Source organism: Chryseobacterium endophyticum (genome assembly GCF_056333165.1).
Genome location: NZ_JBWGXE010000007.1, coordinates 173015 through 214088, shown reverse-complemented (window position 1 = coordinate 214088; position 41074 = coordinate 173015). Strand labels below are relative to the sequence as shown.

At 37.4% G+C, this 41074-nt stretch carries 38 protein-coding genes, 7 tRNA genes, 1 other RNA gene and 2 pseudogenes (1 of these 48 only partly in view); 36 read left to right on the top strand and 12 right to left on the bottom strand.

Annotation, left to right across the window (positions count from 1 at the left end):
• From AC0N32_RS16125 to AC0N32_RS16090, 8 genes and pseudogenes are all read left to right on the top strand, one after another.
• Positions 1-867 (top strand): RHS repeat-associated core domain-containing protein (locus tag AC0N32_RS16125; protein ID WP_476394863.1); only part of this gene is annotated, 867 nt, incomplete at its 5' end.
• A gap of 3 nt (positions 868-870) precedes the next feature.
• A complete protein-coding gene (locus AC0N32_RS16120) occupies positions 871-1401 on the top strand; it encodes a hypothetical protein (protein ID WP_476394862.1) in 531 nt (176 codons plus the stop codon).
• A 231-nt stretch (positions 1402-1632) separates the two neighbouring features.
• A complete protein-coding gene (locus AC0N32_RS16115; RefSeq protein ID WP_476394861.1) occupies positions 1633-2166 on the top strand; it encodes a hypothetical protein in 534 nt (177 codons plus the stop codon).
• Positions 2167-2241: 75 nt separating this feature from the next.
• A pseudogene (locus tag AC0N32_RS16110) lies at positions 2242-2559 on the top strand (RHS repeat-associated core domain-containing protein); the annotation flags it as partial.
• 144 nt (positions 2560-2703) lie between these two features.
• Positions 2704-3258, top strand: coding sequence for a hypothetical protein (locus AC0N32_RS16105; protein ID WP_476394860.1), 555 nt, complete (start codon positions 2704-2706; stop codon positions 3256-3258).
• Positions 3240-3884 carry a hypothetical protein gene (locus tag AC0N32_RS16100; RefSeq protein WP_476394859.1) on the top strand — a complete coding sequence of 215 codons (645 nt, stop codon included), beginning with the start codon at positions 3240-3242 and terminating at the stop codon, positions 3882-3884. The genes AC0N32_RS16105 and AC0N32_RS16100 overlap by 19 nt, the downstream gene beginning before the upstream one ends.
• A gap of 219 nt (positions 3885-4103) precedes the next feature.
• The gene (locus AC0N32_RS16095; protein ID WP_476394858.1) at positions 4104-4991 is read left to right on the top strand and encodes an RHS repeat domain-containing protein; all 888 of its coding nucleotides are present in this window, start codon (positions 4104-4106) and stop codon (positions 4989-4991) included.
• A 2-nt stretch (positions 4992-4993) separates the two neighbouring features.
• The gene (locus AC0N32_RS16090) at positions 4994-5470 is read left to right on the top strand and encodes a hypothetical protein (RefSeq protein ID WP_476394857.1); all 477 of its coding nucleotides are present in this window, start codon (positions 4994-4996) and stop codon (positions 5468-5470) included.
• A gap of 12 nt (positions 5471-5482) precedes the next feature.
• Here the strand turns inward: AC0N32_RS16090 and AC0N32_RS16085 are convergent, their stop codons facing one another.
• On the bottom strand, positions 5483-5797 hold the full coding sequence (locus AC0N32_RS16085) for a helix-turn-helix domain-containing protein (RefSeq protein WP_476394856.1): 315 nt from the start codon (positions 5795-5797) through the stop codon (positions 5483-5485).
• Positions 5798-5827: 30 nt separating this feature from the next.
• Between AC0N32_RS16085 and AC0N32_RS16080 the strand changes: the two genes are divergently transcribed.
• Positions 5828-5992, top strand: a complete 165-nt coding sequence (locus AC0N32_RS16080; RefSeq protein ID WP_476394855.1) for a transposase — start codon at positions 5828-5830, stop codon at positions 5990-5992.
• 185 nt (positions 5993-6177) lie between these two features.
• Positions 6178-6249 (top strand): annotated as a pseudogene (locus AC0N32_RS16075) (IS3 family transposase); the annotation flags it as partial.
• Between the two features lie 72 nt (positions 6250-6321).
• On the opposite strand, the gene coaE reads toward AC0N32_RS16075, so the two are convergent.
• From coaE to ruvB, 3 genes are read right to left on the bottom strand one after another with little or no spacing between them, the layout of a single operon-like run.
• Positions 6322-6957 (bottom strand): dephospho-CoA kinase, encoded by a 636-nt coding sequence (gene coaE / locus AC0N32_RS16070; protein ID WP_476394854.1) that lies wholly within the window; start codon positions 6955-6957, stop codon positions 6322-6324.
• 8 nt (positions 6958-6965) lie between these two features.
• Complete coding sequence (locus AC0N32_RS16065; protein ID WP_476394853.1) at positions 6966-7832, bottom strand: MBL fold metallo-hydrolase; 867 nt, start codon at positions 7830-7832, stop codon at positions 6966-6968.
• A 47-nt stretch (positions 7833-7879) separates the two neighbouring features.
• The gene (ruvB, locus tag AC0N32_RS16060) at positions 7880-8902 is read right to left on the bottom strand and encodes a Holliday junction branch migration DNA helicase RuvB (RefSeq protein ID WP_476394852.1); all 1023 of its coding nucleotides are present in this window, start codon (positions 8900-8902) and stop codon (positions 7880-7882) included.
• Positions 8903-9106: 204 nt separating this feature from the next.
• On the opposite strand from ruvB, the gene hutI reads away from it, so the two are divergent.
• The 3 genes from hutI (at position 9107) to AC0N32_RS16045 (ending at position 12902) form a co-directional block, all read left to right on the top strand.
• Entirely contained in the window at positions 9107-10330 is a 1224-nt protein-coding gene (hutI, locus tag AC0N32_RS16055) for an imidazolonepropionase (RefSeq protein ID WP_476394851.1), read from the top strand.
• A 232-nt stretch (positions 10331-10562) separates the two neighbouring features.
• A complete protein-coding gene (gene hutG, locus AC0N32_RS16050) occupies positions 10563-11486 on the top strand; it encodes a formimidoylglutamase (RefSeq protein ID WP_476394850.1) in 924 nt (307 codons plus the stop codon).
• 123 nt (positions 11487-11609) lie between these two features.
• On the top strand, positions 11610-12902 hold the full coding sequence (locus AC0N32_RS16045; RefSeq protein ID WP_476394849.1) for an NAD-dependent succinate-semialdehyde dehydrogenase: 1293 nt from the start codon (positions 11610-11612) through the stop codon (positions 12900-12902).
• Between the two features lie 75 nt (positions 12903-12977).
• On the opposite strand, the gene pyk is transcribed toward AC0N32_RS16045, so the two are convergent.
• Genes pyk through AC0N32_RS16020 form a run of 5 tightly spaced genes read right to left on the bottom strand, consistent with a single transcriptional unit; the run spans position 12978 to position 17155 of the window.
• On the bottom strand, positions 12978-14423 hold the full coding sequence (gene pyk / locus AC0N32_RS16040) for a pyruvate kinase (protein ID WP_476394848.1): 1446 nt from the start codon (positions 14421-14423) through the stop codon (positions 12978-12980).
• Positions 14416-14889 (bottom strand): IPExxxVDY family protein, encoded by a 474-nt coding sequence (locus AC0N32_RS16035; RefSeq protein ID WP_476394847.1) that lies wholly within the window; start codon positions 14887-14889, stop codon positions 14416-14418. Before AC0N32_RS16035 ends, pyk begins: the two co-directional genes overlap by 8 nt.
• Entirely contained in the window at positions 14867-15628 is a 762-nt protein-coding gene (gene rnc / locus AC0N32_RS16030) for a ribonuclease III (protein ID WP_476394846.1), read from the bottom strand. Before rnc ends, AC0N32_RS16035 begins: the two co-directional genes overlap by 23 nt.
• A 9-nt stretch (positions 15629-15637) precedes the next feature.
• Positions 15638-16882 (bottom strand): beta-ketoacyl-ACP synthase II, encoded by a 1245-nt coding sequence (fabF, locus tag AC0N32_RS16025; RefSeq protein ID WP_476394845.1) that lies wholly within the window; start codon positions 16880-16882, stop codon positions 15638-15640.
• Between the two features lie 33 nt (positions 16883-16915).
• Entirely contained in the window at positions 16916-17155 is a 240-nt protein-coding gene (locus tag AC0N32_RS16020) for an acyl carrier protein (protein WP_002976354.1), read from the bottom strand.
• 300 nt (positions 17156-17455) lie between these two features.
• Between AC0N32_RS16020 and AC0N32_RS16015 the strand changes: the two genes are divergently transcribed.
• Positions 17456-17935, top strand: a complete 480-nt coding sequence (locus AC0N32_RS16015; protein ID WP_476394844.1) for a thermonuclease family protein — start codon at positions 17456-17458, stop codon at positions 17933-17935.
• Between the two features lie 130 nt (positions 17936-18065).
• On the opposite strand, the gene AC0N32_RS16010 is transcribed toward AC0N32_RS16015, so the two are convergent.
• Together AC0N32_RS16010 and AC0N32_RS16005 are read right to left on the bottom strand one after the other, a co-directional pair.
• Complete coding sequence (locus AC0N32_RS16010; protein ID WP_476394843.1) at positions 18066-18476, bottom strand: hypothetical protein; 411 nt, start codon at positions 18474-18476, stop codon at positions 18066-18068.
• A gap of 175 nt (positions 18477-18651) precedes the next feature.
• A complete protein-coding gene (locus AC0N32_RS16005; protein ID WP_476394842.1) occupies positions 18652-20277 on the bottom strand; it encodes a hypothetical protein in 1626 nt (541 codons plus the stop codon).
• A gap of 1414 nt (positions 20278-21691) precedes the next feature.
• On the opposite strand from AC0N32_RS16005, the gene AC0N32_RS16000 reads away from it, so the two are divergent.
• The 7 genes from AC0N32_RS16000 to AC0N32_RS15970 all read left to right on the top strand — a co-directional run bounded on the left by AC0N32_RS16000 (position 21692) and on the right by AC0N32_RS15970 (position 27619).
• Entirely contained in the window at positions 21692-22120 is a 429-nt protein-coding gene (locus AC0N32_RS16000) for a helix-turn-helix domain-containing protein (RefSeq protein WP_476394841.1), read from the top strand.
• Positions 22121-22172: 52 nt separating this feature from the next.
• Positions 22173-22577: a hypothetical protein gene (locus tag AC0N32_RS15995; RefSeq protein WP_476394840.1), complete on the top strand. Its 405-nt coding sequence runs from the start codon at positions 22173-22175 to the stop codon at positions 22575-22577.
• 11 nt (positions 22578-22588) lie between these two features.
• Positions 22589-22993 carry a very short patch repair endonuclease gene (locus AC0N32_RS15990; protein WP_476394839.1) on the top strand — a complete coding sequence of 135 codons (405 nt, stop codon included), beginning with the start codon at positions 22589-22591 and terminating at the stop codon, positions 22991-22993.
• A 221-nt stretch (positions 22994-23214) separates the two neighbouring features.
• Positions 23215-24282, top strand: coding sequence for a DNA cytosine methyltransferase (locus tag AC0N32_RS15985; protein ID WP_476394838.1), 1068 nt, complete (start codon positions 23215-23217; stop codon positions 24280-24282).
• Positions 24275-26401, top strand: coding sequence for an ATP-binding protein (locus AC0N32_RS15980; protein ID WP_476394837.1), 2127 nt, complete (start codon positions 24275-24277; stop codon positions 26399-26401). Before AC0N32_RS15985 ends, AC0N32_RS15980 begins: the two co-directional genes overlap by 8 nt.
• A gap of 5 nt (positions 26402-26406) precedes the next feature.
• Entirely contained in the window at positions 26407-27012 is a 606-nt protein-coding gene (locus AC0N32_RS15975) for a response regulator (RefSeq protein ID WP_476394836.1), read from the top strand.
• Positions 27005-27619, top strand: coding sequence for a hypothetical protein (locus AC0N32_RS15970; protein WP_476394835.1), 615 nt, complete (start codon positions 27005-27007; stop codon positions 27617-27619). The genes AC0N32_RS15975 and AC0N32_RS15970 overlap by 8 nt, the downstream gene beginning before the upstream one ends.
• A gap of 92 nt (positions 27620-27711) precedes the next feature.
• Here AC0N32_RS15970 and ssrA read toward each other — a convergent pair.
• Positions 27712-28113: a transfer-messenger RNA gene (gene ssrA, locus AC0N32_RS15965) on the bottom strand.
• Between the two features lie 1498 nt (positions 28114-29611).
• On the opposite strand from ssrA, the gene rpsU reads away from it, so the two are divergent.
• The 15 genes from rpsU to AC0N32_RS15890 form a co-directional block, all read left to right on the top strand.
• A complete protein-coding gene (gene rpsU, locus AC0N32_RS15960; protein ID WP_062697349.1) occupies positions 29612-29809 on the top strand; it encodes a 30S ribosomal protein S21 in 198 nt (65 codons plus the stop codon).
• Positions 29810-29891: 82 nt separating this feature from the next.
• A complete protein-coding gene (locus tag AC0N32_RS15955; RefSeq protein WP_476394868.1) occupies positions 29892-30779 on the top strand; it encodes a tyrosine-type recombinase/integrase in 888 nt (295 codons plus the stop codon).
• The gene (locus AC0N32_RS15950) at positions 30776-31066 is read left to right on the top strand and encodes an HPF/RaiA family ribosome-associated protein (protein WP_294292211.1); all 291 of its coding nucleotides are present in this window, start codon (positions 30776-30778) and stop codon (positions 31064-31066) included. The genes AC0N32_RS15955 and AC0N32_RS15950 overlap by 4 nt, the downstream gene beginning before the upstream one ends.
• A gap of 107 nt (positions 31067-31173) precedes the next feature.
• A tRNA-Thr gene (locus AC0N32_RS15945) sits at positions 31174-31250 on the top strand.
• 16 nt (positions 31251-31266) lie between these two features.
• Positions 31267-31347 (top strand) — tRNA-Tyr (locus tag AC0N32_RS15940).
• A gap of 85 nt (positions 31348-31432) precedes the next feature.
• Positions 31433-31505 (top strand) — tRNA-Gly (locus AC0N32_RS15935).
• Between the two features lie 93 nt (positions 31506-31598).
• Positions 31599-31672, top strand: a tRNA-Thr gene (locus AC0N32_RS15930).
• Between the two features lie 20 nt (positions 31673-31692).
• Positions 31693-31773: transfer RNA gene (locus AC0N32_RS15925), tRNA-Tyr, on the top strand.
• A gap of 86 nt (positions 31774-31859) precedes the next feature.
• A tRNA-Gly gene (locus AC0N32_RS15920) sits at positions 31860-31932 on the top strand.
• Positions 31933-31971: 39 nt separating this feature from the next.
• Positions 31972-32043 (top strand) — tRNA-Thr (locus AC0N32_RS15915).
• A gap of 1587 nt (positions 32044-33630) precedes the next feature.
• Positions 33631-34311: a response regulator transcription factor gene (locus tag AC0N32_RS15910; RefSeq protein WP_476394834.1), complete on the top strand. Its 681-nt coding sequence runs from the start codon at positions 33631-33633 to the stop codon at positions 34309-34311.
• A gap of 1 nt (position 34312) precedes the next feature.
• The gene (locus tag AC0N32_RS15905) at positions 34313-35677 is read left to right on the top strand and encodes an ATP-binding protein (RefSeq protein WP_476394833.1); all 1365 of its coding nucleotides are present in this window, start codon (positions 34313-34315) and stop codon (positions 35675-35677) included.
• Between the two features lie 462 nt (positions 35678-36139).
• Positions 36140-37381, top strand: a complete 1242-nt coding sequence (locus tag AC0N32_RS15900) for a TolC family protein (RefSeq protein ID WP_476394832.1) — start codon at positions 36140-36142, stop codon at positions 37379-37381.
• A gap of 2 nt (positions 37382-37383) precedes the next feature.
• The gene (locus AC0N32_RS15895; RefSeq protein ID WP_476394831.1) at positions 37384-38469 is read left to right on the top strand and encodes an efflux RND transporter periplasmic adaptor subunit; all 1086 of its coding nucleotides are present in this window, start codon (positions 37384-37386) and stop codon (positions 38467-38469) included.
• Positions 38470-38746: 277 nt separating this feature from the next.
• A protein-coding gene (locus AC0N32_RS15890; protein ID WP_476394830.1) for an efflux RND transporter permease subunit crosses the window boundary here: on the top strand, positions 38747-41074 show its 5' portion. It continues 771 nt past the right edge of the window; only the first 2328 of its 3099 coding nucleotides appear in the window; it begins with the start codon at positions 38747-38749; its stop codon lies off the right edge, out of view.

Here is a 41074-nt window from a genome sequence, read left to right as displayed (position 1 = left end):
TACAAGTACAATGGGAAAGAACTCCAAGAGACGGGAATGTATGACTACGGAGCGAGGATGTATATGCCGGATATTGGGAGATGGGGCGTGGTGGATCAGTTGGCGGAAACTTCACGTCGTTGGTCTACATATACTTATGCATATAATAATCCAATTCGATTTATTGATCCTGATGGAATGCAGGCAGAAGATAAGATTAAGATTTTTAATAATGGTAAAATAGAGCGAACAAAAGATAATAATACTTATGACACGGTTACCAATGAAGATGAATCTAAGTCTATAAAAATTGCGCGTACTAATGTAACAGAAAATAATCCAACTGGAGATTCGCAAATAAGGGATGCTAAAACCGTTCCATATAATACTGGAGGGCATGAAGGGGTTGCAGGAGGTACTGAATTTACTTATATGCAAATTCAAGATTATGACGTTGCAACACAAGTTTTCGAATTTGCAGCAGATAATACTGTAGTTGAATTTGGACAAGATACATTTAGTTTTTCTGATGGTTTTTCTACAAATATAGTTGGCACTAATCATTCCATCAATGAAAGTGCTAGTGCCTCCGACGTCCTCGAAAATAATAATTTAGGAGGCACTGGTTATCATATCACGAAAGATGCAGTTCGGCAGGAAAGAGTACATTCTCATCCACCGGGGTCTGAGTGGGGTCCCTCAGGTTTTGATGTTTCCCGAAACAATAAAACAGGTGAGTTAACACTTCAAAGAACATTCTTAAATCCTGTTGGAGATAGAAAGGCTCACAGTCCTAGTGTAGGAAATACGTATCAATATACGCCGAGAGTAGGGTATTTTAAGTACAATAAAGATACAGCAAAATATACTGGAAAAACAAAAAATTAAATCATGAGTAAATATTTTTCACTAGTTTTTATAATTATTTTAGGAGTTAGTTGCAAAAATCATCTTTATTCCCAACAGAGTAAGGATGTTTATCAACAGGTTGTTAGTGCATTTATCGAAAACGAGAATTCGCAGGTAAATATTGACCCTAAGCAAAATATATTAATATTGGCAGCTAGCACTAATGAAAATGACATGAATTCATATAATATTGTAATATCTTTTGTAAACCCAAAATTATTGACAGGATTCAATTATAGTAAGGTTTATAAAATAGATGGATATAGATTAATTATAGATGAATCAAAAGATGTAAGAAATAAATCAGAGCTATTAAAAAAATCTTTTAAAGAAGCAAAATATGAAGATTTAAACCAAGCAATAAAACCAATTGAATATGATTCAAAATATTGGCTTATTACATTTAATTCTAAGAATGAAATCACTCATATTTCTCCTTTTCAACAATCAAAAGAGATCCAAAAATTACTTTTAAAAAAAAATATGAAATTTAGTGCTGATTTTGAAGATTAAAAAATATTGATTTTAAAAAGCTCCGATCGAACGACAATTAATCTGTCACTAAGTCTTATACCTCCCGCAATGGTGAGGGGTATAAATTTTAAAGGTCGTTCAAAAAATAATAATGCAATATCTAAGTATGTTTACAACGTGGCTTAAAAATAATGGAGCGAATGAAGGATATGTAAAATATGATTACAACCAAGCTGTATATACAGGAAAGAAAAATAAATAACTTATTCTATGAAAAAAGTATTTTTAATTACTCTTATTTTATTTTTTGCATGTAGTAAAAGTGCTATTAAGAAGCAAGATTTACATAATATTATCAAAGGATATATAGAATATATTTCTAAAAAAAGAAAAGTTGATAATAAAAAAGAAATATTGGCAGTAACCTTTCATTACCAAACAAAAGAAAAAAGTGAATATTCAATTGATATTGCTTTTTTTAAACCTGAATATATGGAAGATATTCAGTACAAGAATGTTTATATATTTGAAGGGTATAAACTCATATTGCCTGATAATGAATGTAAAAGTATAGAGAAAATGTTTAAAAAAGTTGCATATGAAAATTTCAATCAAAAGAAAACAATCGTCAATTACGATTTTGAAAATTGGCATGTTGTTTTAAACAAAAAAAATGAAATAACTTTTTTATCACCGATTCCAATTTCAGGATGTATGAAATCAATTTTAATGATTAAAAAATTAAAATTTTCGGATTCATACGAAGATATTACATTCTCTAATCCTTCGCCAGATTGTTTATAATTTATTCATTAAACTAATCTTATAAAAAGAACCCAGCGCAATTGCGCTGGGTTAATAGATTAAAAAAACCGATATGTGCATTTAAGTTATTTCAGCAATGGCAGCAGCGTAGAAGTTCTTGAAGAAAACAACTATTATCCTTTTGGATTAAAGCATGAAGGATATAATGATTTGACAGGAAATCCTTCGTATCAGTATAAATACAACGGTAAGGAATTACAAACTGAATCTGGAATGTATGATTACGGAGCAAGGTTTTATATGGCGGATATTGGACGATGGGGTGTTGTGGATCCGCTGGCGGAACAGTATAGAAGATGGTCACCTTACAATTATGCTGTTAATAACCCTATAATGTTTATTGATCCTGATGGACGTGGTACGGAGAGTACTCATACAGATAAATTTGGAAATGTTGTTGCAGTTTATAATGATGGTGATTTAGGTGTTTATCGTCATAATGGTAATGCTAAGTAGACCCAAAAAGAACTCAATCAAAATTATTCTATAAAAAATACTTCGGGTGGTGGTGAGAGAATGGGAAGAACACTTGTGTGGAATTCATTTACTAAGTTTGATGGAAATGGTGGACCAGTAGGTAAAATAAATTTTGGATCTTTCCAAGCTAGAGACTGGCTTAATAATTTTGGTAATGAAATGTCTGAAAAAGTGGAAACAAAAGGGAATTTCTTCTCCAGGATGGATTATGCTTGGAATGGAGGTGGAAATGATAAATATGATTATAAGACAAAAAATGGTGGCGGGTTATATGCTGGTTCACAAATAGCAGAAGGGGTTTATGTTTCAGCTAGAGATGTAGGGAATTTTGCCGCAGGTAGAGCAGCAGCAATAACAGGACAAGATAAAATGGATTTCATGCTGAATGCAGGAGGATTTAATCTATCGGGGAATAGTAAAATAAGGCTTATATTTAACAATTCACACTGGAAAAGTGAAGCCCAAAAAGAGGGTTTTCCTGCGTATGGAGAGGATTTTAACTCCAATCTATTTCAGCGTTTAGGTTATGAAAATGTGACGACTGCTGAAGGAATAATCAAAAAAAGCAAAATAATATGGGGAGATCGAAAATAAAAAACATCTGTCTGTTTTTACCATTATTGCTATCTATTATAGCATGTGAACATCCTGATTTCGATAAATTTGAAGGCATTGGATTTTCTTATCAAATAAATGCAGGCAAAACAGATATAGTTCGTGCTAGATATACCACTGATGAAGGAGCTCCTTCAATTCAACTTTTTGATACAAAAGGAAGACTTAAAGAAGAGGCTATCATTGACCCAAGCTGGCCATTCCGAATGACCGCAATAAAAAATGATACTATACAAATGACTTATATTGTTGGGGAACGTGATCTTAATATTTTTTTACGTTGGTTCACAAAAGAGAAAGGCAAATACCATCCTCCTCATATAGGCAATTATTCGATCTACTATAACCATGAAATACAAAATGCTTTTTTTATGGATCAAGATCCAGTACAAGTGGATTCATTGTATATTGATAAGAACACACAAACGATGTCTTTATTTTTAAAAAAGAAATTAATTGTTAAAAAACCAATGTATTTATTTACAGTTGATTCTTCTGCAATATCATTTTATGACCCATCAAGTAAGTCATCTACACCTTATACATTTGCAGCTAATAAGAATATTGCAGAGGAGTATCTTAAAAAAGTTCTTGCTTTGTATTAACTTTTAATATTCATCTTGTTGGGCACCACTCATGCCGGTAGATAAACAACCCACCGCTTTGTGGTGGGTTAATAAATTTTTGAAATAGTAAATATATCTACATATACAGATCATTTAGTAAATATACACTTAAGCTACTTTAAAAATGGCAGCAGCATAGAAGTTCTTGAAGAAAACAATTATTATCCGTTTGGATTAAAGCATGAAGGATATAATAATTTGACAGGAAATCCTTCGTATCAGTATAAGTACAACGGAAAGGAGCTACAGACAGAGACAGGAATGTATGATTATGGAGCAAGGTTTTATATGCCGGATATTGGAAGATGGGGAGTCGTGGATCCGTTGGCAGAGAAAGGAAGAAGATTTTCACTATATAATTACGCTTTTGATAATCCCATTCGTTTTATTGATCCAGATGGAATGTGGCCTTGGCCAGTTTGGGTGAGAAGTTTTATTTCTGCACCAAGAGCTGGAAATGATCCTTTAGGAAAAAATTTCAGAGGTGATAATAGAGGTCCTTCTACTGCTGATGTTGGGCGTAATCTCAGTTCCAGCTCTAGAACCAAATTTAATTTTACCTATGATGGGGATACCAGAGAATATAGTGGTTTTAATATTGGGGCAGATCCAACAATTAAATATAATAGTGAAGGAGGAATTGCAAAACAAAAAACTCCAACACCATCATATGAGATTCTTAATTATGATAAAAATGATAAGTCTGGACAGTTGGAATTCTCTTATGAAGGCAAAGATCCTTTGACACCAAAAATTGGAACGCCTGCACTTGATGTTTGGGCTTCTTTCGATATGAAAGAAACGGGAGACAACCTTTCTATTAATGCAACATTTATGAGAGATAATTTTCCTTCCACAGAAGCTTTTGTTCAAGATCAGTCTGGGAACAGACTGCTTTTGGGAGCGAGTAAAGAGAAAGGGAATATATTAACATTGTATGGTGGAGCAGATACTAATATTTTCCAAGTCAATATGAACGTAAAGTTTGATAAAAAGGGAAATTTTGTTGGAGTAAGACAAGGAGATAAGCTTATTCCCATTAGTAATTGGAATAAACAAATTCAGGATAATTTTAAAGAGCAATAATAATGAAGAAAATATTAATAATTGTAGTTTTATTGCTCTTAAGCTCTTGTATTTCTACAAAATTTAATAAACAGGTTTTAATTATTCCAAAATCTTACAGAGGAGAAATTTGGATTTTCTATGACCAGGCTTATAATAGAGGGCAGTTTGAGAAAAAGCAAAGAACAATAACTTTTTATGTTCCAAAAGATGGAATTATTTTCAGTAAATACAAGCCTGGAGATGTTATAGATCAGGAACAGTATACCGATGACAATAAAAAAATTTTTATAACAGAATACTTGGATAAAGAGAATGAAATTTATCTTGATGGAGGCAGTGGAGGAAATTTAGAATTGCCTAATCATAAAAAATTACACTATTCTAGATTTTTTGTAGGAGATGAAAAATATTTAGATAGTATATTTAAAAAATCAAGTGATTATGATTACATCGTTAAAAAATACGAAGAAAGTTTAAATAACAAAGCCACTCAATGAGTGGCTTTGTTTTTACATAATTGATTGCAATTTAGTTTGTTTTAGAAAAGCATCAAGGAGAGCGAAGACGTGTTGTCTGTCGTTCTCTTTTAGTTTTTGGATGTCGAGAATTTTGGACACGATGTTTTTTTCCAAGAGAAAATCTGTAGAACCAACGAGATAATCCAGAGAAATCTCTAAAACTTCCGCCAGTTTTGTCGCCATCTCAATAGATGGTTTTACTTCTTCACGTTCATATCTTCCGATGACAGCACCGTGAACACCTACAAGTTTGCCCACTTCGTCCTGCGACATCTTTTTTGTAATCTTCCCAAAAAATCTGAGCATTTAAAAATATAGTTTTTAAATTGGGAGACAATGACAAACAGTAAATTTTCAGAAGTTCAGATCATCAAGATTTTATCTGAGCAGCATCAAGCCAAAACAGTGAATGAGATCTGTCGGGAACACGGCATCTGCCAGCCAGCCTTTGACAAATGGAAGCGTAAAATATGGTGGTTCGGATGTTTAGCAACTCACTAAAATGAAGGAACTTTCACAGTACAAAAAAATCGTGGCTGAACTTACGTTGGGAAATGTGGTGATGTGATCGCAAAAAAGCTTTAACACTTTCCGAGAAGCGGGAATTGGTTGTTTATTGCGGATCACAGCACGGAATAAGCACACGGAATGCATGTAAACTTTTATCATAAAGAGTTTAAAAAGAAATAAAAGAATACATTAATTATCATAACCACGACAGGATAAGATCTAATCTAAAAGGAAAGAGTCCGGTACTGTACCGAACTCTTTCATATAACATTAACTTGTCTAAAATTTTGGTTGCATCCTACAACGGACGGATTATCAATTTATTCGATATCGAAAATCACCTTTTCGGTGTGTTCTTTCAGATCTTCCAGATTGGTGTTGTTATAAATGATGCAGTCGGCGAGTTTTATCTTGTCTTTTTCAGGCATCTGCTTTTCCATAATGGTCTGAACTTCCCGGTAGGTTTTGCCGTCCCTGTCCATCACCCTTTTCATGCGGATATTGTCTTCGGCAGTCACCAGTACGGATTTGTAACATTCCCTGTTTAATTTAAGCTCAAACAGCAAAGCGGTTTCTTTAAAAACAAGATATTTGGTCTGCTTTTTTACCCAGGCATTGAAGTCAATGCGTACGGCGGGATGGATGATATGGTTTAACTGCTCAAGCAGATCTTTATTGTTAAACACTTTATCGGCAACAAATTTCCTGTTGTACAGGCCGTTTTCATCATAAGCTTCTTCGCCTAAAAGTGCCCGGATTTTTGTCTTCAGCTCTTCATTGTCATTGACGATATCTTTTGCCCTCTCATCGGAATAATAGACCGGAAATCCAAATTCTTCGATAAACTGTGCGACGGTGGTCTTCCCGGAGCCGATGCCTCCCGTAAGGCCTATAATTTTTGGGGACGACAACGGTTCCGGCTCAGCCTGTTGCGCTTCTGAATGTAGTTCTTCCATACTTAAAATTAATATCCGAAAACATCATTAAAACTAAAAGTCTCATCCAGTCGTACGCCTTTTTCCGTCATTTTAAGGCTGGCAAGTTCATGGTGAGCATCGTGCTCGAAAAACAGCAGGTATTCATTATCCACACACTGTTTCAGGAATTTTCCTTTCTCTTCCATGGTAAGAAGAGGCCTGGTATCGTATCCCATAACATACACCGGATTGATATGCCCGGCTGTCGGAATAAGATCTGCAGCAAACACAATGGTCTTTTCCTGGTATTGGATCACGGGAAGCATCTGCTTTTCCGTATGGCCATCTACAAAGATGACGTCCATTTTAAGATCCGGGGCAAAGCCGTAGTTTCCGGTGGTTGGAAGCGGTAAAAAATGAAGCTGGCCGCTTTCCTGGATCGGGAGAATGTTTTCTTTTAAAAAGCTTGCTTTTTCCCTTGCGTTGGGTTCGGTGGCCCATTGCCAGTGGTTTTCATTCGTCCAGAACTGTGCATTTTTAAAGGCCGGTCGGTATCCGGTTCGGTCATCATTCCATTCGATAGCACCACCACAGTGGTCAAAGTGAAGATGGGTAAGAAAAACGTCCGTGATATCTTCTCTTACGAAACCGTATTTTTTTAAATTCTTATCTAAAGTATCGTCTCCCCACAGCGAGTAGTGTCCAAAGAACTTTTCGTCCTGCTTGTTTCCCAGTCCGCAGTCGATCAGGATCAGTTTTTTTCCGTCTTCTACAAGCAGGGATCTTGTTCCCAGCTCAATCAGGTTTTTTTCGTCTGCAGGATTGGTTTTTTCCCACAGACTCTTTGGGACGACTCCGAACATGGCACCGCCATCCAGTTTAAATTTTCCGCACTGTATTGGATATAGTTTCATATTATATTAAGATTTATAATGTTTTTAAATAGTTTATTAAAATCATCTCAGAAAAGCTCTCCGGGATTTTTCGGAGTTGAAATATTTAAGTGCCGGTATGCCTTATCTGTTACTTCACGGCCCCTCGGCGTTCTGATGATAAAGCCTTCCTGAATGAGGAAAGGCTCATAAACCTCTTCCAGGGTTTCCGGATTTTCACCGATAGAGGTGGCCAATGCTGAAATTCCCACAGGTTTCCCTTTAAAATTCTCAATCATCACCCGCATGATTTTATTATCCATCTCGTCCAGCCCGAATTCATCTACATTTAAGGAATTCAGAGCATATTTGGTAATGTTGATTTCAATTTCGCCGTTTCCCTTTATCTCTGCAAAATCGCGGACTCTTCTCAGGAGGGCATTCGCAATCCTTGGGGTTCCACGGCTCCGACGGGCAATTTCAATGGCAGCATCTTCATAGATCTTTACTCCCAGAACCCTTGAGCTCCTTTGAATGATCATCGATAAAAGCTCGATCGTATAATATTCCAGCCTGCTCTGAATTCCGAATCTTGCCAGCATCGGTTTGGTAAGCATCCCGCTACGGGTAGTGGCCCCCACCAGAGTGAATGGATTCAGGCCGATCTGTACACTCCTTGCATTGGGACCGGTCTCAAGCATGATGTCGATTTTGTAATCTTCCATTGCAGAGTACAGATATTCTTCCACCACAGGAGAAAGACGGTGGATTTCATCAATAAAAAGCACGTCGTTTTCTTCAAGGTTGGTCAATAATCCCGCAAGACTTCCGGGCTTGTCTAAAACAGGTCCCGAAGTAATTTTGCAGTTTACACCAAGCTCATTGGCAATAATATTGGCAAGCGTGGTTTTTCCCAAACCGGGAGGGCCATGTAAGAGAACGTGATCAAGCGCACCCCCGCGTTTCTTGGCGGCAGTTACGAAAACCTCGAGATTTTCCAGGGTTTTTCTTTGCCCTGCGAAATCCCTGAAGCTCTGGGGACGGATCTGTTCTTCCTGTGCAAGCTCTTCACGGGAATAATTGTCTTTATCTGGATGTAAAAAGTCAGGCATTAATTCAGTTTCATTTACCGTAAAGATAAGCAAATTGGGGTTAAGATTAAAGAGAGATGTTGAGATTTAAGGTTAAGGTTGATTGCAAGGGCAAGTTGTAAGTTTGGGAAGCATATGATTTATAAGATTGATTTATTTTAAGTATTTTTGGAAGAGAAAATTTAATCCAAATCTTAACCTCAACCTCAGTCTTAACTTCAATACATGAAATTAATCGGCCCTTTCAAACAAGTCATAACACTTGCCAACCTTCCTTTAAGAGGAAAACTTTCAGATGAACAGCTGGAAATCATTCCTGACGGCGGAATTTTAGTAAATAACAGAAAAATACATCAGATTGGAAATTTTGAGGCATTACAATCGGATTATCAGGATATTGAAATTGATGTCATCCAGGGAGAACAGGTTGCTCTTCCGGCTTTTACCGATTCCCATACGCACATCTGTTTCGGGGGGAACCGGGCAAATGATTTTGCCATGCGCAATGCCGGAAAGACCTATCTTGAAATCGCCGAAAGCGGAGGAGGGATCTGGAGTTCGGTTCAACACACGAGAAATGCTTCTGAAGATGAATTATTAAGTACTTTATTACAGAGAATTGAATTTTTAGTATCTCTGGGAATTACCACCATTGAGGTAAAAAGCGGTTATGGGCTAGATGTTGAGAACGAACTGAAAATGCTCAGAACCATAAAAAAAGCACAGCAGCAGACAAAAGCGACTCTGGTTCCGACCTGCCTTTCCGCACACCTGAAGCCGAGAGATTTTGAAGGAAGCAACGAAGATTACCTACAATATATTTTAACCGAAATCTTACCCACAGTAAAAGAAGAAGATCTGGCAAAGCGCGTTGATATTTTTATCGAAAAATCAGCATTCCAGCCTGAAGAAAGCAGAGTGTTTTTGCTTGAAACTAAAAAACTAGGTTTTGATATAACCGTCCATGCAGATCAATTTACACCCGGAAGTTCCAGTATTGCCGTGGAGGTCGGGGCAAAATCAGCAGACCACCTGGAAGCAACCGTAGACGAGGATATTGAATTTTTGGCACAATCGGAAACCGTGGCCACCGCATTACCAGGAGCAAGTTTAGGTTTAGGAGAAAAATTTACTCCGGCCAGGAAATTACTTGATGCAGGAGCCATATTGGCCATCGCCAGTGACTGGAATCCCGGATCTGCACCCATGGGGAATTTGATTACCCAGGCTTCCATTTTAGCCACTTTTGAAAAGCTGACAACCGCGGAGGTTTTAGCAGGAATCACTTTTCGTTCTGCCCATGCATTGGGACTTGAAGACAGAGGAAAACTGGAAAAAGGATTAAAAGCAGACTTTGTGACTTATAAAACCGATAACTTTCAGAATATTCTGTACAACCAGGGAAGCCTGAAGGCTGAAGATGTATATATTGATGGACAGAAAAATTAAATAGTTTATTGCACAATAAAAACTATATTTAATGCTTTCAGCACAATCTTTGCGTCTTCTACTCTGCGTAAATTTGTCATGCTGAAAAGTATTCAGTTACAAAGATTATAAAGGTGGTAAAAACCTGATTAATAATGGCAAACCGATTGAAATTTCTTAATCATTTTTTTAATAAATGAATTAAGATTTTCCAGCCGGGTAAATTCAAACCACAAAATTAAATGTATTAATGATGAACAATACCATTTGGCAGGGAAGATTAGACGGAGAAGAACTGCTTTTCCACAGGATATTTCAGAGAGTACGAGAAGAAAATAATTATGACCTTATTTCAACTAAGGATTTCGTTTTACATGGATTCGCTGTGGATGAAGGCGTAAGGCGAAATAAGGGCAGGCAGGGCACGAAAGATGCTCCGGATGTAATCAGAAGGAATATGGTTAATTTTCCGGTTATTCGTCCTGATTTTACACTCCTCGATTTCGGAAATGTAACCTGTCAAGGAAACAATCTGGAAGAGGCACAAAATACGCTCGCTAAGAATGTTTCTAAAGTTTTCCTGAAGAACGGAAGATCGGTAGTGCTTGGCGGAGGACATGAGGTCACGTACGCGCATTACCTGGGAATGAAAACTGCTTTTCCCGAACAGAAGATAGGAATTATTAATATCGATGCCCATTTTGACAACCGACAGCCGGAGAGTGGAGTAGGAGCAAGTTCAGGGACAGGATTCTGGCAGATTGCCCAGGATGGTCCCATCCATTCGTTGCATATAGGGGTTCAGAGAAACTCCAATACGCTGAAGTTGTTTGATACCGCCCATCAGTACGGAATGAAATACATTTTGGCAGATGAAATTTTTTTTGAAAATCTTCCTTCGATTTACCAAAGGATTAATGATCTGGCAGAAACTGTAGATTACCTGTATCTTACCGTATGCATGGATGTTTTCAATGCCTCCATCGCTCCGGGCGTTTCTGCGTCTTCCTATAACGGTATTTTTGCCGATGCTGCCTTTATGCATCTTTACAGGCATATTTTAAAGAGTGAAAAACTGCTGGCACTCGACGTGGCAGAGGTAAATCCTGCGTATGATATTCAGGACAGGACGGCGAGACTTGCCGCTACACTTGTTAATGAGTGGTTTATGGGATAGCTCATCGCTACGATAGAGAAAATCATTATTTTATATCATTTGAAGGAACACATTTTGATTCTTTCACCACGCTTTTTAAGCAAAGAATAAATTCAGTTTTGAATTTAAAACAGAAACTACATTATGGAACAATTAATTGAAAATAAACTTATCAAAGCAGATAAGGCATTTTCAGAATGGAAGAAGACTCCGTTCGATCAAAGGCAAAAACTCCTTGCCAAAGCAGCTGAAATTTTAAAATCACGCTCTGAAGAATTCGGAGCCATCATTACTTCAGAAATGAACAAACCTATCTCCCAAGCTATTGCTGAGGTTGAGAAATGTGCGTTAATGATGAATTATTATGCCGATGCAGAAAATATTTTACAGCCTGAAAAAATAGAATCCGAATATTCTTATTCTGAAATTCATTTCGTTCCAAAAGGGGTAATTTTAGGGGTAATGCCCTGGAACTTTCCCTTCTGGCAAGTGTTAAGATTTGCGACTCCTGCCATCCTGGCGGGTAATACTGTTGTCCTCAAACATGCCTCCATCTGCTTCGGCAGCGGTAATGCCATAGAAAAAGTGCTTCTGGAAGCTGGCTTTCCCGAAGGTATTTTTCAGAATCTTGAAATCGGACATAAAGATGTAAAGGAAGTCCTCGAGCACAAAGCTGTTTCAGGTGTAAGCCTTACCGGAAGTGAAAAAGCCGGTGCCGAAGTGGCTTCTATTGCCGGACAGAATATCAAAAAATCGCTATTGGAATTGGGCGGAAGCGACGCCTTCATTGTTCTGGACGATGCAGATCTCGATGAAGCTGCCAAAGTAGGAGCACTCGCAAGACTGCAGAATTGCGGACAAACCTGTGTAGCTGCTAAAAGATTTATCATTGATAAAAAAATAGAGGATGTTTTCCTTCCGAAATTTATCGAAGAGTATAGCAAATTCGTTCCCGGGGATCCGATGGATAAAGAAACTAAAATTGCCGGGATGGCAAGGCCTGACCTGGCGGATGACCTGGAAAAACAATTTCAGAAAGCCTTGGAAAACGGAGCTGAAATCATTCTTCCTTTAGAGAGGATCTCAGAAAACGAATTCAAACCCGGACTCATCAGGGTAAAAAAAGGAAACCCGATATTACAGGAGGAACTTTTCGGCCCCTTGGGAATGGTTATGGTCGCAGAAAGTGATCAGGAAGCATTGGAAATGGCCAATGACATTCCTTTCGGTTTATCCAATTCGGTATGGACCAGGGATAGAAACCGTCAGCTGTTTTTTATTGAAAACTTAGAATCCGGAACGGTCAACATCAATAGGATGACGAGTTCCGATCCCCGTTTCCCGTTTGGCGGAACGAAGACCTCAGGATACGGAACAGAACTTTCATTATTAGCCTTAAGAGAGTTCGTTACGGCAAAAACGGTCGTTGGAAATTAATTTTTATCATATCCAATAAAAACTCCCGATGATTCGGGAGTTTTGCTTTATAATAATCGTTTAGTTTAAGTCGAATTAAACCGTCGTCAGTCTTAGCGTATTTGTTTTACCCCCTTCGTAAGATGGAGTAGCATTGATATTGATGACGAAATCTCCAGCCTCAATATATCCGTAATTGTGAGTGAGCATATTCACCTGGATAATCGTTTCATCAGTAGATTTCTTCATGTCATAATAATAAGCATGAACACCCCAAAGAAGATTCAGCATAGTGATAACTCTTTTGTTTCCGCTGTACACGATGATATGAGAATTCGGTCGGTGCGCAGAAAGCTGGAACGCAGTATATCCTGAGCTTGTTAAGGTAACGATGGCAGACACATTGGTTGTTTTGGCAATTCTTACTGCCGCAAGACAAACTCTGTTAGTAATAAATCTTTCGTCGATGCAATTGAAATCTTTTTCGATCGGTTCGTTTTTATGCTGATAGAAATGGGTCGTTTCGATATTCTTAACGATTTTGGCCATGTTTTCGACTACCTGAACAGGATATCTTCCTACAGAAGTTTCTCCGGAAAGCATTACTGCATCAGCTCCATCCAGTACGGAGTTGGCAACGTCATTTACTTCCGCTCTTGTCGGTGTCAGGCTATTGATCATCGTTTCCATCATCTGTGTAGCAATGATTACCGGCTTGGAATAGAATCTTGCCTTTTCCACCAGTGTCTTCTGGATGGCAGGAACTTCTTCCATCGGAACCTCAACACCTAAATCTCCACGGGCAACCATTAATCCGTCGCATTCCAATAAGATTTCATCAATATTTTTAACCCCTTCCGGTTTTTCAATTTTCGCGATAATCGGTGTTTTGAATTTTCCGTTCGGATGTTTTGAAATTAATTCTTTAAGATCAATAATGTCCTGCGCATGACGTACAAATGAAAGGGCGATCCAGTCTACATCCTGGTCCAGCATGAAGTTGGCATCCTGAATATCCTTTTCCGTCAATGCGGGAAGAGAAACATTTGTATTCGGAAGATTCACTCCTTTTTTAGAGCTTAGCGGGCCTCCCTGAATGGTTTTGGCCTTTACCGTATCGATCAGGTTGGTTTCCATTACCTCAAGCACCAGTTTACCGTCGTCGATAAGGATTCTTTCTCCAACTTTTACATCCTGCGGGAATTGCTGGTAGGTCATATAAACTTTGGTAGAGTCACCTTCGATTTTTTCATTGGTGAAGGTAAGGATGTCTCCCGGATTAAGGTATGATCCTTCCTTTACAACTCCAACTCTTAATTTAGGACCCTGTAAATCCCCTAAGATGCCAACAGAGAAGCCATATTCTTTGTTGAGCTCTCTGATGATCTCGATATTTGAACGAACCAAGTCGTAATCTGCGTGTGAGAAATTTATTCTAAAAACATCAACACCTGCTCTCATTAACCCTAACATTACTTCTTTCGACGATGACGCCGGCCCAAGTGTTGCGATAATTTTTGTTTTCTTTAAATACTTATTCATAATACTGGATAATTTGATAAAGTTCTTCTTCAGAACCTAATGTATAATCTTGAATAGGAAACACAAGATTTTCAGGGAGCAAAATTACGGAAAAATCAGGAAACTGTTCCGAACTATGCAAAATATATTGTACTTCTACCTGATTATTTAATAAAAATTTAATATTCTCTTCTCCTGAGAAAAGCTCAGTTTGTATTTTTTTTTGCTTACTTTCCGAAGACCGGTTGGAAATGAAAGTAAAACAGGTTTTGGTAAATTTGTGGTAGGCCTCAAACCGGGGAAAGTAGTAATCATAATACGAACCGTGATAGATGAGATCGTCGATCCTTTTAAAATTAAGATCGTTTCTCTGATTTACCTTGTAGAAAAACTCATGATCGGGTACATTCTTGGCTAATCTTACCAATCCTATGGCAATATCCTCAAATTCTGTATCTTCAAGATCATATAGCTTTTGAATGTCCAAGTATGTTTTCTTTTTTATTTAAAATATAAAATGCTCTCTGTGCTGCTTTTTCTTCTGCCTTCTTTTTGGAGGTTTCCGTAGCATTGGCAATTTTTTCATCGCCGAGCCAGACATGACACCGGAAGACAATCGACCGGTTTACCTGGATTTCCTCACAGGTTTCGTATTTTATATTTAATTTTTTCTTTTGACTCCATTCGAGCAGAAGGCCTTTGTAGCTTACGATTTTATTCTCAAGCTTATTCATTTCGGTCGGCGTCAGAAGTCTGTTTAAAATGATTTTTCTGCAGATCTCATAATGAAAATCCAGATAAACGGCACCGATTAAAGCTTCGAATAAATTTCCGGAGATATTTTCACCCAATGCTACAGAAGTCTGTTTTTGCAAAAGGTCCGTCAGCTTGAGATCTTCTCCCAGTTTATTCAGGTTTTTCCTATTCACAATCTTGGATTTCATTTGTGTCAGGTATCCTTCATTGGCCTGAGGATAGGTTTGAAACAAATGACACGAAATAATTGTGCCCAAAACAGAATCTCCTAAAAATTCGAGCCTTTCATAATTGCTGTCTTTATTTTTAGAAGAGTTTTTCAGCGAAAAAGCTTCACGGTATAGCGCAACATTTTGCACCTCAGTACCAAGAATTTTATTGAGCTCAGTACTGAGAAAGTAGTCTCTCTCCGTTAATTTTCTTTTTCTTTGTTTGAGAAGGAATTTAGAAAAGTATTTCTGTAACTCCATTCAGTAGATTTAGATTTTCGTAAATAGAACGCAAGCGTTGTGGCCACCAAACCCAAAAGTATTACTCATGGCTACTTTTACATCTTTCTTCGCAGCTTCATTGAATGTGAAATTCAGTCGGCTGTCGATATTTTCATCGTCAGTAAAATGGTTGATGGTAGGAGGAACAATACCATGAATAATCGTTCCCAACGCAGCAATAGCTTCAATAACACCGGCAGCACCCAAAAGATGGCCCGTCATTGATTTTGTAGAATTAATCTGAATGTCGAAAGCGTGCTCTCCCAATAACTTTGAAATGGCATTGGATTCTGCAATGTCTCCTAATGGAGTAGACGTACCATGCATGTTGATATGATCTACTTCATCAGCAGTAAGCCCTGCATCTTCCAGGCAGTTTTTCATGACCAGGTAAGCTCCTAAGCCTTCAGGATGCGGTGCGGTCATGTGATGAGCATCTGCGCTCAGACCTCCGCCTTTTAATTCTGCGTAAATTGTTGCACCACGTTTTACGGCGTGCTCGTATTCTTCAAGGATGATACATCCTGCTCCTTCACCCAGTACAAAACCGTCTCTGTCTTTGTCAAAAGGTCTTGAAGCTGTTTTGGGATCGTCGTTTCTTGTAGAAAGTGCCATCATAGCATTGAATCCACCGACGCCACTTGCCGTAACGGCTGCTTCAGAACCACCACAAACAATGACGTCTGCTTTTCCAAGCTGGATCAGCATTTTGGCATCAATCAGAGCATTTGCTGAGGATGCACAGGCAGAAACTGTTGTGTAATTAGGTCCATGAAAACCATACTCTATGGAAATGTGTCCCGGTGTGATATCAGCGATCATTTTAGGGATAAAGAAAGGGTTGAATCTCGGAATTTCCGTATTGGCCCAACCTAAAACTTCAGTTTCGAAAGTCTCCAGACCTCCGATTCCGGAGCCCCATATTACCCCGACTCTGTTTTTGTCTACGCTGTCTTCAATGATTCTTGAGTGTTCTACTGCTTCTCTGGCAGCGACCAGTCCAAGCTGGGTATTTCTATCCATCTTTTTTGCTTCTTTCTTATCGAAATGCTGCAACGGATCGAAATTTTTTACTTCGCAGGCAAACTTTGTTTTAAAGTTTGTGGCATCAAAAAGAGTAATCGGAGCGGCACCGCTCTCACCTTTTACAAGATTTTCCCAGTATTCTTTTGCATTATTTCCAATCGGTGTTATTGCTCCAAAACCGGTTACAACTACTCTTTTTAATTCCATAAACTTTGTTTAATTTCTTTTTGTTGAAGAATATTATTTATTTACTACTTCTTCGATATAAGCGATAGCGTGACCTACAGTAGTAATTTTTTCAGCCTGATCATCAGGGATTTGAATGTTGAATTCTTTTTCAAATTCCATAATTAGTTCAACTGTATCCAATGAATCAGCTCCCAAATCGTTAGTGAAGCTAGCTTCAGGAGTTACTTCTGTTTCTTCAACGTCAAGCTTATCAGCGATGATAGCTTTTACTCTTGATGCAATGTCTGACATAGTAAATTTTTTTTTAATTGTTAGATGGTGCAAATATATAAAATTCTTTACGATAAAACATTTTTTTAGTCTTTTTTGTGGTCTGTGGGTATGTATTTTATTGAGGTGCGGCTTAGTATTTTAGTTTTCAGGGGTTTATATTTTATTGTTTTGCAATGTTATTAATGATTGTTTTAGGTAAAATTTTTAAGAGGGGCTTTTCAGGAATTGTATAGAAGATCTCATCCTTTTATAATTTCCGGATCGTACATTATTATTAGTTTTGCATGATGTTATTCTTTACTAGTTTATCCTTTAAATATGATGAAAAAAATTATTGGCGGTCTATTCCTTTTGATTAGCCTATCTGTATGGGCACAAACGATGGGTAAGGTGATCAAAATAAAGGACGGAGATACGGTTGTGGTTTTGCTGGCTGATAAAACTCAGCAAACGATCAGGCTTGCAGAGGTGGATTGCCCGGAAAACGGACAGGCTTTTGGGAATAATGCCAAAAAGTTTACCTCTGACCAGGTTTTCGGGAAAAATATCGTTTTTTATCAGGTGGGAAAAGACCGTTACGGAAGAAGTATTGCCGGAATCTTTTATGATGGAAATAAATATTTATCGAGAGAAATTGTGAAAGCAGGTTTCGGCTGGTGGTATTTCAAGGCATCCAAAAACACGGAACTTCAAAAACTTCAGGATGAAGCCAAACAAAACAGGCTGGGTTTGTGGAGCGATAAGAATGCAATCTCACCCTGGGATTTCAGGAAAAATAAGAGAAGTAAAGTGAAATGAAATACACCCCAGCTCAAATGAATTGGAGTGTGTTAATGTGTACGAAAGCAGTTATACTTTCGAAAGTTCATAAAACTATTCCGGCAATATTACAATAACACAGTTTGGAATAGATGTTTAAATTTCCAGCTTATGATCTGCACATAGCATCCCAGGTAGTCCAGAAATGTGCATTGATGGCTCCCGGTGCCGGACTGATGCTGTCGGCAACGATTCCTACCATGGATGCGCAGTTGGAGTTGCATCCGATTTGGTTTCTGCTTCCTTCCTGGGCCGGGATCTCTCTCCATGTTCCTGTAGAACCGCTTAACAGTTCCACTTTGATATCAAAAATTCCTGAAAGACCCGGTGTCTGAAGCTGTTTGGTAGGATTGTCGCTGGAGATCGTATCCTGCCAGTTTCCTTGTGAAAAAGTTACTTTCCATTGTCCGATCATTTTAGCTGTGTCATTTTGTGGGGAAAGGTATACCCAGAACTGAGCGCCTCCTCCTAATTTTAATTCTCCTGTTGAATTTGCATTGTAGCTTGTGTTTGCTTCCATGATGTTGTTTTTTAGTTTGTTTTGTATGTCAAAGTAACGCAGAAAAGAGCATCCGGAATAGCGTGGAAATGACCAATTGTAAGATTAGGTGTTTGTACGGTAAGGTTTTGGCAGTCAGTGAAAAAGGTGGTATAACCTGATTTAATTTAAATAAATTTTAAGGAATGTTAATTGATTAATCAGATATAACAAAAGCCTGACTCCACCAAGTTTCTTTACTTTCAAACCTCCTTTCCAGTAATTTCGTACCCCTTTTTATCAGTTCATCCAATATATTGCAAGGCTCTTTATGCAGACAAATCATATTTTCATCCGGATTTCCGGTCTGGTTTAAGAAAGAGAAGAAATCGAATGGCAGCTTCAAAATCATCGGATGTAAGACTTTCATTTCGGGTTCTGCAAAGGTGCAGAGTTTCGACAGGATGCGGAGGTCCGTCTTTTTGTCGGGGCGGTAATGGAGCCGGTTGTAAATGATCTGGAGGAAAGCTTTGTGGACAATGCGTTTTACGATCAGCCGGAGTCCTTCTGCTGCAGAAGGCTGCTTTTGGGAGCGCAGGGTTTTGTACTTTCCGTACAGCGCGTTAAACTGCTGAAAGGAAACTTCTTCATCGGTACAGAGACCCGGTTCCCAGGTATGCCAATGGATCACCGTAGGGAAACCAGAAGTATAAACGGCATTTTTCGGTTGCATAACCTTCCGGAAAAAAGGCTGCGATTCCCAAAGGTGTTCCTGGATCCATCGGGCGGAATGGGCGATCGGAACAATTGAATACTTTCCGGCGGTCTTCCGGGAAACGGTTTGCTTCATCACGTCAAGATCGCGCCTGCTAAGCTTGTTGCCGATCAGGAGCAGATACAGTTCGTTGGTGGTCCGGCCTTCAGAAACAAATTCTTCGCGGTGGAACAGGAAAATTTCTTCAATCTGGAAACGGCGGGTCAGGATGCTGATCACGGATTGATGCGGAGAGATGGCTGTGTTTTCAATCGGGATTTTTGGTAAGTTGGCAGGATGTTTCATAGTTGCTTTGATATCGCGGAAAGTTTTTCTGACTAAGTTGTGCAGTTCCTTTTCGGAAATCGCGATGGCTTCCCTGAATTCGGACCTGAGGTGGGAATATTCTTTCTCGGTCTCTGCTTTCCCGGCACTGAGGAGGGCTTCGGTAATAAAATAAGTGTTTCCGGTTTTCTTCAGCAGGAAGCTTCTGATTTCCGGGAAAAAGGGCTCCAGCCTTAGCAGCCGCTGATCCAAAGTATCCTGATGGAAATCCCGGCCCAGGCAGAGAAATTCCAGGTGGAATAAATGATGTGCGAAAAGGCTGGTATAAAGATGATAAGCCGTAATCAAAGAACCGATACTTTCCGCTTTCCGGATTTCTTTGCCGAGCAGACGGCAGGTAAAACCATACTTCTGCCGAATCAGCCGGAATTTTTTCAGCGATCGTGAAATATTTTCGACAGGAAGTTCATGTCTGTCGGAAGTGAAAACCAGTGTTGAAGCGTTGCAGTGCCGTTGAAGAAACAGGCTTCCTCGCTTCAGGTGCTTTTTCAGGTCGGTTTCGGCCAGTAGAATAATGTGGGTGCCATACCGGAAGAAGACTTTCCTGATCTGTTTGTCCGAAAGGAGCCCGTCCGGCATTCGGGAGCAGCCGAGGTGGATGATGAGAACCTGTTTTCCGGAAGTCTGCGAGTGGCTTATAAATACGTGCCGGACAGGTGCTTTTTCCGCAAGGGAATTCAGCAGGTGGTTGAGTTTGCGGTGGTGCGGAAGCGTCGCGGAAAGGGTGATCTTTTCTTTCATCATTTGTTTTTTATGCAAGTTGACGCTAAAAACCAACGTAGCCAACCAAAAAATGATGTACCGAACCAAAACTTGATGTAAAATAAATAAATCCGGCGATTTACCTTTTAATGAACAATAAAAGAACAGGTTTGATGAACCGCATTTTATACAGCATTCCCTTTAACGGCTAACCGGCTGTCACGTAATCCTAAAGATCCGGTTTAAATTTTCACTCAGAAATTTTTCCGTCATTCCTCCCCATATTAACTCTCTGAATCAAAATAAACTTTTTTATTCTTAACCTTACCACCGCGAGCCTTCTGTTTGAGAAAGTGAATTTCATCAAATAAAATTCTTTCAGCTAAAATACCTTCATTTCTTCATGTTAAAAAACTCCAGGCTCTCCATCTTAATTCTCTGAATTAAAATAAACTTTGTTTATTCTTAACTTTTACCACTGCGAGCCTTCTGTTTGAGAAAGTGAATTTCACTAAATAAATTCTTTCAGCTAAAATACCTTCATTTCTTCATGTTAAAAAACACCAGGCTCTCCATCTTAATTCTCTGAATTACAATAAACCTTGTTTATTCTTAACCTTACCACGGCGAGCCTTCTGCTTGAGAAAGTGAATTTCCCTAATAAATTCTTTCAGCTAAAATACCTTCATTTCTTCATGTTAAAAACTCCAGGATCTCCATCTTAATTCTCTGAATCAAAATAAACTTTGTTTATTCTTAACCTTACCACCGTGAGTCTTTTGCGTTAGAAAGTGAATTTCACTAAATACATTCTCCAGCCAAAATACCTTCATTTCTTCATGTTAAAAAACTTCATATTCTCCATCTTAATTCTCTAAATTAAAATAAACTTTGTTTATTCTTAAGCTTACCACCGTGAGCCTTTTGCTTTAGAAAGTGAATTTCACTAAATAAATTCTTTCAGCTAAAATACCTTCATTTCTTCATATTAAAAAACACCAGGATCTCCATCTTAATTCTCTGAATCAAAATAAACTTTGTTTATTCTTAACTTTTACCACTGCGAGCCTTCTGTTTGAGAAAGTGAATTTCATCAAATAAAATTCTTTCAGCTAAAATACCTTCATTTCTTCATGTTAAAAAACACCAGGATCTCCATCTTAATTCTCTGAATCAAAATAAACTTTGTTTATTCTTAACCTTTACCACTGTGAGCCTTTTGTTTTAGAAAGTGAATTTCACTAAATAAAATTCTTTCCAGCCAAAATATCTTAATTTCTAAATGTTTAAAAAACTCTGAATTTAAAAACAGCCTCTAAAATGACGAATAAGGCTGCGACTGAAAAACATCCCGCTTCCGGCACCCCGCTTCCAGCCCTTCACCTGGCTCTTCTTTTAAAATATAGATAAGCAGGATCCCGAAGAATTTTATATCTTTGGTTGTAAATCTTAACCCATGGCAGCTACAGCACAGAAACATATCGGGAGAAACATCGCAAGAATCCGGGAAATGCGCGGCATGAAGCAGGAAACCCTGGCCGACCTGTTAGGCATCAGCCAGCAGAAAGTCTCCCTCCTCGAAAACGCCGAAACCCTCGAAGACCACAAGCTCGAACCCATCGCCAAAGCCCTCGAACTCCCCCTCGAAGCCCTGAAGAATTTTTCGGAGGATGCTTTCTTTAATATTATCTCGAATACTTTTAATACAAATGATAATGCCATCGCTATTTTAAGGACGGAGAATTATCAGCCCACTTTCAATCCGCTGGGTAAACTGTTGGAATCTTATGAGGAAAATAAGAAGCTGTATGAACGGTTGCTGGAAACAGAGAAGGAGAAGAGCAGGGTGATTGAGGAGCTGGTGAGGAAGATGTTGGTAAAATAGTTATGTTCTATAAATTATCAAAAAAATAAATAACCAATTAAATGAAATTAACATGTTAACACAATTACTTGACGGATTAGTAAAATTGCTTGGACCAATTGCAACCCTATCAAAAGATAGAAGAGATTTGAAAGATGCTGCATTAAGAAGTATCTCAACTGCATTAGATGAAACATATTTATATTATAGAGATTTAGAGAATAATAATATAAATATAAACAGTGATAGAGAAGCCGCTTTATCGAGATATTGGTCTGCAGCAGCAGTATATCTTAGGCATTTCGATCCTGAATTAGCCATAATTTGTGATTACAAATCGGAATTTTGGATTAATCCCAATAATTTTGATGAAGACAAAATTCAAGAATCAGGTATTAAACTTGCTGATGTCAGAGAAGCATATAGAAAAATGTTATCTCCTAATAATAAATTTACTTTATCTAGCAGAAAAAAATAATATTGTTTATTATGGATCGTCATTCACTTGAGCAACGTTCAAAAAATATGAGAGCCATTAAAAGTACTGGTACTAAAGAAGAAGTGCGTCTTGCTAAAGCGTTATGGAGACTAGGTTATCGTTATAGGAAAAATAATAAAAAAGTTTTTGGTAAGCCTGATTTGACTTTTGTAAAAAACAAAGTAGCAATATTTATTGATAGCGAATTTTTTCATGGAAAAGATTGGCAAGAACAAAAAGAACGAATTAAAAGCAATCGTGATTATTGGTACAAAAAAATAGAGAGAAATATCAATAGAGATAAAGAAGTTAATGCTTATTTGACTGAAAATAATTGGACGGTATTGAGATTTTGGAGTAAAGATGTCCAGAAGAATTTGGATGAGTGTATTAATATTATTTCGGTGCATTTATGAGTGATTATAAATTAAAATAAAAAACTAATACTTCTTCTTCTTAAGTGTATCTGTATAATTATTTTTAAAGTACATTTGCAAAAAATGAAAAAATATCTTTAAGACTCAAAAAAATTTTGTATAGAAATATATTTGAAATAATTAAATCATCTATAAAATTTCAAATTGAACAGAAGATCACAAAAATTTCACGAAGATATTTAAATAATATTCGTTAATTTATGAGATTTAATGCTATTGATATATTTAGTGGAGCTGGTGGTATGAGTTTAGGCGCAATGATGTCTGGTTTGGAAATTGATGTTGCAATTGAAAATAACAAAGCTGCTGCTAAAACATTTAAACTGAATCATCCTGAAACTGAGGTTATATGTGATGATATTCGAAAAGTAAATACTATTGACTACAAAGGAGATGATGTTTTTGCATTATTCGGAGGGCCGCCATGTCAGGGGTTTTCCATTTCAAACACTAAAACTAGAAACGAAGAAAATAAAAACAATAATCTTTTTAATGAATTTATAAGATTAGTTGAAAAAACTAATCCGTCCTGGTTTGTATTCGAAAATGTTGAGGGAATTGTTTCTTTCGGGCAAGGTAAAGTATTAAACGAGCTGAGAGAAAGATTCAAAGAATTAGGTTATAAAACTAACGATAGTGTTTTACTTGCCTCTGATTATGGAGTGCCGCAAAAAAGAAATCGATTTTTTATGGTCGGAAATAATTTAGGGATTGATTTTGCGTTTCCTGAAAAACATAAAAAGAGTGTTAATATTAAACAAGCAATTAATGATTTGCCCTCTTTATCGAATGGATCTTTAGAATATGAATTACCATATAAAAAAGGTTCTATGAGTGAATATGCTAAATTAATGAGAGCTAATTCTAAGGCATCTATTCAAAATTATGTATCACGAAATAAAGATTATGTAATTGAACGATATAAATATATCGGAGTAGGAGAAAACTGGCAGTCAATTCCTGCTGAACTAATGACTAATTATAGTAATACATCTAATTGTCATAGTGGAATTTATAGACGATTGCATCCGGATAAGCCTTCAGGTGTAATAGCTAATTATAGAAAAAATATGCTTATTCATCCTTATGAGAACAGAGGTTTGTCTGTAAGAGAGGCTGCGAGAATCCAAAGTTTTCCAGATGATTTTGTTTTTGAAGGTACTTTATCTGAACAACAGCAACAAATTGGTAATGCAGTGCCTCCTTTATTAGCAAAGGCAATATTTGACCAAATAATTAAACTAACTAAAGAAAAGTTGAATGAGTAAATCCACTCAAATAAATTATCTAAATTTTAATTTTGATGTTAGTGCTTATCGGCTTTTAGGTCGAGAATTAATAACCGATCGAATAACGGCATTATTTGAAATTGTTAAAAATTCTTATGATGCTAATGCTAACAAAGTTGAAGTTGAATTTATTGATGTAAATCCAAGAACCAAAAAGTCAAAAATTATTATAAAGGATGATGGCTTAGGGATGGAACTAAGTGATCTGAAAAATAAATGGATGGTTATTGGAACAAGTAGCAAAAGGAGAGAAAGGACATCTCCTGAACCATATAACAGAAAAGTAGTTGGAAAGAAGGGTATAGGTAGATTTGCTGTGGATTTGCTAGGCTCAAAGCTTATATTGAAGACAAAGAAAAAAGGTGATAAGAAATGGATTTTTCTTGAAACAGATTGGTCGCAATATTCTGATTTAGAGGCAAGACAATTAACCCTACCCTTCGAAGAAGAAAAAGAGTTTTTTACAGATATAAAAAATAGGTACTGGTTTGAAAATGGAGATGAGAATGAGCAGGGGACAATTTTAGAAATAGAAAGCATAAACGATACTTGGACAGATTATGATGTTAACAGATCGTATAAAGAGCTTTCTCGTTTAGTTTCTCCTAATGCTAAATTTAATAAATATCCATTTAATATAAAAATTAAGTCTGAATATAAAAATCTTGAAGATGTTTATGTTAAGCCACTTTCAATAATTGAATTTGCAACTATTGCTATAGAGTTAAAACATGATAAAGATAGAGGTATTCAAGAAATAGTTGTTTTTGAAAGTGGTAAGCTAGTAAAGAAAGAAGTACATCCAAGAATTTTTGGATTAGTAGATTTCTATTTATATTATTTTGACCAATTTGATAAAAGAAAATTTAAAGAAAAGTTTAATATTGACATTGACGGAATAAAAATATACAGAGATGGTATTATAACAACTCCGTTTGCAGAAACAGAATCTGATCAGAATAAGCAAAAGGATATTTTAGGAATTGATAAAAGAAGATATTCGGGTTTTTTCGAAAAAATAAATAGCAGAGATTTATTAGGCTTTTTAGAAATTACGGATAAAAATAATCCAAATGTTATAGAAGCTACAAATAGACAAGATTTTATAGACAATCAGGAATGGAAAGAAGTAAAATTGTTTATTATAGAGCAAATTCAGCAAATTGAAAAGCTACAAAAATATCAAAAAGAAAATGCTAGGAAGATTACAAAATCAGATTTAGGAAGAGCAAATCAAGAGCTTAAAAATATTAAACAGACTATTGCTGTTGTAAGGAAAGAAGCTTCGCCAGAAGTTAGAAAACAATTGCAGTTTATTGAAGCGGATTTAGGAAAGCTACAAGGTACAGTAAATAAAAGTATTCGTGATTATGCTAAATTAGAAGAAGAAAGTAAACAAAAAGAAAGCCTATTTTTTAGTTTAGTATCGTTACAGACCTATGCGGCTATGTTTTCTCATATGACAAAACATACTATAGGACATGTTTTAAGAGATGCCGAATACTTTAATAAATACTTTCCAAATGAAAAATTAAATGATAGATTTAAACTAATCTCCAATCGTATCTATTCTGAATTTTTAACTCTTAGAACTGGGGTGGATTTTATGTTAAAATATGCACAATCAGATAATGAGATTGAGGATATTAATTTACATGATTTAATTAGTAATCTTTTTAACAATATATATGCAGTTGAGTTTCAAAAACAAGCAATTGGTGCTCAACTTGAAGTAAGTAATAAATTGATTCTCAATTATAATAAAAAAGCGATTGAAGATATATTTGATAATTTAATATCTAATTCAATTAAAGCTTTAAAGGGTATAGATAATAAAATAATAAAGTGTAGCGGTATCATTGAAAAAGATAAACTGATTTTATATTTTTCTGATAATGGGAGAGGGATTCCTGAAGAGGATAAATATAGGATTTTTGATATCTTTTTCACTAAAACAGCAGAAGAAGGAGGTGCAGGGATTGGCTTGTATATGGTTAAAACACGAATTGAAGCAATGCAGGGAAATATAGAAGTGGTAGATAGTGAATTTAAGCCTACAGGAGCTACTTTTAAAATTGAACTTCCATTTAAAAAATAACCATCATGGAATCATATGTGCTAATAATAGATGATAATCTTAAATTAAAAGAAGACACATTAATTTGGGAACTACAAGATAAATTTGGAGAAGACAATATAGTTTTTATTACTAATCCAAAAGAAGCATTAGAGTTTTTAGAAAAGAATTTAGAAAAAAATATAATTGTTTTACTTGATATTCAGTTTCCTGCAAATGAAATAGGAGGACATGAAATTCTTGGTGAAATAAGGAAACTCTCTGAGCTTATCCCTGTAATTCTTTGGAGCGGGATAGATGAAAATACTGAGCCATTTGGCGATTTTATAAATAATAATGCTTTTCGTTTTATTGCAAAGACCGCTACAAATAACGAAATAATGGCTATAATTGATGAAGCTGTAAATTATTTTAGTACAAGTCTGGATAATACTATTGAGGATTGGATTATTCAAAAAGATGGAGATAAAGATAAGCCGGTTTATTTTACTTCAGAAGGAAGATCGTATAGTTTAAACCAGATTTTACATGAGATAAGAACACAGACAGATATTGGAAAATCTTTTGCAAAAAAATTAAATGAGCTTACAATTGATTTATTACTAAGAAATAAGGAAACATTAAATGATTAATATACTTTTAGCTTTTGACGAAGAAGATGAAGAAATAGGTTCGTTTAATCAGGGATGCAAAGAAGATTATGAAACTTATTTTATTGGCTCTGAGCATGAGCAGATAACATATATTGGCTCTAATTCTTTAAACTCTTTAAACATTCAAGTTAGAACAGAGCAATTATCATCATTTATTTTTGCAGCATATTCTCATGGGGAGATTAATAAACTTTTTTCAAAATCGGGAGATTATGTTTCCTCTACAGTAAATATTGAGTTATTTAAAAATTCTTTCTTCTATACTGTATCTTGTAATACAGGGATACAATTAGGTGGTGATCTAATAGCAAATGGATGCAAATGCTATTTTGGTTATAAAACATTATTTAATAGCTGGCTTGGTTATAAAGAGTTTTCAGAATGTGCAAATTATGGTTTTTTTAAATTTATTGAAGGGACTAGTACAAATGAAATTTTTGAGCAAATGATTGTTAAATATAATCAACACATAGATGATATGTATGTAGAACATTTTTTTCAAGCATCTTTATTAAGAGAGAATAGAGATGGATTAATAAAAATAGGGGAGAACATTACAATAAATTCTCTAAAGGAGGCAATATAGTTTTCTAATTAAAAACTGCCGTACAATTACCGTACAAATTTTCAAATAAAAAAAACCTTAAATTGTTAAATTAACAATTTAAGGTTTTGCTTTCGTGGAGTTGGAGGGATTCGAACCCTCGTCCAAACAAGCAATACATAAGCTTTCTACATGCTTATTCTGCTATTGGTTTTCGACTGGAGGCAGAGAGCAGACACCCAACTTCCAGCTTATCTTCTGAGATTTTCGAGCTTTAGCCGAAGCATCTAAAGCCTTATTCCTGCATTCCTATATCCCAGGATCAAACGCCGCAGAACAGGGCATTTGTGGGACATCTTGCTTCCCTACTGAAATCTTCGGGAAAACGCTTGATCTACTATACTTCGATATTAAGCTGCAAGAGCGAACTCTTCGTTGCCAGTTAAAATTTTGTAGCAAGGGATTATAGAGATCGCGCTACGGTTCTCTGCATGCTTACTTACCCATTGACCTTGCTGTCGAAACCAGTCAACCCCATAAATAAAGTGAAAGCAAAGATACGAAAATTGTTCCAATATTCCTGAAACGGACATCGCTTTTTTAAACAAGGCTTGTTGGAGGTGGCTTTGATGATGATGATCATAAACCTTCAGTGCGAAGTTTTTTTCTCGCAAGGTTAGACAAAGAGCTGTATTTGCTTGCTGCTTATTTAAAGTTAAACAAAGGCGTTTCACTTAAAATAGTAAGACAAATGTAAGATCTTTGTATGTCCTTGATAAGCAGAGCGGCTTTGTTTACCTTAAAATCAACGGGAGCTTTAAGAAATCTTTGTTTTGCTTTGCGATAAAATTCATTATTCTCGTTCCCAATAAATCATCGCTGATGGTGTAAATGTTTTTCTCGCAAGGTTAGACAAAGAGCTGTATTTGCTTGCTGCTTATTTAAAGTTAAACAAAGGCGTTTCACTTAAAATAGTAAGACAAATGTAAGATCTTTGTATGTCCTTGATAAGCAGAGCGGCTTTGTTTACCTTAAAATCAACGGGAGCATGGCGAGAACTCTTTGTTTCGCCTTGCGATAAAATTCATTATTCTCGTCCCCAGTAAATCATCGTTGATGGTGTAAATTTTTTCTCGCAAGGTTAGACAAAGAATTGGAATTTTTTGCTGCTTATTTAAAGTTAAACAAAGGCGTTTCACTTAATGAAGTAAGACGAAAAGTATTTAAACATTAAGTAATGAAGGCATATTTCTTAATGTTGGGGTTTAAGAATAAACAAAGTTTATTGGGATGGAGGAGATTATGGGAAAGCTTATAAACGATGTTGAATAGATCGGATCGGCCGAAAGATAATACTATTGCTTTTGTATTTCTTTAATAAGCAGAGCCTCTTTGTTTATCTCAGAGCTTGTTCAAATTTGATACAGAGGATCTTTTGTCATTGCTCTTAATTTTCTGAATTAAAATAAACTTCGTTTATTCTTCACTTGAAATACAATGATTTCACTGAATTAATTGAATACCATCGGACAGGCCACACTTTGGTTTTCCCAAGCTAAAAGACTTAATTTCTTAATGTTAAAATTTAAATGGGCCCTCAATTAGCAATTCGTTATAGCAGATATCTTTGTTTGGCTTTGAGTGAAAGTGTAACCCCGTTTTGACTCAACTAGTCAGAGTTTCCACAAAGGTCTTTCTTAAAACCACCCGTCAAAAATTATTTGAATTTTCGCCACCCCTCCAGGGGAGGGGAATGGTTATTCCGCTTATTGTCAGTAGTTAAAGGTGGGTTTTTCGTTCTCCAATAGATTGCTGTGATTACGCAAATGCAAATAAAATCTGCGGCATTAGCCTCATCTGCGTGAGAATAAACAGTGTTCTTAAAGTAAAATTATTCTCAACGCCGTTTATCCTTAGCCTTTATTTCAGGATTTACCTCAACCTCAATTTTAGCCTCATCTTCAATTTATTAAAGAAAGTTTTGCGGTTTCATAAATAATGTTTATTTTTGCAATCCAAAATGAGATGTAATATATGTTAATAATTCCAGTAAAAGATGGTGAATCCATCGACAGAGCATTAAAAAAATATAAAAGAAAATTTGATAAAACAGGAACTGTACGTCAGTTAAGAGCTAGACAACAGTTTATCAAGCCTTCTGTAACTTTAAGACAAGCAAGATTAAAGGCTGCTCACAAGCAAAGAAATCTTAGCAAGGAAGAACAGGCTTAAGAAATTTTCTTACCCACATAACAGATTCACTCTTTAAATGATTATATTTGAAGAGTGAATTTTTGTTTTTATATATTTCATGATGCTGGACAAATTCCTGGACTATTTACAGCTGGAGAAACGCTATTCTCCGCACACCATCACAAGCTACCGGAAAGATCTCGAGGATTTTTCCCATTTCTACCTGAGAACGGAATCTTCCGAAGACATTACCAAAGCCGACAAAAAGATTATCCGGAACTTTATCGTCGATCTTAGTGAAAAGGAGATCTCTAAAAGGAGCATCAACCGGAAACTGTCTTCCCTCCGCAGCTTTTACCTTTTTCTTTTGAAGATAGGGGAGATCAAGGTCTCGCCCGTAGAAAATATTTCGTCATTAAAATTCTACCCCGAAAAGCAGATCCCAATGTCGGAGGAAGAAATGCAAAATCTTAACGACCAGGTTTTTGAGGAAACGCATGAGGTATTGGATAAATGCGTGATTGAAGTGCTCTACCAGACGGGAATCCGGAAAGCGGAGCTTTGTGGTATGACTTTTGAAAATGTAAATCTTAGCGGAAACGAACTGAAGATTATCGGAAAAGGGAACAAAGAAAGATACATCCCGATCTCCGGAGAGCTTTCGGATCTGCTAAAAAGTTACACAGGCATCAGAAACCCGCAGGAAGAGTACAAATCATATTTTTTTGTCAATAAGAAAGGCAAAAAACTTACGGAAAAATTTGTTTATCTGCTGGTGAATAAGTACCTTAGTCTTGTAACTTCGAAAGAAAAAAGAAGTCCCCACATCCTGCGGCACAGCTTTGCAACGCACGTTCTGGATAATGGGGCAGAGATATCCAAAGTAAAAAAAATATTGGGACATTCCAGCCTTGCCAGCACGCAGGTCTATACAAATGCCAATATCGAACAACTTAAAAAAGTGTTTAATCGGGCTCATCCAAGAGCTTCAAAAAATGACGACTTATGAAGATCACCGTACAATCAATTGGTTTAACTCCACACGAACCACTAGAATCGCACATCGAAAAAAAAGTAAGCAAGCTGGAAACTTTTTATGATAAGATCCAGGATTGCAAAGTAATTTTAAAAGTAGAAAACAACTCGGATAAAGCCAACAAAACGGCCGAGCTTATTCTGGCCATTCCGGGAGACGATATCGTGGTAAAAAAGACCACCACCAGCTTTGAAGAAAGTTTAGATTTATGCGTGGATGCCGCTAAAAAGCTATTAATCAAGAAAAAAGAAATGGCTTAACGAAAAAAGTTAAAAAAAGTTATTAAAAAATTTGAGAATTCAAAAAAACCGTTCTATATTTGCACTCGCAAAAAGGGAACAGCGTTCTTTTGAATTCTTTTTAATATGCCTCCATAGCTCAGTTGGCCAGAGCACGTGATTTGTAATCTCGGGGTCGTGGGTTCGAATCCCTCTGGAGGCTCCATTAATATAAAATATCTGGGGAGATTCCAGAGTGGCTAAATGGGACTGACTGTAACTCAGTTGCTTCGGCTTCGTAGGTTCGAATCCTGCTCTCCCCACATTTTATATTAGAAAAAAAGTTGCATGAATAAAGGATTTTCCTTAAGTTTGCACAGCGTTACCAATAATTTTGGAAACAAAATTGCGGAAGTAGCTCAGTTGGTAGAGCGTCAGCCTTCCAAGCTGAATGTCGCGGGTTCGACCCCCGTCTTCCGCTCAGAAAATTCACACTTTAAGAGGGTGAATTTTTTTTAACTACTGAAAAGAATGCCGGGTAGATTTTCCCGCAGTTTCAGTCGGATATTAAAATGCCTTCATAGCTCAGTTGGCCAGAGCACGTGATTTGTAATCTCGGGGTCGTGGGTTCGAATCCCTCTGAAGGCTCATTTTAATATAAAATATCTGGGGAGATTCCAGAGTGGCTAAATGGGACTGACTGTAACTCAGTTGCTTCGGCTTCGTAGGTTCGAATCCTGCTCTCCCCACATTTTATATTAGAAAAAAAAGTTGCATGAACAAAGGATTTTCCTTAAGTTTGCACAGCGTTACCAATAATTTTGGAAACAAAATTGCGGAAGTAGCTCAGTTGGTAGAGCGTCAGCCTTCCAAGCTGAATGTCGCGGGTTCGACCCCCGTCTTCCGCTCAAAAAAATCACGCTTTCCGGTGTGATTTTTTGGTTTAGGCCGACTTAGCTCAGCGGTAGAGTGCTTCCTTGGTAAGGAAGAGGTCACGGGTTCAAGTCCCGTAGTTGGCTCAGATTCTAATCCCGATTCTTTCGGGATTTTTTTATTCCCGAAATTTCGTTGTTGGGGAAAATTCGGGATCAATTCCAAAACCTGGGGTCTATTAAAAACTCCAATCAATTCGAACAGGAAAATCTCCTTTTTTAACGCTACCAAAGGTAATTTTATTTAGGATACTGCATATTTTCCGGTAGCAAGGGTGTTTCACTCAGATAGTTGTTGATATTTTTTAGCTTGAAAATTTTATGAATATGTTTTTTATATTTGTGAAAAATTTATAATGACACACAAATGGTATTTTTTCGAAATGTCTCTACTATTCATTATTTTAGCGTATATATTTTATGTTTTCGCTGCTCAAAAGCAAATACAAAGAGAAAACGGATTTGGATGGGATGGCGTGTTTTACAACGCAATGTATCAGAAATTCAAAGGTAATGGAGAAGAATTATACAAAAGCAAAGATTCTCTGTACAATAAAACCTATAATGATTTAGCAAAAGAAGATCCGTTCAATAAAAGAATTGCAGTTCCCTTTATAGCTGCGAAGTTACCTTTTCAAGAGGTTTTAAGTTTTAAAATAATAAATCTTGTCGGTTTTTTTTCTGGTTTAATCCTGCTGTTCATAAAATGGAGTAAAGAAAGTTTGATCATCACATTAATATTTTTACTATACATTACAGTTACGCCCCAGATAGCCTTTAGGGGAGCTGTGTTTTATCCGGTATACGTGGATGGAGCGCAATTCTTTTTCCTTGCGTTGATGGTATATTTCTTTGATAATCCCAAATATATATTTCTCATTTCCATCGTGTTTTTACCTTTTAAGGAAACGGCTGTTCCTTTAAGCTGTATATATTTCGGATGCAGAATTTTGTGGGAAAGATCTCTAAAATATCTAGTGTATATCGTTTTATCTTTATTGATATACTTTTTATATGTGAAATTTTTATCTTCATACCTGGAAATTCCAGGTCACTCAAATAGCTTAAAGGTCTTCAAATACTATATAAAGTATTATTTTAATGATTTCAGAAATCTTGTTAAGTTGGCCGCTTGTTTTTTTATAGCATTTTCTTATTTCGTACTTGTAAGGAGAAAATTTACGGTCAAAACTTTGTTTTTCATTTTCCTTGTTTCGTTATTGGCTTTATCCGGATCGGATACCACAAGGATACTTCTGATAGCATTGACTTTTTTACTTGATGAGCTTGTGGAGACTAAGCAGAATAACAATGTAATTCTATATGGCGCAATGCTTCTATTCTCGATACCTTACAAATTTATTTTTACAGAATTGAAATTTAACGACCTTAACAAGGTCGGCGAAGGATTTTTTATAACTAATCTTGAATACAGACCTCTTTCAGAAAGTATAGATTTCCTCCTGTATTTTTCAGTTTCATCGATCGTTTTATTTATTCTTAAAAAAAAATTAAAAATATTGATGCAGTAAAAATTCGATCAAATACTCTTAGCTGATAGAAATCGTATGCATGAAATAAGTGACCTTAAAATTCAATTAAAACTTTCATCGCGATCTCAACACGCTTTACCATCCTGAAAATTTTCGTTACATTCGTATAAAATAATTTTCGATGAATATCCTTTTATTGGAAGACGATTTAATTCTTTCGGCAGAGCTTTGTAAATTTTTAGAATCAAACCATTTTACCTGTGATAAAATTTACGACGGGGAAACTTTCTTGCGTCAGATCAAAAACAGTTCTTATGACCTGTACCTGCTCGACATCAATGTCCCGAAGATCAACGGTCTGGATGTCTGCCAGACCATTCGTTCTTTCGATAAAAATACCCCGATCATCATCATCTCCGCTTACGGAGACCTTTCGGATAAAAAAGATGCCTTCACGAGACTTGCCGATGATTACCTGGTAAAACCTTTCCAGTTTGAAGAATTACTGCTGAGAATCAACTCTCTTTTGCGGAGGAAAGCGCCTTCTGAAAACAGCGATCAGGATATCATCAGGATTGACGATCTCATCATCAACAGAAGTGAGCAGAAAGTTTTTCGTGCAGGAAATGAAATTATCCTTACATTAAAGGAATTCCAGCTACTGGTTTACCTTGCAGAAGCGCAGGGAAGAACAGTTTCCAAGCAACAGATCACGGAACATGTCTGGGAGCATAATTTCAATACCAACACCAATACGGTAGAAGTGTACATCAATTTTCTAAGAAAAAAAATAGATAAAGATTTTAAAATTAAACTTATTCATACCCGCTCCGGTTTCGGATATTACTTAAGCCCGCTGTAGTATGTCTTTAAAAAGAAAAATTGCCCTCAATCTCAGTATTGCCTTTTCATTGCTTTTTGGTATTGTGATGGCGGTGATTTACATGTCTTTTAATGATTTCCGGAAAGATGAATTCAAGGAAAGGTTCAGGCAGAGGCTTGAGTTTACCTCACATTTCATTGCCAAATCAAAGGATTTTGAAGAAGAAGCTCCCGTTTTTTTTAATGAAAATTCGGATAATATCCTTTTAAATGAAACCATTTTAATCTTCAATGGAAATAAAGAATTAATTTACAGTACCATCAAAGACAGAAATGTCACCTGGGACAATGCACTGCTCAAAGAACTGGATGAGAAAAAAGTGATTTATTCTGAGAAAACGGTACCCGAAATCTATGCGGCTCTAAAAAAGATCAATGGTGAAAACTACTATATCCTTACCAGCGCTTACGATACCAACGGAAATTCCAAGCTCGCCTACCTGAAATATCTTTTAATTACCGCCTATGTGATGAGCACTTTGCTGATCGGCTTCTTCAGCTACTATTTTATGGGGCAGTTTTTAAGGCCGCTGGAAGATCTTAACCAGGAAATTTCGGAAGTCACGGCCCATAAGCTGACAACGGAGATTCCCGTACAGGATTCCAACGATGAAATCAGTGTCCTGGCGAGATCCTTTAATACCATGATCAAAAGGTTGGACGATGTCTTTCAGTCCCAGAAAGATTTCACCGCAAGTGCCTCGCACGAGATTCGTACCCCCATTACGAGGATGGCTTTCCAACTGGAAAACCTGATCAAGTTTGGACAGCATTCCCCCGACACGATTTCATCGCTTCAACAGATCAGGCGAGATGTCTACCAGCTTTCGGATCTCACAAATTCCCTTTTGCTTCTTACTAAATTTGATAAAGAAAATATACAGAGTATTTATGAAGAGGTGCGGATCGATGAGGTTATTTTCGAATCCTTTGAAGCGGTGGAAAAAAGCTATCCCCAGCTGAAAATGGATTTCCTGATTTCTGAAAAGACATCCGAAAATGCGCTCCTTACCATCAAGGGAGTGCAGTCTTTACTCGATATTGTTTTTATCAACCTGTTTAAAAATGCTGCCGTTTATTCCGATGATATCGAAGTGGATGTGCTGATTACAGAGACAGAAAACGAACTGGTTGTCGATGTCATTTCCCACGGAAATACAATTCCGAAAGAGGAACAGCCGAAATTGTTTGAAGCCTTCATGCGCGGGAACAATTCCCAGAATATTTCCGGTTCCGGGCTGGGCCTTCGCATCGTGAAAAGAATTCTTGAATACCACGGGGCCGATATTACCTACTCTTCTCCGGCAGATTTACTCAACAAATTCAGTGTGATTTTTACTAAATAAAAGCGGTCTGGCAACGCATTTTTTTCTGATTTAAATATCAGATTTTTCCCCTTTAAAGAAATTTCTATGTGTCAATAGCAAATAATTTCTATCCTTAAAGCCCTCTTGGTAAAAGACAAGGCCATCGATTTTGATTAAAACATTCCCGGAGCGGAAATCTTTTGAGAAGTTTCTGCAGTAATGTCTGTTTTCCTGATGTGTTTTTGGGTTGTTTACTTCCTTAAATGCAATCTTTCCGTTCATCTTTATTAAATTTTTTTCCTGAAAATAACTTCAAACGGTAGAGATTTAAGCAGGAATTTAACCTACCTGTTTTAAATTCTATTATATTTACACTGAGCTGTTTAAGGTATGGATTAAAATTGTTTTGACGTGCCGGAATCAAAATTTAATTTTTTTTTAAGCATTCTTTAAGACCATTTTAATGACAAAATGACACTTTTGTAACATAAAAATTAAAAAATGAATAAAATCGCAGGGCTGCTGATTGTCGTTTCATCCTGGATGGCGGCACAACAGCAAATGTCGCTTCAGGACTGCGAAGAAGCTTTCCAGAAGAACAACCTCCAACTGCTCGCCGAACAGTACAATATCAATATGGCAGATGCCGATATTCTACAGGCGAAAATCTGGGAGCTTCCACAACTGAGCGGCCAAATCAATGCCTACAATCCCGAAGACCGCAAAGTTTTCGATGCCGGGCACGCAAAAGGAGCACAAATCACCCAACTGATCTACATGGGCGGGAAAAAGAAAAATGAAATTGCGTTTGCAAAATCAAATAAAGAACTGGCCCAGCTTCAGTTTTCGCAACTGCTGGTAGACCTCCGTACCCAGCTTCATACCACCTATTATGATCTTTATTATGAAAAGCTCAAGCTGGAAAATACAAACCGTCAGCTGGGATATATGAGCGATCTGCTGGCTGCCTACAAAGTTCAGTCGGCCAAAGGAAATGTTTCGCTGAAGGATGAGGTAAGGCTTCAGAGTGTAGTCATCCAGCTGAATAATGATAAAATAGGAATCAATAAAAACATTCTGGAGTTTGAGCAGAACCTTAAAGTTTTAACCGGCGTAACGGATGATATTGAACCTAAAATTTCTGATACGGAGGCTAAAGATATCCTCGCTGCCCAACCATTCGGCGATGAAACGGAGCTTCAGAAAAAAGCGCTTGAAAACAACGCCGATTATCAGTACAATCTGAAACTGATCGACAACAGCAAGCTGTATGCCCAATGGCAGAAATCTTTAAATGTTCCGGACCTGAATCTGGGCGCCGGCTGGGACCAGAATGGTGGAACCTTTAAAAATGAAGTCAACCTGATGGTAGGCATTCCCTTGCCTTTATGGAAATCGAATAAAGGAAATGTGGAAAAAGCAAATTTTGCCATTCAGCAGAACCAGAGAAATGCCGATTTTCAAAAACTGAACCTCGAAACGAAAGTGCAGTCCGCATATAAAACATGGAAAACACAATATGATCAGCTTTCACAAATCAGATCCGAAGATCTCAATAATATGGATCTTGTGTATAACGGAATGCTGAGCAATTTCAGAAAAGGGAATGTCAGCCTGATCGAGTTCGTGGATTTTATGGACAGCTACAGAGAAACGGCACTCCAGATCTACGACATGAAAAACGGAATCATACAGTCTGCGGAACAATTGAATCAACTGGTACAAACAAAAATCTTCTATTAAACATGAAAACATATATCATTCCCGTAATTATAGCCTTATCTGTTCTGTCTTGCTCCAAAAAAGAGGAGACCGTACAGCCACAGGCAAAAAAAGGTTTTGAGCTGAGCAACACTATGCTGCATTCGATCGCTCTCGCAAAAGTTGAAAAAAAATACATAGAAGATGATTATAATTTCTACGGAAAAATCTCGGCAGACAAGAACAGCTACATCGATGTTTATCCCCTGGTTGGCGGAAACGTATTGAGCGTAAATGTGGAACTGGGAGACCATGTAACAAAAGGGCAGGTGCTGGCGACCATCAGAAGTACGGAGCTGGCAGAGGTACAGAAGGATGTAAGTGATGCGAAAACAGACCTTGTCGTAGCCCAGAATAACCTTCGTGTCGCTAAGGAGATGTATGAAGGAAAACTGAATACCGAAAGAGATGTGCTGGAAGCAAAAAGCGAACTGCAGAAAGCCCAGGACCAGATGCAGCGGGCAAGTGCCGTAAGCACCGTTTATAATGTAAAAAAAGGAAATATTTACAGCGTCGTGGCACCGATCAGCGGATACATTGTTCAGAAGAACATCAACAAGGATATGCAGCTTAGAAGCGACCGCAGCGATAATATTTTTGATGTCGCCAATACCACCAATGTCTGGGCCATCATGAACGTTAATGAATCGGATATTGATAAGATCAGCCTGGGGATGAAAGCACAGGTTTCCACCCTGTCTTACCCGGATAAAGTGTTTGATGGGAAAATAGACAAAATCTTTAAAATCATCGACCCTGAAACCAACGCCATGCAGGCCAGGGTAGTCCTGGACAACCAAAACGGATTACTGATTCCCGAAAGTAAGGCTACCATTAAAGTAACCAGCTCAGAGAATACCACAGCACTGGCGGTACCGTCTAAAGCCGTGATCTTTGATGACAACAGAAGTTATGTGGTCGTATTTAAATCCAGAACGGATGTAAAGGTAAAAGAAATAAAGGTCCTGAAACAGGTGGGTGATATCACCTATATTTCAGAAGGCTTGTCGGAAGGTGAGCAGGTGATTACCAATAATCAGTTGCTGATTTACAGATCTTTAAATAATTGATTCTTTTTTAACCATTAAGGATCATTGAAAGTGATGATTAAGAAGTTAAGGGAAATATAAATTCGGTTGCGAATCGCTTATTAATTCTTATCGGCTTCTTCTTAATGTTCAGATTCAATTTGTTTAGTGAAATCGAAGATTCGACCACATCAAGCATGTTATGCTGAGCTGTTCGGAATGTTGGCTAACTTAAAATACATAGTCTGTCAAAGAAATCTTTGCATCCTTTGCATTTAAAATAAATTCAATGACTTTTCCAGGTCAAAAATAATCCATCATGAATAAATTCATTAAAAATATAATTGCTTTTTCATTAAAAAATAAAGCATTTACTTTTATCTGGGTCGCCGTACTGGCGGTTGCAGGATTCATCAGTTTCAAGAATATGCCGATTGAAGCTTTCCCGGATGTTACCAATACCCAGATTGTCATCATTACCCAATGGAACGGGCGGAGTGCCGAAGAAGTGGAACGTTTTGTGACCACACCGATCGAGCTGGCCATGAGTCCGGTACAGAAAAAAACAAGTGTAAGAAGTACCACGATGTTTGGTCTTTCAATCGTTAAAATTCTTTTTGATGACGGGGTAGACGATACCTTTGCCCGAAACCAGGTCAATAATCAGCTGAGAACGGTCAATCTCCCCGATGAGGTAGATCCTGAAGTGCAGCCGCCTTACGGGCCGACCGGGGAGATCTTCAGATATACTCTGCAGAGTAAAACCAAAGATTCCCGTGAGCTGCTTACGTTGCAGAACTGGGTCATCGACCGGGCTTTGAGAGGCGTTCCCGGTGTGGCGGACATCAACGTTTTCGGAGGTCAGGATAAGGTTTTTGAATTAAGCATTGATCCGAGAGCTTTGGATAAATATAACCTGACGCCGCTCCAGGTCTATGATGCTGTGACGAAAAGCAACCTGAATGTAGGAGGGGACGTGATCGAGAAAAACGGACAGGCCTATGTGGTGCGTGGGATCGGACTGGTAAAATCGGTTGCCGATATAGGAAATATTACCATACAGAACGACAGCGGAAACCCGGTTTTGGTTAAAAATGTAGCAGATGTTCATGAAGGCTCATTACCCAGAGTAGGGCAGGCCGGGCTCAATAACCAGGAAGATACGGTAGAAGGAATCGTCGTAATGAGGAAAGGGGAAAATCCGCGCGAGGTTTTGGTAGGTGTTAAAGCTAAAATTAAAGAGCTGAACGAAAAAATCCTTCCGAAAGATGTAAAAATGGTGACGTTCTACGACCGGGACAACCTGATGGATTTTACGACCCACACTGTAATGCACAACCTAATCGAAGGAATCGTTTTGGTAACGGTGATCGTCCTGATCTTCATGGCCGACTGGCGAACGACTTTGATTGTTTCCATTATTATTCCTCTATCCTTATTATTTGCATTTTTATGTTTAAAGCTCGCGGGGATGAGTGCCAATTTATTATCACTCGGAGCAGTCGACTTTGGAATTATCATCGACGGGGCCGTCGTCATGGTGGAAGGGCTCTTTGTGATGCTCGACCATAAAGCCCATAAGTACGGGGAAGAAAAATTCAACAAAATGGCCAAAGCGGGATGGATCAAGCAGACGGGGACAGGCCTTGGAAAAGCGATTTTCTTTTCAAAATTAATTATCATCACCTCGCTGATCCCGATATTCTCATTCCAGAAAGTGGAAGGGAAAATGTTTTCGCCGCTGGCATTCACTTTAGGTTTTGCCTTAATGGGTGCCCTGATCTTCACTCTTACCCTGGTGCCGGTTCTTTCTCATATCCTTTTAAATAAAAATGTAAAAGAAAAGAACAACCCATTTGTAAATTTCTGGGACCGAAGTGTTCTGAAAGGATTCAACTATACTTTTAAACATAAAAAAGTGAGCTTAATCGTAGCGGTTTCCTTCCTGGCCGTTACATTGTTCTCGGGGAAATTCTTAGGAACGGAATTTTTACCTCAGTTAAATGAAGGCTCCTTATGGATTACTGCAGAAATGCCGATGAGTTCATCGCTAAAAGAATCTTTGAAAACAGCTGATCTTTTAAAGAAAGACATTATGAGTTTCCCTGAAGTTACAGACGTTCTCGCGCAGACCGGAAGAAGCAATGACGGTACCGACCCGAACGGATTCGGATTCGTACAGTTCGCGGTTAATCTTAAACCGAAAGAAGAATGGAAACGAAAGATCACCTATGAAGAACTTATTGAAGAAATCGATAAAAAGCTCAGGAACTACCAGGGAATCACCTTTAATTATTCCCAACCGATATCCGATAACGTAGCTGAAGCCGTAGCCGGTTTCAAAGCTGAGAACGGGATAAAGATTTATGGCGATAATCTTCAGACCCTCGATAATCTGGCAGAAAAAGTTTTAGAACAGATTAAAGATATTAAAGGCGTAAAAGATGCCGGAATTATTAAAAATATCGGTCAGCCGGAGGTCAGTGTTGTGCTGGACCGGGATAAAATGGCCGCTTACGGGGTTATGCCTGATGATGCGCAGTCGGTGCTGGAAATGGCATTCGGGGGGAAAACAGCTTCTGAAATGTTCGACGGGGAAAGGAAATTCCCGATCCGCCTGAGATACTCACAGGAATACCGAAAAGAT

Excerpts from the sequence above, each read along its gene's own strand:
- AC0N32_RS16120 (WP_476394862.1), top strand. The coding sequence starts at position 871 with ATGAGTAAATATTTTTCACTAGTTTTTATAATTATTTTAGGAGTTAGT.
- AC0N32_RS16115 (WP_476394861.1), top strand. The coding sequence starts at position 1,633 with ATGAAAAAAGTATTTTTAATTACTCTTATTTTATTTTTTGCATGTAGT.
- AC0N32_RS16105 (WP_476394860.1), top strand. The coding sequence starts at position 2,704 with ATGGGAAGAACACTTGTGTGGAATTCATTTACTAAGTTTGATGGAAAT.
- AC0N32_RS16100 (WP_476394859.1), top strand. The coding sequence starts at position 3,240 with ATGGGGAGATCGAAAATAAAAAACATCTGTCTGTTTTTACCATTATTG.
- AC0N32_RS16090 (WP_476394857.1), top strand. The coding sequence starts at position 4,994 with ATGAAGAAAATATTAATAATTGTAGTTTTATTGCTCTTAAGCTCTTGT.
- AC0N32_RS16085 (WP_476394856.1), bottom strand. The coding sequence starts at position 5,797 with ATGCTCAGATTTTTTGGGAAGATTACAAAAAAGATGTCGCAGGACGAA.
- AC0N32_RS16080 (WP_476394855.1), top strand. The coding sequence starts at position 5,828 with ATGACAAACAGTAAATTTTCAGAAGTTCAGATCATCAAGATTTTATCT.
- coaE (WP_476394854.1), bottom strand. The coding sequence starts at position 6,957 with ATGGAAGAACTACATTCAGAAGCGCAACAGGCTGAGCCGGAACCGTTG.
- AC0N32_RS16065 (WP_476394853.1), bottom strand. The coding sequence starts at position 7,832 with ATGAAACTATATCCAATACAGTGCGGAAAATTTAAACTGGATGGCGGT.
- ruvB (WP_476394852.1), bottom strand. The coding sequence starts at position 8,902 with ATGCCTGACTTTTTACATCCAGATAAAGACAATTATTCCCGTGAAGAG.
- hutI (WP_476394851.1), top strand. The coding sequence starts at position 9,107 with ATGAAATTAATCGGCCCTTTCAAACAAGTCATAACACTTGCCAACCTT.
- hutG (WP_476394850.1), top strand. The coding sequence starts at position 10,563 with ATGAACAATACCATTTGGCAGGGAAGATTAGACGGAGAAGAACTGCTT.
- AC0N32_RS16045 (WP_476394849.1), top strand. The coding sequence starts at position 11,610 with ATGGAACAATTAATTGAAAATAAACTTATCAAAGCAGATAAGGCATTT.
- pyk (WP_476394848.1), bottom strand. The coding sequence starts at position 14,423 with ATGAATAAGTATTTAAAGAAAACAAAAATTATCGCAACACTTGGGCCG.
- rnc (WP_476394846.1), bottom strand. The coding sequence starts at position 15,628 with ATGGAGTTACAGAAATACTTTTCTAAATTCCTTCTCAAACAAAGAAAA.
- fabF (WP_476394845.1), bottom strand. The coding sequence starts at position 16,882 with ATGGAATTAAAAAGAGTAGTTGTAACCGGTTTTGGAGCAATAACACCG.
- AC0N32_RS16020 (WP_002976354.1), bottom strand. The coding sequence starts at position 17,155 with ATGTCAGACATTGCATCAAGAGTAAAAGCTATCATCGCTGATAAGCTT.
- AC0N32_RS16015 (WP_476394844.1), top strand. The coding sequence starts at position 17,456 with ATGATGAAAAAAATTATTGGCGGTCTATTCCTTTTGATTAGCCTATCT.
- AC0N32_RS16010 (WP_476394843.1), bottom strand. The coding sequence starts at position 18,476 with ATGGAAGCAAACACAAGCTACAATGCAAATTCAACAGGAGAATTAAAA.
- AC0N32_RS16005 (WP_476394842.1), bottom strand. The coding sequence starts at position 20,277 with ATGATGAAAGAAAAGATCACCCTTTCCGCGACGCTTCCGCACCACCGC.
- AC0N32_RS16000 (WP_476394841.1), top strand. The coding sequence starts at position 21,692 with ATGGCAGCTACAGCACAGAAACATATCGGGAGAAACATCGCAAGAATC.
- AC0N32_RS15995 (WP_476394840.1), top strand. The coding sequence starts at position 22,173 with ATGTTAACACAATTACTTGACGGATTAGTAAAATTGCTTGGACCAATT.
- AC0N32_RS15990 (WP_476394839.1), top strand. The coding sequence starts at position 22,589 with ATGGATCGTCATTCACTTGAGCAACGTTCAAAAAATATGAGAGCCATT.
- AC0N32_RS15985 (WP_476394838.1), top strand. The coding sequence starts at position 23,215 with ATGAGATTTAATGCTATTGATATATTTAGTGGAGCTGGTGGTATGAGT.
- AC0N32_RS15980 (WP_476394837.1), top strand. The coding sequence starts at position 24,275 with ATGAGTAAATCCACTCAAATAAATTATCTAAATTTTAATTTTGATGTT.
- AC0N32_RS15975 (WP_476394836.1), top strand. The coding sequence starts at position 26,407 with ATGGAATCATATGTGCTAATAATAGATGATAATCTTAAATTAAAAGAA.
- AC0N32_RS15970 (WP_476394835.1), top strand. The coding sequence starts at position 27,005 with ATGATTAATATACTTTTAGCTTTTGACGAAGAAGATGAAGAAATAGGT.
- rpsU (WP_062697349.1), top strand. The coding sequence starts at position 29,612 with ATGTTAATAATTCCAGTAAAAGATGGTGAATCCATCGACAGAGCATTA.
- AC0N32_RS15955 (WP_476394868.1), top strand. The coding sequence starts at position 29,892 with ATGCTGGACAAATTCCTGGACTATTTACAGCTGGAGAAACGCTATTCT.
- AC0N32_RS15950 (WP_294292211.1), top strand. The coding sequence starts at position 30,776 with ATGAAGATCACCGTACAATCAATTGGTTTAACTCCACACGAACCACTA.
- AC0N32_RS15910 (WP_476394834.1), top strand. The coding sequence starts at position 33,631 with ATGAATATCCTTTTATTGGAAGACGATTTAATTCTTTCGGCAGAGCTT.
- AC0N32_RS15905 (WP_476394833.1), top strand. The coding sequence starts at position 34,313 with ATGTCTTTAAAAAGAAAAATTGCCCTCAATCTCAGTATTGCCTTTTCA.
- AC0N32_RS15900 (WP_476394832.1), top strand. The coding sequence starts at position 36,140 with ATGAATAAAATCGCAGGGCTGCTGATTGTCGTTTCATCCTGGATGGCG.
- AC0N32_RS15895 (WP_476394831.1), top strand. The coding sequence starts at position 37,384 with ATGAAAACATATATCATTCCCGTAATTATAGCCTTATCTGTTCTGTCT.